Here is a 57,671-nt window from a genome sequence, read left to right on the forward strand (position 1 = left end):
CAATTATTTTTTACAACCTTGGGTAATTAAAAAAATCAATAGTGATGAAGAATTAAAGCGAATATTTTATTAGAAAAATGGCAACTGACAAACAAAGTTAGTTGCCATTTTTTGTTCTAAGAAAGGACGTGATACTGATTGAGGAAATGAGAATCTACATCCTGAACACCACACGGTTTTACCATGAGGATTTTGAGGAATACCCTGGGGCATGGTTTTCCTGTCCTGTGGATTTTGAAGAAATCAGGGAACGTCTTGGCGTTCAGAGTGAGGAAGAAATCGAAATTGAAGACTATGAGCTGCCGTTTCCATTGGAGGGCAACACAAGGCTCTGGGAAATCAACGCCCTTTGCCGGATGGTACAGGAAATGCAGGGAACGCCCCTCTATTATGAAATGGATGTGGTACAAAAGCGGTGGTTTCCCAGCTTTACAGAATTTATCGACCACAAAGACCAGATACGCTGCTATCCGGTGCAGGACGGGGAAGCTCTCGCCCGTTATCTGGTGCAGGAGGTACAGCTATTTGGAGAAGTACATCCAGACCTGTTGAACCATATCGACTACGCTGCCATTGGTCGGGAACTGGAAAATAGTGAACACTACCTGTTTACGGACAATGGTATCTTTTATTACCGCTAAAAGGAGGTGGAGGAACTTGGAGGAAATGCGGATTTACATTGCCAACTTAGGCAAATACAATGAGGGCGAACTGGTAGGGGCATGGTTCACGCCACCTGTGGACTTTGAGGAAGTCAAGGAACGTATCGGCTTGAATGATGAGTATGAGGAATACGCCATCCATGATTATGAGCTGCCCTTTGCGATTGACGAATATACCCCCATTGAGGAAGTCAACCGCCTGTGTGAGATGGTGGAGGACTTACCGGAATATATTCAGGAGGAACTATCGGAGCTGCAATCCTACTTTGGCAGTATCGAAGAACTCTGTGAGCATGAAGACGATATTATCTGCCATTCCGGCTGTGACGATATGGCGGATGTGGCTCGCTGCTATCTGGAAGAAAGCGGACAACTTGGGGAACTTCCGGCACACTTACAAAACTATATCGACTATGCCGCCTATGGGCGTGACATGGAATTGGAGGGAACCTTTGTTGTCACAAACCACGGCGTATATGAAATCTTACGGTAGACCCGTCTGTATCTCTTTCAGGAAATACAGGCGGATTTTTTGATTCAGGGGTGGCTTTTGCTGCCCCATCTTTTAGAAAGGACGGATAACATGAAAAAAATACGAAGCTATACCAGTATCTGGTCGGTGGAAAAGGTACTCTATTCCATCAATGATTTTAAACTGCCATTCCCCATCACGTTCACACAGATGGCGTGGTTCGTGATGTCGGTGTTTGCGGTTATGCTCTTGGGGAACCTCCCTCCTCTTTCGTTCATTGACGGAGCATTTTTGAAATACTTCGGCGTACCCTTTGCCCTCACTTGGTTCATGTGCCAGAAGACCTTTGACGGGAAGAAGCCTTACGGCTTCCTGAAATCCGTACTGGCATATCTGGTACGCCCGAAACTGACCTATGCAGGAAAGCCCGTGAAGCTGGAAAAGGAATATCCGGCACAACCCATCACGGCAGTAAGGAGTGATATTTATGGCATATCCGATTAAGTATATCGAAAATAACCTTGTATTCAACCATGACGGGGAGTGCTTCGCTTACTATGAGCTGCTTCCCTACAACTATTCTTTTTTAAGCCCTGAACAGAAATATCAGGTACACGATTCCTTCCGGCAGCTTATCGCCCAGAACAGGGACGGGAAGATTCACGCCCTGCAAATCAGCACCGAATCCAGCATACGGGCAGCACAGGAACGCTCCAAACAGGAAGTGACGGGCAAGTTAAAGGACGTTGCCTGTGCAAAGATTGACGCACAGACCGAAGCCCTCATTTCCATGATAGGGGAAAATCAGGTGGACTACCGCTTTTTTATCGGCTTCAAGCTGCTTGTCAATGAGCAGGAAGTCACCATGAAGCAATTTCGCAGGGAAGCAAAGACCGCCGTTTCCGATTTCCTCCATGAAGTCAACCACAAACTCATGGGGGATTTTGTTTCCATGAGCAGTGAGGAAATCTGGCGGTTTCAGAAGATGGAAAAACTGTTGGAGAATAAAATCTCACGCCGCTTCAAAGTCCGGCGGCTTAACAAGGACGATTTTGGCTATCTGATTGAGCATTTATACGGACAGACCGGAACTGCCTACGAAGATTATGAGTATTATCTTCCGAAGAAACGGTTTCAGGAAGAAACGCTGGTGAAATACTATGACCTCATCAAACCCACCCGTTGTCTGATAGAGGAAAACCAGCGGTATCTGAAAATCGAACAGGAAGACGGGACGGTCTATGCCGCCTACTTTACTATCAACAGCATTGTGGGGGAACTGGACTTCCCATCCTCGGAAATCTTTTACTATCAGCAGCAGCAATTTACTTTTCCCATTGATACCTCTATGAATGTGGAGATTGTCACAAACCGGAAAGCCCTCTCCACGGTGCGGAACAAGAAAAAAGAGCTGAAAGATTTGGACAACCACGCATGGCAGAATGACAGTGAAACCAGTACAAACGTGGTGGACGCTTTAGACAGCGTAAATGAACTGGAATCCACCTTAGACCAGAGCAAGGAATCCATGTACAAACTGTCCTATGTAGTGCGTGTGACGGCTCCCGACTTGGAAGAACTGAAACGCCGCTGCAATGAGGTGAAAGATTTTTATGATGATTTGAACGTGAAGCTGGTTCGCCCCTTTGGGGATATGCTGGGGCTGCATGGGGAATTTCTCCCTGCCAGTAAACGGTATCTGAACGATTACATCCAGTATGTCACCAGTGACTTCCTCGCTGGTCTTGGCTTTGGGGCAACCCAGATGTTGGGGGAATCGGAGGGCATTTATATCGGGTACAGCCTTGATACAGGAAGAAACGTGTACTTAAAGCCTGCCCTTGCCAGTCAGGGAGTAAAAGGCTCTGTCACCAACGCCCTTGCTGCCGCTTTTGTCGGCTCCCTCGGCGGTGGAAAATCATTCAGTAACAACATGATTGTTTATTATTCCGTTTTATTTGGGGCACAGGCACTCATTGTTGACCCGAAAGCAGAACGGGGACGGTGGAAAGAAACCCTGCCGGAAATCGCCCATGAAATCAATATCGTAAACCTGACCTCGGAGGAACAGAACAGGGGCTTGCTCGACCCGTATGTGATTATGGAGAACCCAAAGGATTCCGAATCACTGGCAATCGACATCCTGACCTTTTTAACGGGCATTTCCAGCCGTGACGGGGAAAAGTTCCCTGTTCTTCGGAAAGCCATTCGTGCAGTGACAAACAGTGAGGAACGGGGACTTTTCAAGGTGATTGAGGAACTTCGGGCGGAGGGAACCACCATCAGCACCAGCATAGCCGACCATATCGAATCCTTTACGGACTATGACTTTGCACACCTGCTCTTTTCGGATGGGGATGTCACACAGTCCATCAGCCTTGAAAAGCAGCTCAATATCATTCAGGTGGCGGATTTGGTTCTGCCGGATAAGGAAATCTCGTTTGAAGAATACACCACAATGGAGCTGCTTTCCGTGGCAATGCTCATTGTAATCAGCACCTTTGCCCTCGACTTCATCCACACCGACCGCAGCGTGTTTAAGATTGTGGATTTGGATGAAGCATGGAGCTTCCTACAGGTGGCACAGGGCAAGACCCTTTCCATGAAGCTGGTTCGTGCCGGACGTGCCATGAACGCAGGCGTTTACTTTGTGACCCAGAACACGGACGATTTGCTGGATGAAAAGCTGAAAAACAATCTGGGCTTGAAGTTTGCATTCCGCTCCACGGACATCAACGAAATCAAGAAGACCCTCGCCTTTTTCGGGGTGGATTCCGAAGATGAAAACAACCAGAAGCGGCTCCGTGACTTGGAAAACGGACAGTGCCTTATCAGTGATTTGTACGGGCGTGTGGGGGTGATACAGTTCCATCCTATCTTTGAAGACCTGTTCCATGCCTTTGACACCAGACCGCCTGTTAGAAAAGAGGTGGAGGAATGAAGATAAGAAAGCCCATCCAGCAGGGGACAGCTCTTGTCCCTTGCCGGACAAAGGGAGAAAACTCTTTTAAAAAAATCGGGAGTATAGCAGGAAAAGTGCTTCTGGCACTCCTGCTCATCCTCCTGCTGCTGGCAGTCTTCGGCACAGCCGCCCACGCTGCCGGACTGGTGGATGATACGGTAGACGCTGCCAACGAATACAGCAAATATCCTCTGGACAACTACCAGCTTGATTTTTATGTGGACAGCGGATGGGACTGGCTCCCGTGGAACTGGCTGGACGGTATCGGAAAACAGGTGATGTACGGGCTGTATGCCATCACAAATTTTATCTGGACAATCAGCCTGTACCTTTCCAACGCCACGGGGTATCTGATTCAAGAAGCCTACTCGCTGGACTTTATTTCCTCTACGGCGGATTCCATTGGAAAAAATATGCAGACCTTGGCAGGCGTTACCACAGGCGGCTTGTCCTCGGAAGGATTTTATATCGGGTTCCTGCTGATTCTCATTTTGGTGGTGGGGATTTACGTTGCCTACACAGGGCTTATCAAACGGGAAACCACAAAAGCCATCCATGCCGTTGTCAATTTCGTGGTGGTGTTCGTGCTGTCCGCTGCCTTTATCGCCTATGCTCCTGATTATATCGGGAAAATCAATGAATTTTCCGCAGACATCAGCAATGCCAGCCTGACCCTTGGTACAAAGATTGTGCTGCCAAACTCGGGAAGTCAAGGAAAAGACAGTGTGGATTTGATACGGGACAGCCTGTTTTCCATTCAGGTCAAGCAGCCGTGGCTCCTGCTGCAATACGGCAACTCGGATGTGGAAAGCCTTGGGGCTGACCGTGTGGAACGCCTGCTCTCAACCAGTCCAGACGAAAACAACGGGCAGGACAGGGAAGAAATCGTAGTGGAGGAAATCGAAGACAGGGAAAACACCAACCTTACCATCACAAAGACCATCAACCGCTTGGGAACCGTCTTCTTCCTGTTCATGTTCAATATCGGTATCTCCATTTTTGTATTCCTGCTCACGGGGATAATGATTTTCTCACAGGTACTTTTTATTATCTACGCCATGTTCCTGCCTGTGAGCTTCCTCCTTAGCATGGTTCCCTCTTTTGAGGGGATGTCAAAACGTGCCATTACAAAGCTGTTCAATACCATCCTTACCAGAGCCGGAATCACCCTGATTATCACGGTAGCGTTCAGCATTTCCACCATGCTCTACAACCTGTCTGGGGAATACCCGTTCTTCCTGACGGCGTTCTTGCAGATAGTGACCTTTGCTGGAATTTATTTCAAGCTGGGGGATTTGATGGGGATGTTCTCCTTACAGAGTGGGGATTCCCAAAGCATGGGGAGCCGTATCATGCGAAGACCCCGTATGCTCATGCACGCCCATATGCACCGTTTACAGCATAAGTTAGGACGTTCTGTGGCGGCTCTTGGGGCTGGTACGGCTGCCTACCATGCAGGAAAACAGGCTGGCTCAGACCAGAGAACTGCTTCCAGCTCCGGCTCTTCCAAACGGACGCAGGCAGACCACAGCAGACCAGACGGACAGGCAGCACCGGAAAAGGAATCCGCATGGAAACGGGCTGGCTCTGCGGTAGGTGCAGTGGCAGATACCAAAGATAAGATAGCCGATACTGCCGGACAGTTTCGGGAGCAGGCAAAGGATTTGCCTGTCAATGCAAAGTACGCCCTTTACCACGGGAAAACACAGGTATCAGAGGGAGTACGGGATTTTACTTCCAGCGTGACCCAGACCCGAACTGCCAGAGCCGAACAGCGAAACGCACAGGCAGAAAGCCGCAGACAGACCATTGCAGAACGCAGGGCGGAACTGGAACAGGCAAAACAGCCGCAAAAGACAGCTTCCGAAGCACCCAAAGGGGCGGCTCCTGTCCATGAACGCCCTGTTACTGCAAAGCAGCCAGAAGATTTCCGACATCATGCAGGAAAACCAGCCATGCAGCCAGCTTCCCCATCCATCAGGGAACGGGGACAGGTTTCTTATGGGGGAACTGTGGCGGAACGGGCTTCGGTTCCGGTGGTAAAAGCAGCTTCCATCCACCATGAGCAAACACCGCCAGTAAGGACGGAACGCCAGATACTCCCTCCGGTTTCACCAGACAAACCAGAGGAAAGACAAAAGACAAGTCCCACCATCACCCCTGCTGCTCCCCATCCGGCAAGACCTGTCCAGAATGATACGGCTCCTGTGATACCGGAAAGAAAACGGGCTGCCCCTGTGGTAAAAGAATCGAACTTTACCATCCGGCGTACCACCGCCAGAAAGGAGTGGACAAAAACGGTAAAAGCGGCTGCCAAACAAAAGAAAGGGGAGAAACCATGAAGTTAAGACACCTTTTCTTTGCTTGTTCCGGCGTGTTCGTGATGATGTTCTCCCTGCTCCTTTTGGTGGTAATTGTCTTCTCGGATGAGGAAGACGGCGGAAGCGGCGGAAACCTTATCTATGGGGGCGTGAGCGTATCACAGGAAGTCCTCGCCCATAAGCCTATGCTGGAAAAGTATGCAAGGGAATATCGCATAGAGGAATACTTAAATGTGCTGCTCGCCATCATTCAGGTGGAATCCGGCGGCACGCTGGAAGACGTTATGCAGTCCTCGGAATCTCTGGGGCTTCCCCCGAACTCCCTTAGCACAGAGGAATCCATCAAACAGGGCTGCAAATATTTCTCGGAACTGCTCGCAGCGGCAGAAACAAAGGGCTGTGACTTAAACAGTGTGATTCAGTCCTACAACTACGGCGGCGGTTTCCTAGACTATGTGGCAGGACGTGGGAAAAGGTACACCTTTAAACTGGCAGAGAGCTTCGCAAGGGACAAATCCGGCGGAAAAAAAGTCACCTACACCAACCCTGTTGCGGTAGAGAAAAACGGGGGCTGGCGGTATTCCTATGGAAATATGTTCTATGTCCTCTTGGTATCGCAATACCTGACCGTGGCACAGTTTGATGATGAAACGGTACAGGCTATCATGGAGGAAGCCTTAAAGTATGAGGGCTGGACGTATGTGTACGGGGGCGATTCTCCCTCCACTTCCTTTGACTGTTCAGGACTGGTGCAGTGGTGCTATGGCAAGGCAGGAATCGCCCTGCCACGGACAGCACAGGAACAGTATAATGTGACGCAGCACATCCCCCTGTCCGAAGCAAAAGCAGGGGATTTGGTCTTTTTCCATTCTACCTACAACGCTGGAACCTACATCACCCATGTGGGGCTATATGTGGGAAATAACCGGATGTACCATGCCGGAAATCCCATTGGTTACGCAGACCTGACAGGCTCCTACTGGCAACAGCACCTTGCCGGAGCCGGACGAATCAAAAAATAAGAAAGGATGACTTGATATGATTCAGATTAGAAAAGAGGAAAACCAGAAAAAGCAGAAAGAAAAGAAGTTGAAAGTTTACAAAGTCAATACTCATAAAAAAACCGTGATTGCCCTGTGGGTGCTGCTGGCAGTGAGTTTCCTGTTTGCCGTCTATAAGAATTTCACGGCGATAGACATTCATACTGTCCATGAAACCAAAGTGATTGAGGAAACCATCCTCGACACCCACAAGATAGAAAATTTTGTGGAGAATTTCGCAGAAGTCTACTATTCATGGGAACAGTCCGCCGCTTCCATTGATAACCGGACAAATGCTTTAAAAGGCTATCTCACCGGAGAGCTGCAAGCCCTGAATGTAGATACTGTCCGAAAGGACATCCCCGTATCGTCTGCCCTGACTGATTTCCAGATATGGGAAATTACAAAAGAAAAGGAGCAGCATTATCAAGTGACCTATACAGTGGAACAGCGTATCACAGAGGGAGAATCCAGTAAAACCGTCCGTTCCGCCTATCAGGTGACGGTCTATGTGGACGGCTCTGGAAACCTGACGATTATCCAGAACCCAACCATCACCAGCGTTCCTGTAAAATCCGGCTACACCCCAAAAGCGGTACAAAGTGACGGTACGGTGGATTCCATCACCACGGAGGAAATCAACGAATTTCTCACTACCTTTTTCAAGCTGTACCCTACGGCAACCGCAAAGGAGCTGACTTATTATGTAAATGAGGGTGTGCTGAAACCTGTGGGAAAAGAATACATTTTCTCGGAACTGGTGAATCCGGTCTACAACCGAAACGGAAATCAGGTGACCGCTTCCCTAGCAGTAAAATATCTGGATAACCAGACCATGACAACACAGGTATCGCAGTTTGACCTTGTGCTGGAAAAGAACGGGGAAAACTGGAAGATTGTGAAATAGTTATAGAAAAACGTGCATTTCTCATTTGAGATTTGCACGTTTCTCTTATAAAGTATTTCTTTTTAAAATTTATCATTAGTCTTTATATTTTTGATTAGCTCCCAATAGTAGTGTGTCAATTGCTTCGGATAATTCTTTTCTTACTTTATCAGGATTAGAAAAAGCATATCTTAATTGTAAAGTTGTATAACCATGAAGCATACCTGTTACCATGCTCAAAATTTCAGTGGTCTTATCTGGATTAAAGCCACATGAGCAAATAAGTGTTTTAAGTAAAGATAGATAATCATTAAAAATGATTGCTGTTTCCTCTGTTCCATTCCAACTAGCCCATTGAATTATTTCATAAACACCGGGATGTTCAATCATATAATTAAGATATTCAACTGCCACTAATTTTAACGCTGAATCCCCTGTCTTACCGATTGCTGCACGAATCATTTTTTCATTCATAGTACGCATACCACTATGTGCTATCTCCCTAAGAAGTTCATCCAAACTTCCTATATGATTATATAAGGAGGGGGTACGAATCCCTAAATTTTCAGCAATAGCTTTCAAAGAAACATTATGAAGTCCATTTCTATCAGCCATATCAGAAGCAGTTTTTATAACTTCGGCTTTTGTAACTCGCATATTCATTTTCCTCTTTCTACACATCATTTACTTCATTTTAATTAATCAAATTAATGAAGTCAATAATTTGGTTAGAAAAAATGAACTCTTGTATTGACAAACAGTCTTATAATATTTAAAATTACTAATGTAGTTAGTTTTTATACTATTTAAATTAGTTTGCGAAAGGAAATACAAATATGTGTACAAGATTTGTGTATAATGGAAAAGAAACCATTGTTGGGTTCAATTTTGATATTGACCTTTCTGAATGGGAACATACTGTAATTACCGAAAAAGACCATTTTTTTATAGGGATAAAAATGTCCGATAATAAGTACCACTCTTTTCACGGAATCAATAGAAATGGGAATGTTGGCACATTGTTGTATGTACATGGAAATGACAATGCACAATTTTGCGGTAATGAATCATGCTATACAATAGCTGATTTGACAGAAAACTTTATAAAAGGCAATCTCTCTTTTGACGATTCATTGGAAATAGTGAAAAAAAAGAAAATTACTTATGCACCTGACACTACTATGCAGGCTATGTTTTCGGATAGAAATGGGCGTGTTCTCATTATTGAACCGGGGATTGGGTATCGCTTGGAAAAAGAAAAATATTCCTTAATAACAAATTACTCCATTCTAAAACCAGAATTGACTAATCCATATGTTTTATCTGGGGATAACAGATATGAAAAGGCAAAGGATTTACTGCAAGGATATGGAGAAAACTTCTCTATTTCCAACGCCTTTGATGTACTTAGGTCAGTACGTCAGGAAGGACTTTGGGCAACCAGAGTTTCTTTTGTATATTCCGTTGCTAAAAATAAGGTATATTATGTGTTGAACAATGATTTCAAAAATATTGCAGAGTATCAATTCTAATATCACTGCAATTATAAACAAAAGTGGAGGATTTACATTTCCCCCACTTCCTTAGATTTGACAATACCATCTGCCTATTGCAATTTTTATTTACTTTTCCATCAATATTTCAAACAACAATTTCTACTTCGACAATCAAGTTAATTTATGTTGTTTAACCTCTATTTCCTTTGTCTACTAAGACATTTAATTATTTACCATACATCTGTGATAATTTTTAATTTGCCTATTGACTTTAACGTTACGTCATAGTATATGATAAAACCAAAAGGAGGAACTAGAATTATGAAAATATCCGCTATCCGTTCTGACAAAGTTTATTCAAAAATTATGAATGCACCGTTAGACAAAAAAAATGACATTTATAGATATGAACTTATGAAGCCTTTTGAAAAAAAGTGGGCTTGTTATAGTGTTCCTATGAAAGCTCTAACGCCTAATGGATATGATGTAATTATGGCAAGCGAAATGCTTGGACATATCGCCCCAACCGCTGTTGACCAAAAGCAACAAAATAATATTAAGCTAATTTCTGATAATACACTCTGGGAAAAATGTGAGTTATCCATTCAGCAGTCGTTGAATTGCTTTGTTGAACACGGTGTTAATCTACCCATTAAAGAATATGCGTTTACAATTTTACTTGCAAATGCTAAAAATCCTTACATTATTTTAAATGATGGTTACTGTGGTGATGGTGGTATTCCAGGATATATTTTTTCTTGGTTACTACCTAATGAATACACTTTATCACATCTTCATGTAGTATTAGCACATGAAACTAATCACAACGTACGATTTCAATTTATTAAATGGAAGAATGACATCACTCTTGGTGAAATGATAGTCAATGAGGGATTGGCAGAAAACTTTGCAACATTTCTGTATGGTGAAGATAAAGCAGGTCCTTGGGTAACAAAAACTGATATAGAAACCTTAAATGAATATATTAAGCCTATTATTCGGGACGGTTTAAATGTTCAAGGATTAGAAAATCTGAATGCATACCTTTATGGTGATGAAATGGCAGCATTACAAAACTATCCTCAGGTCGGATTACCCTATTGTTCCGGATATGCGTGTGGCTATCACTTGATTAAACACTACTTGCAAAAGACTGGAAAAAACATTGTCGAAGCAACTCTATTACCTGCAAAAGAAATTTTAAATGCTACGGAGGATTTTTGGAATGAATGAAAAAGCTAAAACAGTCCATGAAGTTGCTAAATTAACAGGTATTACTGCTCGAACACTACATTATTATGATGAAATTGGTTTATTAAAACCATCTATTATAACCGAAGCAAAATACCGTCAGTATACAGACGACGATTTAACTAGGCTTCAGGAAATTTTGTTTTTTAGAGAAGTTGGATTCGCCCTAAAAGAAATTAAGGAACTGCTGGATTCACCTCATTATGTTCGTTCAGAAGCATTAGAGCGTCATGTACTGATTTTGGAAGCTCAGAAAGAACGAATAGAAGCTTTGATTTCACTTGTAAAAGACACAATCAACGGAAATAAAGAAATTAAATTTTCTGCATTTTCAAATGCAAAAATACTTGAGTTACAATCGCAATTTCAAGAAGAAGTATTAGAACAATGGGGAAATACTGAAAGTTTCAGAGAATACAAGACTATGTTTTCTTCCCATTCAAAGCAAATACAAGAGAAAGAAATAGAATCTTTTTATTCAATGGCTCGCAATATTTTTGAAAAACTAGCTATGTATGAAAATAGTCCTGCGGAAAGTTCAGAAGTACAAGCAATAGTACATGAATGGCAACAATATATTTCTGAACACTTTTATGAATGTAATAAACAAATTTTATCTAATTTGGGAGTTCTCTATATTACAGATGAAAGATTTACCACTTTTATAAATAGATTTAGTAGTGGAAATCTTGCAGCTTTTTTTAATGAAGCAATACAAATTTTTTGCAGAGGTTCAGAATGAATATGATGGAGTGGGTTATTTGTCCTATATGCAACAATAAAACAAGGATTAAAATACGAAAAGATACACAGCTAAAAAACTTTCCGTTGTATTGTCCAAAATGTAAAAAAGAAAGTTTGATATGCGTAAATAACTTCAAAATAGAAATTATCAAAGAGCCAGACGCTTAGACGCAGAGCCGATAATTTATAAGCTATTACAGCTTATAGACTATCGGCTCATTTTAGTTTCAGTCCTATTCTTGCAGACAATAGAAGTTATTTATCTTCCATTTCCTTGTATTTGACAATACCATCCGCAACGCTTTCCATGATAACAAGGTCTGCGTCTGTAAAATTGTCAATTTTACTTTCAAGCTGTCTTCGTCTGCTGCTTTTTACCGGATTATCAGAGGACAAAAAGAACTCATCCACTGATACATTCAGCAGAGATACAAGGTCGTAAAGCACCTGTAAACTGGGGTGCTGCCCTTTATTCTCAATATTGGTTAAATAGCGTGGGTCAATTTCAATCATTGCTCCCACCTGTTCACGGGTCAAGCCCTGTTTTTTACGGGCTTCTTTTATGGCAAGCCCAAACGCCCTGAAATCATATTTATCTTCTTTTTTACGCATAATACACCACCTCTATACATTTTACTGTTCCTGTTGTAATAGTGACAGGTACAGAAAAACGTATCGTATAGTTGTACAGTTCCCATTATGCGTATCAAAGATAAAACTATGCTGTCGAAACGGAAATAAAAAAAACCGTTATTTGGCAGCATACTTTCCCTGCGTCAAAAATTACATCATCATTTCCAGACGACGGTTTAACAAAAGCCGCCGTCTTTTTTTGCCTGAAATATAGATGATTTTTAAAGTCTACTACTTTATACAGACAGCGGCTTACAGGAGGAAGCCGCTATGCAAAATATTTTCTTAAATATATCTACATTCGGTAAACCGTTAAAAAAAGCCATCCACCTACACTAGAAAAATCTGACCCTCAATGTGGTTTTTCAGAATACATAGCAAGAACTATCGAAGCACACAAGCAGAAATATCGTCTGTTTGCGTGCTTTTTTAGTTGGAAGAAAAAGTTTTTAAATTTTTCTTCTCAAAACGCAACTGCACCCCCTGTCCTGTCGGGACTAAGAGCGAAAAGGGGGAAAGAAGCAGAAATTCCTATCAACTCGCTCCCTTTCAAGGCTGGAAAGGGGGTGAGCAATGATGAAGCCATCTGAATTTCAGACAACCATAGAGAACCAGTTTGATTACATCTGTAAAGTCGCTATGGAGGATGAACGCAAAGACTATCTCAAAGCGTTGTCCAGACAGTGTAAACGGGAAACCCTGTTCTGTGATATGGACGATTACACCGTCAACTTGTTTTCTTCCGAAGACACCTATCCATCCCACTTCCATACTTTTGAAATGGATGGATTTACTGTCCGTATTGAAAACAGCCTATTAGCAGAAGCATTAGAAAATCTGGATGGAAAGAAACGTGATGTTATCCTGAGATATTATTTTCTTGGATTTGACGATACGGAAATTTCAAAAATTCTGGAAGTCAACCGTTCTACTATCCAGAGAAGAAGACACGCCGGACTGGAATTTATCAAAAAATTTATGGAGGAAGAAGCATGACAGCAAAGCACCCTATGATTCCGTTTCCTGTGATTGTAAGGGCTGCGGACGGTGATATTGAAGCAATCAACCAGATTGTACGCCATTACAGCGGTTTTATTGCCAGCCGTTCCATGCGTCCCATGAAAGACGAATATGGCAATACCCACATGGTTCTAGATGAAACCCTACGCCGCCGGATGGAAACACGTCTGATTGCAAAGATTTTATCTTTTGAAATCAGGGAACCAAAGTAAAAATAACGCTCTCCTGTGGAAGCATGGACAAGCCCATGCTTCCCAGACAGAGCTTGCCAGCCTATTAAAGTGCATTATCACCAGTGCATTTTAACAGGCTGACAAAGCCAGATTGTTCATTGAAAAAGAAAGCGTCTAATCAACGCAGCATAAAGCAGCCGAATACGTTTCGATAGAAAGAGAGCCGTTGGGCTGGCACGCCGTAACCCACCAAAGGAGGGATGAAACCGGATAGCGATTCCTGCCAGCGTTCCATAAGCAGCTTACCGCAAAAGCTGCCGCCATGACCTTTCTATCGTGATAATGATACTTCCGTACAGCCTTAGTCCGTGTGATGATGTAGCACCGCTGGCAAAGGGTACGGCTGGATGAGAACCATGCAGGGGTGAGATTCCCATGAGCTTTAGCGAAAGCTGTTCGGTTTGCTAAGGATGATTCTTTCATAATGAACAAGCATTTTTGCATAGTCTGTAAACATAGTAAAGACTGTGAGGTGGAATTATGCCAAAAGAAGCAGAAATTTCCTGCAAAAATGTATTTAAGTGTGAAGATAAGTCGGCATTAAAAAAAGAGTTCAATCAAAAATGGATAGAACTTATCAATCAATTAGAAAAATCCAAAGGGCAGGTATTACCTGTAAAATGATAGACAAACATTTCCCGACACGGTATAATAAGTGTAGGTGGAATGTTTGTTTTATCTTCTCTTTAAGGGAGATAAAATATGATGAACACAAAGTCAAAAGTTGCTATTTATTGCCGCTTATCAGAAGAAGATAGAAACAAACAACATGAAACTGATGATAGTAACAGTATTCAAAATCAAAAATCCATGCTGATTCAATATGTATTGGAACAAGGCTGGGAAGTCTACAATATATACAGTGATGATGATTATACTGGTTCAGATAGACGAAGACCAGAATTTAACAAACTGTTAAATGACGCTGAACACCGAAAATTTGATATTATCCTCTGTAAAACACAATCCAGATTTACCAGAGAGTTAGAGTTGGTAGAAAAATACATACACGGATTGTTTCCTATCTGGGGGATTCGTTTTATCAGTATTGTAGATAATGCAGATACCGCTAATAAAGGAAACAAAAAATCAAGACAAATCAATGGTCTGGTTAATGAGTGGTATTTAGAGGATATGTCAGAAAACATCCGCAGCGTATTGGCTGACCGCCGGAAGAATGGATTTCATATTGGTGCATTTGCTCTTTATGGTTATAAAAAAGACCCTGAGCAAAAGGGACACCTGATTATTGACGAAGAAGCTGCTGCTGTTGTCAGAGAAGTTTTTACTTTATTTTCACAGGGATATGGCAAAACAGCGATTGCCCGTATGCTGAATGACCGTGGGATTCCAAACCCTACGGAATATAAACGGCTTCATGGTTTACGCTATAAGCAGCCTACCAGAAAAAATAGTACCTTATGGAAATATTTTGCTATTTCCGATATGCTGACAAATGAAATTTATATCGGAAATATGGTTCAAGGAAAATATGGCAGTGTTTCGTATAAGACAAAACAAAATAAGCCTAGACCTAAAGAGGAATGGTACAGAGTAGAGGGAACACACGAACCGATTATTGACCGTGAACTTTGGGATAGAGTACAATCTATGGTAGCTGAAAAAGCAAAACCATTTACAGTAGGAACCATAGGGCTATTTGCCAGAAAAGCTCGCTGCATGAACTGTGGCTATACCATGCGTTCTAATAAACAGACAGATGGAAGACATTATTTACAATGTTCAAATCGCCATGTTGCAAAGGACGCTTGCATAGGCTCATTTATTTCTGTGAAGAAGTTGGAGCAGGCAGTTATTTCTGAACTGAACAAGTTATCACAAGAATATCTTGATAAAGATGAATTGGAACAGAACGTGGAATTTCACTCCAACGTAAAGGAGAAAAAAACTGCTTTAGAAACACAACTTGCTACTTATCAAAAAAAGATTGAAGAAGACGCAAAGGTAATCAGAGAACTTTATCTTGATAAAGTAAAAGGGATTCTTTCCGAAAATGATTTCCTGAATTTGTCAAAAGACTTCACAAATGACAGAGAACGGCTTGAAAAGCTGGTGATTGAAACGCAAAAACAGCTTGATGTAATTGAGAGAAAAATCCAGACAGGCGATAATCGCCGCCAGCTTATTGAGCAATACACAAATCTTGAACATTTAGACAGAGAAACCGTTGAAACTCTAATTGATTATATATTAGTAGGAAAACGGATTCCAGGGACAAGAAATGTCCCGATTGAAATACATTGGAATTTCTAAGTTCTGTAAAATCTGGTGTCTGGCACACCAGATTATATAGAACTTCTACTTAACACTTCTATGTTGCACTTATGTAGTTGCACCATCCGCAGCCATATCTTCATGTAAATCTGTAATTGGGTCACCCTTGGACTGAAAATAAGTTGCTGTCCACGGTGTTCCACTGGCTGCCTGCGGCCAAAGTGCAAGTGTGTGGTCCACATAATATTTATCAAAACCAGAAGCCTTAATTTCCTCCGGAGATAAATCCTTGGTAAGCTGGTAAACAATGGCACATATCATTTCCATGTGGGCAAGTTCCTCTGTGCCAATATCGGTTAAAATTCCTGTCACTTCTTTGTACGGCATGGTGTACCTCTGTGATAAATAACGCATGGACGCAGCTAATTCTCCATCCGGTCCACCGAACTGACTGATGATTACCTGGGCCATCTTCGGATTGGTCTGGGTAATTTTTACGGGATATTGTAAACGTTTTTCATAATTCCACATAAACTAACACCCTCCTTCCTGCCACGGCCATGGCTCGTTGATCCAGTTCCATCTGTCTGAGCAGGAAGGAACAGCGGTATCTACTGTGAGTGGTCCATAATATTTTGAATATTCTTTCAACAACTGGTTCCTTTTTTTATTATATTCATAAAAATAGTCCAGTGCTTCCTGATCACGAGGATGAGTGTCCAGATAAAGCTTCACATCATCTACCGCAAAGCTCGCATGACCAATCTGCATCAGGAGATCTTTTCTACAAGGTTTGGAATTTGGCATTTCATTCATGCATTACATCCTCCTTTCCCCTTAAACGGAAGATCAAGCTCTTCGAATATGGTTCCTCTGTGGAATCCTTTTCCGGCTTCGTATATGTGTCTCCAGCTCTGCCATGGCACATAAGCCATTGCGATCGGCATTCCATCTAACGCATCATCCCGGTCGCTACATCCAGATCGTTCTCGGTAAACAGGTACTGCCATCGATGGATTTCTTCCATCATTGTTCGCCATACATGAATTACTATTACAGCTATTGTTATTATTGCCACACCCACAATTTGCACGTCTCATATATGGATTATTATTTCTGCAATTTTGCATCGTTTTGGCTCCCCTTTCTTATATCTGCAATATTATTGTATGGTAATTTTAAAAAAAGGGTTCTGACTTTTGCATCCGACATAGTCTGAAGTCCATTTCCATTTCAAATAGGTCTCAATATCAATAATGCCGCCAGACCATTTCTGATCTGACGGCATCTTTCTTTAGTATTTTATGATGTAACCGGATTGCTCCATTGCTATGCAATTCCCGCAATCCTCGAACACCTCATACTCCCATAAAACGGCGTGTTCACATCATTTTATGAATTTTTACCAAGTGTAACCTTGATATCTTTCTCTGTATATTCACCATTCTTATCCGGGATCTGTACAGTAAGTGTTACCTCTTCCCCGGCTTTATAATACTGAAGCTGTTCCTGAAGAGAGCTCATACTGCTGATGGAACTTCCCTCAAAACCAGTAATGATCGATCCTTTTGTAAGACCGGCTTTCTCAGCTCCGCCACCACTCATAACTTCTTTGACATAAACACCGGTCGGCATATTGTACATCTGTGCACCTTCTTCAGATACATCGTATCCCTTGATTCCAAGATATCCTCTTTCTTCATCTGAAACCTTGCTTCTTGTCTCTTTATTCATCAGATTCTGGATAACATCACTTGCATCTGAGATCGGAATCGCAAATCCCATACCCTCTACTGCCGAGCTGTTGATCTTTGCAGAGTTGATACCGATTACCTCACCATTTGCATTCAGAAGAGCTCCACCACTGTTACCAGGGTTGATTGCTGCATCTGTCTGGATGTATTCTCCGTCAAATCCATCAATTGTTCGTCCGGTTGCACTGACGATACCAGTTGTAACAGACTGCCCATAGCCAAGCGCATTACCGATTGCAATAGCAGGTTCTCCAACCTTCAGAGAATCTGAATCTCCAAGTGTTGCAACCTTAATCGCATTCATTGTATCGTCTGAAATTTTATCAAGCGGAACAGCTACGACTGCAAGATCCCTTGCGGAATCTGTTCCTTTAATCTGCGCTTCCACGCTGTTACCATCATTAAATGTAACAGTAAGTGTATCGCTTCCTTCTACAACATGGTTATTGGTAACAACCAGGAGTTCTGAATCATTCTGGCTGATGATAATACCGGATCCGGCGCTTTCACTCTCCTGCTGGCTGATTCCTCCGAAGAAATTCTGTACTTCCTGTACGCTCATATTGGTAATAGAAACAATTGATGGAAGTGTATTTTCAACGATATCTGATACATCAGATGTCACTGTACTGGTAGATGTTGTAAGCTTTGCGTTCGATACAGTCTTTGTTGTGCCTACGGTACTCTTTGTATTCTTTCCAAGCAGCTTACCAGTCAGATAACTGGTTCCCTGCATCGTCACACCGCCGACTGCCCCAAATAATACGGCTGCTCCTACAACAAGTGCTACTTTTTTCATGTAACCTTTTTTCGGCTTTGAAGTCCTCGGATCCTTCTGTGGTCCTGCTCCGAATCCCTGCTGATTGCCTGCTCCTCTATTTTCATCTGAATCTGGTCTGTAATAATTGTACTGATTGTCCATCATTCAAGACTCCTTTCTTTTCCTTTTCTATAGTTAAGAGTTTAGCCCATAATTGTGATGAAAGTGTGATAAAATATGAAAAAAAAGATGAACGGCACATTTTTATGTCGTCCATCTCGTTTATTCAACAGGAAATTCCGCTGGAACTTCTTGCATCACTTTATTCAACCGTTACAGATTTCGCCAGATTACGCGGCTTATCTACATCCAGTCCCTTTGCAACGGATACATAATATCCCATCAGCTGCAGCGGAATCACTGCAAGCGATGCCTCAAAATGCTCATCTGTCTTCGGAATGTAAACCACAAAATCAGCAGTATCCTCAATGCTGTAATTGCCATAAGTTGTAAGTCCCATCAGATATGCACCACGGCTCTTGCACTCTACCATGTTGCTGATCGTCTTTTCATATAATTCCGGCTGTGTCAGCACACCGATCACAAGCGTTCCATCCTCTATCAGAGAAATGGTTCCGTGCTTGAGTTCTCCCGCTGCATATGCCTCTGAATGAACGTAACTGATCTCTTTCATCTTCAGGCTGCCTTCCATACAGATTGCATAATCAATTCCACGTCCGACAAAAAATGCGTCCTTTGCGTTTGCCTGCTTTGCTGCAAACCACTGGATTCTTTCTTTATCTTCAATAATCTTTTCAATCTTCTCCGGGATTGCCTGTAATTCGGCAATATAATTTTCATACTGCTCTTCAGTGATTGTATTTTTTACTTTGGCAAACTCAATTGCAAGGATGTAAGAAGCCATCAGCTGTGTACTGTACGCTTTCGTTGTTGCCACAGAGATCTCCGGTCCTGCAAGAGTATAGAATACCTTATCCGCTTCTCTTGCAATAGAAGATCCGACTACATTGACAATTCCAAGTGTACGGATTCCCTGTGCTTTTGTCTCACGGAGCGCTGCAAGACTGTCTGCGGTCTCTCCTGACTGGCTGATAATGATCACCAGACCATTTGGATCCAGAATTGGCTTACGGTAACGGAATTCAGAAGCCAGCTCCACACGAACAGGAATCTTCACCAGATCCTCGATCACATACTGTGCCACCACACCTACATGGTAAGCAGAACCACATGCTACAATGTAAATCTGGCTTGTTCTCCGGATATCCTCTTCCGCTAATCCGATATCTGTCAGATCAAACTTTCCGTCTTTTAATACAGAATTCAGAGTATCCTTAACCGCTCTTGGCTGCTCATGGATCTCTTTCATCATAAAATGCTCATAACCGGCTTTTTCAGCTGCTTCCGCATCCCATTCGATGGTCTTCATCTCCTTCTGGATTTCTTCACCATCCAGATTGTAGAAGGTAATTTCCTCTTTGCTGACCTTTGCCATCTCCAGGTTGCCAATATAGTATACATTTCTTGTATATTTCAAAATAGCCGGCACATCTGATGCAATAAAACTCTCTCCATCTCCTACGCCAAGAATCATCGGACTGTCTTTTCTTGCCACATAAATTTCTTCCGGATAATCCTTGAACATCACAGCAAGCGCATAAGATCCACGAATACGGACCAGAGAATGGTTGATCGCATCTACCGGTGTTCCTTCATACTTTTTATAATAATAATCGATCAGCTTAACAGCAACCTCTGTATCCGTCTCAGAGTAGAATGTATATCCTTTGCGGAGCAGCTTGTTCTTTAACTCCTGATAGTTTTCAATAATACCGTTGTGTACAGCAACTACATTGCCATCGTCACTCATATGCGGATGCGCATTGTTCTCTGACGGTTCCCCGTGTGTTGCCCATCTGGTGTGACCGATTCCACAAGTTCCCGGAACGGCTGCACCACCATTGGTCTTCTCAAACAGTACTTTCAAACGGCCTTTCGCCTTGATAACTTCTGTCTCTTCTGTTCCATTACGAACAGCAAGTCCTGCTGAATCATATCCACGATACTCCAGCTTTGACAGTCCATCCAGTAAGATCGGAGCCGCCTGCTGCGATCCAACATATCCTACGATTCCACACATTTATCTATATCCTCCAGTCTTTTTTGCGAAAATAAATTTTACTCTTTTCGTTACATTGTAGCAAACATGGGACTTTTTGTAAAGAATAAGCGGGAATAACAATCGTCATCCCCGCCTTTCTCCTTAATCCTAATCCAGATCAATAAAATCCATTTCGAAAGTATCACCTTTTTTACGCTTTTCTTTCTTGATATTATAATCATCGAACGAATCAAAGTCGTCATCATCAAAATAGTCATCAAACTCATCAACGCTGCGAGTATCATCACTTATTCCTTCGTCATCATAATCATCGTCGAAGTCATCATCATAATAATCATCATCGTCGAAATCATCATCGAAGTCGTCATAATCATCTTCGAAATCATCATCCTGTCTCTTTTTGAACTGTGATTTCTTTTCTGCCTTAACAGGCTGGATCGGTTTTACCGGATTACGTTGCGGCTCATCGTCCAGTTCATATTCATCATACAGATCATCCAACTCTCTGTTGCGGTTATGTAACTTCACAACGGAAACAAGAAGGAAGATTACCAGAAGAATAACGATAACTGCTGCCGCTGCTACAAACCAGATCAGATGATCGGAAATCTTTTCTAAAATTGCGTCAAACTTGCTTGCACTCTTCTTATCCGGTGTAGTCGCAGACTTCGGAGTCTCCATTCTCTGATAAGTATGCTCTACAGAGTCATATAAATAGAGGGATTCTTCACCGTCATTATTTACTGCATATAATACATAGAAACCATCGCGGTCCGGTTCATCCCAGATTTCAAAAGTCTTGCCGTTGATCTCCAGATTTCCTTTTGAATACTTTGATGGCATAGACACTTTACTGCCTGCATCAAAAATTACGATAGAATAAGTATCTGAAATCACAACCTGTTCTGCCGGTGAGAAGCTGCTGTCAGATGAATCATACATCCAGAAATCGCCTTTTCCATCACCGTCTACCAGGTAAGCCATCTGAAGTCCTGTCTTTTCCTGCACAGCACCTTTATACGTCGAATCATTATAAGTAATCTCTCCTGCTGTAAATCCAGCTGGAATCATGCTGTCTGAGAAATCACCGGATAAGGTATACTCCTGACCATCAATCGTGACACTTGTTCCACTCGCAACATCCTTGATCTTGCTCGGATCTCCTGCTCCGATCGTAACATCCGCATATCCTTCTTCACATGCCACACTTGATCCAGCGCTGTCTGTAACCGTCGCATCTCCCTGTTCAAGTCTTGTACTTCCTTCCTGGAGAGCCTGGAATTTCATTGTAAACTCAATCCGGTCACTACTTCCGTCACCTGAACCTTTAAATGTCAGATTACCATCCGTGTCTGCATTCACTCCGTCTCCCTCTTCAAATCGCATATAAGAAGGATCGTAAGTCATATGAATCGTCGCGTCTCCGATTACATCTCCGCTGACAACTGCTGTACCTGTGATCGTAAATTCATCCCCGACACTTGTCTCAAGATCAGAAAAGAATATCACACCATTTGCAGCTAGCGCCATCACAGAAAAACATGGTACGATCAGACATACAGACAAAAGAATTGTCGCTATTTTTTTCGTAAACTTCATCTTCATGTACTTTCCTCTTTCTAACCATATTAATTGTAAGTATAAATACTCTTAGATTCTATCTTACACTTTTTATGGGGAAATGTCTACTTGTTTGTAGAAATTCCCATTGTATCAATTTACGGACAACTCCGTTCTGCTTTATTTATCCGAAGAAAAACCCCGGCATAAACCGGAGTTCTTCTCTAATTTGCATTTTCAGTTGTTCCGCCTGCTTCGCTTTCTGCGCCTCCACCAGGATCCGGGGTTGGTGTTGGATCCGGTTCCGGATCTGGCGCTGGATCCGGTTCCGGCGTTGGAACTGGAGTCGGTTCCGGCGTTGGAGCTGGAGTTGGTTCCGGCGTTGGTGTTGGTTCTACATAAGTATTATCATCATATCCTCCATTCCATGAATTGTCCCAGGAATTTCCTCCGTCATACCAGTAATCATTCGATCCGTCATTATAATTATACTGATAATTATCCTGCGTATACCCCTGCCATGCATCCGGCGTTTCAATACCACTTGTATCTACACCTGCATCTGGCTGATTCATTGGCTGGTCCTGATTATCGGTATTTTCCTCCTGCTGGTTTTCAGCCTCTTCAGCTCTTTTCTTTTTCAAAATGTTAATATCTACATCGTTAATCAGCATATCGTAGAATGTAGATTTCTTTTTCAGTTCCTTATCTAATTTTTCTCTTCCGCAGTGTTCTGTAAGAGTCTCCACACCTGAAAATAAATTCACACCAAGACCAAGTTTCTCTCCTGTAATCTCTGCTCCCAATGCTGCAAGTGTCGTTGGAAACATATCCATTGTAGAAAATTCTCGATTATGTGTTTTTTCAAAAGAAGTATCAAGATTTTCTGGTAAATTTATAAATGCATTATATACACTTCTCTCATAATCGTTACTCACATCATTACAAAAATCAGAATCCATTGTTAAATGATCCCCACTTATTATAATTGTTGTGTTCTCATAAAACGGCTGTTTCTGAATCCATTTAACAAATGCATCAACCTGTCTGCTTGAACATGCCATTACATTTGCGTATCGATTATCTCCAAATTCATTTTGGCACTGCTCACATACATATCCGTCTTCAAAATGTGTATCTACCGTCAACATCGTAAAATTAAATGGCTCATCCTTTATTCCTATTTCGCTTAACTTTTCTTTTGCATTTTCAAATAACTTTTTGTCTTCATACCCCCACCATACCCAATAACCTTCTGGGATTTTTCCTTCTTCTACCGCCGTAGTATAATCAAATATTTCTGTTTTACCATGGCTCTCAAAGTATGTTCTTCTTCCTCCAAAAGTAGCATCTGATCCAATCATAAAATATTGATTATATCCTTCTTCTGATAAAATATCTTCTAAATTTTTTGCTTTTGAAGAAAAGGATGTCTGCTGCGCTAACGTATCATTAATATCTTCATTCACATTTCTAATATCTTCTGTATTTTTTATTGGAATTCCAGATGTCTGGGCGAAAATTCCTCCCATCGTCCATGTGCATCCATACGCAGGATATCCACCACCCAATTTATCTGAATTGGAAAAATTAGTATTTTCTTCTGCAAGAGTCGTCAATTCCGGAATACAGTTGAAATCCATTCCACCGCCATCTTCTTTTGACGCATAAGTGGATTCCATCGACTCCAGATAAATATAAATCAGATTTCTTTTTTGTTCTGGAAATGTAATCTTCGTTGTACGTGGATCCACATAATTCTGTTCAATAAAATGCGATTCTTTCTTCTGACTCGCAAGATATTCTTTTACATCCAGTTCATCATATACTTTACAAGCTGCTTCACCTGCACTTCCACAGGCAATCACAGCTACAAGAAATAACGCAATCATACATTTTCCATGCTTATTCCTTAATCCTATAATCAGGAAAATAGATAAAAATAATACTAATACTGCCAATGGTACACATGCATTGATCCCATCCAGTACTACATCTGAGTTTGTCCCATCAAGCGGTACTTTCAGATGAAAAATAATTTCATCGATAGACAACAGCCCCCACGTGTCTAATACCCAGTTTCCCAGATTATAAAGAATAAATCCAAGAACCGATATTATGATCATTAGAATACAATAAAATCCATATCCGATACTCTTTATCTTTGGTTTTTTCATTTTCCTTTCATTTCCTTTACTTAGTATTTGCAAACATACATAATATAGTAAAGCATAAATATAAAAAAATTGCAATATTCACAAGCAATACAAATTCTAAAAAATGTTTTATTCTGTCATTGCTTAATAACTTACACTTAGTTTTTAAAGCCAAAAATTTTTCTAACCAAAGTAATCTTTGATAAAACAAATGCACCCCCTAAATCTAAAAGCACTTTACCGGCAATAATCAAAATCAACTGAATATTTGCTGACATTCCATTCACAACATATTTTTCTGTTATCTGCCACCACGGAAGAAGATCAAGTTCTACAATATGCACACACAATATCAACAAACTATATCTTCCAAGATATGCCAAACTTCCACCAATATATTTCGTCCTACACTCAATAATTTGGAGATTAAAATAACAATCACACATGCACATATACAGCCAAAAATATCTATTATCCCTCGTCCAATATCACAATGCACTAACCAGAACAATTGGAAATTTTTTATAAATGAAATCCAAGTAAGTAGTGCAAAAAGAACTGAAAAGATTTTCACTTCCTTTGGCAACTCACTAATTTTAGTCTTTGCGCCCCTCCAGAGATATCCCATATAAATGAACATTGTAGCACATGCTCCTGCCTGTATGCTAAAAGGAAACCAAAATATTCTTCTTGAAAAATATCCTACTGCAAACAAACCCACTATAAATAACAATCTAATATATTTATCAAACTTGAACGATATTCTCAAGAAAATACTCCCCCAGAAAGTTGCCCACAAAAACCATATTGCACCAATTCCCGGTATCCAGAATGGCTCTGTATATGTATCACCTGCCCCATATAAAGCTGCATAACACCAGTTTTGAAATTCATCAAAAGCATTTTCCACCATACGCCCTTTAACGTTCCAATAATGATTATGACTATGCTGGTTATTATATATGGAACAAGCAATGTTTTTGCCTTATTTTTTATAAAACCATTCAAATCGCGCTTCTTATTCGTAAAATATCCTGTAATAAAGAAAAAAATAGGAACATGAAATGTAAACACAATTCGATTAATACTGGCATTTCCTAAATGGCCTAATATAATACAGATCATTGCTATCCCTTTAGCTATATCTATATATTGCAGTCTGGTACTTTTTGTTTTCATAACATTTATCCCCACTCAATTTCCACATTTTCTCTGTCTTTTTCCGATATCCTTCACATCAAAATTCGCAAACGGAAGCATCAAAAACACATCATAATACGCTTCAAATATATGATGCTCCATTACTGAATGAATGCAGACAATTGCCATAGCCATTAACATATATGGAAGATTTAAGTTTTTGATCATTATAATTGAAATAATCAGCATAACCAGTATAAATACCACCAGTCCTAACCTCATCAAAATATTCACATAAGAACTATCAATAAAGAAATAGTCTGCTACCACTTCTGTTGATCCTCCATTTCCACGCATTGGAATGCCCTGTCCCCATATCTGAACATCATACCTGTCAAAAACTTCTTTTCCTAAAGAAAGTCTCGTTGAAAAAAGAGTATTTAATTTTGCCATCCATTCTATATCTGGTCGATAAAATCTTGATACTAAGATCATAAATCCAGCTAAACCATATGGTGCCACCAGACATAAAATTTTTAGTAATAGTGATGGTATATATCCCTTTCCTTTCTTTGCAGCTAATTTGTTTCTAATTTTCAAATAAACAACACATATAATCAAAATCATCATTACAATTTCACTATTCCGTACATCACAATATTTTTCAAACAGAACCACACTGATTATCATCATTCCAATTTCTATCCATGTGCATCTTGCCTGTCGGAGTACAATCCATGCTGTTATCATAAAAACAATGCCCGCCGCAAAATCTGTAGGATAAATAAACCCAAATGACATCCGCACCTGATCTCTCCTATGGTAAACCAAATTCGTGATAACTCCTGTATATCCTGCAATCAATAATCCCGTTTCAAGCAATCATCAGCTCCAGAATATCTCCTTGCAATTACAAATGATCCAATAATCAGAAATACAAATAATATTTTCTTTATATCCACTGGTCTCATCACCATATACCGGAACAATACTACCAGTCCAATCCCTATCTGAACACAGAAATAAAAAAAGGTGGCCACGGAATATGTGCCATCGTTGTCCAGCTGTAAGTCAAAACCAGCCATACGGCATAAATTCCAAGAAAAAATATTTCTGATAAATTACATTTGAATTCATAAGATGAATTTATCCATTTCCCCTCTACCTTATTGTTAATTTACTTTATCCAATTCATTTTATTTCCTCTCTTTACAGACAGTTTAAATCAGGATATGCTTTGCAACATATCCTGATTTATCCAAACCTTTTATAATTCCTCAGCCACCATCTCCAGTGCCGCCTCAATTACCTTATCCATATCATAATACTTATAATTTCCAAGACGTCCACCAAAGATCACATTCTTTTCCTGCTCTGCAAGCTTTCTATATTCTTCAAACAGCCTATTGTTCTGTTCGTTATTTACCGGATAATACGGTTCCATTCCTACTTTCCATTCGGAAGAATACTCTTTGGAGATAACAGTTTTTTCCTGTTTTCCAAATTCAAAATGCTTGTGTTCGATAATACGTGTATAAGGAACTTCTCTTTCTGTATAGTTCACAACTGCATTTCCCTGATAGTTATCTGTATCAAGTACTTCTGTCTCAAATCTTACCGAACGATATTCCAGTGCTCCAAGCTTGTATCCGAAATATTCATCAATCATTCCGGTAAACAGTGTCTTCTCTGCGATATCCGGATTTTCTTTGATAAATTCAAAGTAATCGGTATCTGTCTTTACTTCGATTCCGTCCAGCATCTTTTCAATGATCTTTGTATATCCTCCGATCGGGATTCCCTGATATCTGTCATTGAAATAGTTGTTGTCAAATGTAAATCTTACCGGTAAACGTTTGATGATGAATGCCGGAAGGTCTTTGCAGGCACGTCCCCACTGTTTTTCGGTATAACCTTTTACCAATTTCTCAAATACATCTTTTCCTACAAGAGATAATCCCTGTTCTTCCAGGTTCTTCGGCTCTGTGATTCCAGTCTCTGCAACCTGTTTTGCGATCATATCTTTTGCTTCCTGCGGTGTCTTGATATTCCACATTTTGCTGAATGTATTCATGTTGAACGGCAGATTGTAAAGCTCATCCTTGTAAATTGCTACCGGTGAGTTAATGTAATTATTGAACTCTGCGAACTGATTGATGTAATCCCAAACCTTTTTGTTGGATGTGTGAAAAATATGTGCTCCGTATTTATGAACATTGATCCCTTCAATATTTTCACAGTAAATATTTCCACCAATATGCGGACGTTTGTCAATTACCAGGCAGGTTTTTCCTTTTTTCTTTGCTTCATAGGCAAAGACTGCTCCGTATAATCCTGATCCAACTACTAAATAATCGTACTTCATAACACTAATTCCTCTCTTTATTTCTTTGTGAATTTATCTTTTATCATCTTTGTCATTCCCACAACACTTCCCACTCCATAACTCAAATGGAGTAAAAAGAAGATTCCCGGAAGTAAAAGCTGACAGATATGTTTAGCTTCATTTTTGACCGCAAGCACTGCCATACCGATTGCACCACACCAGTATGTGATCCACATGGTGATTGCAAGAAATGGCTTTTTCACCGCTGCCAGAATCGTTGTTACGATAATCGCAAGTACAAATGCAAATGGCACAAAATGATAAATGCTAAGGCATCCCGGACACACGCCTAAGGTTCTCGCTACCCATTCTCCATTTCCATATTTCTGTTTCATCATTCCCGGAACGGAACTTCTCACATACTGCCAGGAATGGATCTGTGGATCATAACACAGACGGTATCCCGCCTTGCGAATGCGGTAATGCATTTCATTATCTTCTGTCCTTCCAAGATTCTCATTGAAAAGGCCTACTTTTTCAAATACTTCCCTGCGATAAGCAGCATGAAACATGGACTTGACGTATTTCTTTTCATTTTTCCTGCGAAAACCGGCAATCCCACTTCCAAACATTGAACTTTCTGCACTTAAAAGAAGTCGCTGCCACGGTGTGTCCTTTTCCGGAAGATTTGGTCTTGGTCCTCCGGTAACATCTTCTCCGCTTTCCATGCATTCCACATTTTTCGATACAAAATCTGTCGGAATACGACCATGGGCATCCAACCGGATAATGATATCTCCCGTTGAGGTCCGGATTGCCTGATTCCAGCCGGATGCCTGGTTATCTCCCGGATTCTCCGTAACAGTGCAGTTATAAAACTGAGAATTTTTTTCTGCAAAGTTTTCCATGATTCCTCTGGTTCCATCTTTTGAACCACTGTCTACCATCACAACTTCGATCTGTCCGGCCGGGAAATCCTGCTTTGTAATATCATCCAGCAGATGTGGAAGATATCCTTCTTCATTTCGCGCAATCGTACAAATTGATACTAACATATGCTTCTCCTATAAATTTGCCCTATCGCAACACCGCAAAAACTGTCATGAACATTGTCATAAAATCTCTCCAAAGACTGTATTTGCGCAGGTCTTCCAGATTATAGCTCATCTTTTCCGGAAGCACTTCATGAATATATGCGTGATCGACATCTTCTACATGTTCCAGCATCTCGCCTTCATCTTTATAGCAGACACTCGCTCTTGAAGTAATTCCTGCCGGAAGTAGAAGCGTAGCATACATTTCCTTCGTATAACCCTTCACATATTTCACAACTTCCGGTCTGGTTCCGACGAAACTCATCTCTCCGCGAAGTACATTGATAAGCTGCGGAAATTCATCAATCCTGCATCCCCTGATCACTTTTCCAACACGGGTCAGTCTTGCATCCTGACTGATCGTGATCTGAGTTCCCATCTTGTCTGCATTCTGTACCATAGTACGAAATTTTAAAATGTAAAATTTCTTTCCGTACTGTGTTACACGAACCTGTCTGTAAATTACCGGTCCCGGTGAATCCAGCTTGATTGCAATACTTATAACTAACATGATCGGTGATAAAATGACAAGCAAAATCATCGAAAGCAGAATGTCAAAATAACGTTTTAATTTTAATTCTTTTTCATGTCTGATCAGGATATCATAATATTTTTTTACTTCGTCCGTTCTCATAAACTTCGGAAGTTCTTCCCATTTTCTCATACAGCATTCCTATCCGATGCATTCCTTTAATACATCTGTCACGTATTTTACCTCTTCATCGGTAAGTTTCGTATGAAGCGGTAATGTAATTGCATTTTCAAATAAAGCATAAGCATTTGGATAATCTTTAATATCAAATCCCATATTTTTGTATGCAGATAACAACGGTAACGGTTTGTAATGCACATTCGTTGCTACGCCATGCTCTGCCATTTTCGTAATGATCTCATTACACTCTTCCCGCATTTTTCCCTGAACACGGATCAGATACAAATGTCCGCTGGACTTATGATCTGTATCAAAATGATTCAGTACACTCACAGGAAGACTTTCCAGTGCTTTATCATACATTCCTATGATTTCCCGACGACGTGCCAATAATGCATCATAGCGCTTTAACTGTACCAATCCAATAGAAGCCATGATATCGGTCATATTGCATTTGAAATAAGGTGCCACAACATCATACTCCCATGCGCCAAGCTGCGTCTTAGCAAGCGCATCCTTGGACTGGCCATGCAGTGAAAAGAGCATATATTTTTTATAAATGTCATCATCATCCACACCTTCAATCGGGCGCCATGTGACTGCTCCTCCTTCCGCTGTGGTAAGATTCTTTACTGCATGGAAGGAAAAGCTTGTGAAATCTGCAGCCTGTCCACATTTCTTTCCTTTTCGCTCTGCGCCAAATGCATGTGCAGCATCTGCCACCACAATCACTCTGCCAAACTTCTCCTGAAGTTCATTTGCCGGATGGAAAAGTGATTTCTTTGCTTCTACAATTTCAAATATCTTATCATAGTCACACATAATTCCGGCAAGATCTACCGGAATTATGACTTTCGTCTTTTCATTGATAGCGTCTGCCAGTTTTTCATAATCCATCTCATAGGAATCTTTCGCCACATCAATCAAAACCAGTTTTGCGCCCACATGTGAGACAACACTTGCTGAGGCACTATAGGTATAGGCTGTCGTGATCACTTCATCTCCAGGTCCGATTCCCAGAAGACGCAAAGTCATCTCCAGACAGGCTGTGGCTGAATTCAGGCAAACAACCCGGTTAGTTCCCATATACTCGGCCAGCTTCTTTTCAAAGAGCTTCGTCTTTGGTCCGGTGGTGATCCAGCCACTTCTTAAAGTATCCACAACTTCTGCTATCTCCTCCTCTGTGATATCCGGAGGAGAGAAAGCGATATGCATGTTTTTCATAAAAAAACTTCTTTCTTCATAAATTTTAGATCTTTATTGATACTTTTCTAATTCTAAATACTCTTTCCAGAACTTATAAGATGTCAAATATTTTCTTCTGTTATAATACGCTTTATCTACTTCTTTGTGAATTTTTTTATAACGCTTCACTGTTTCAAGATAGTATTTCATGACCTGTCTGAATTTTTTCTTATCCAGATATCTAATTTCTGCAGTATATGCATTTGGATTAATCGCAATGACACTATCTACAAGGCATTGTCTCTGTGGATTATAGAACCAGTCATGAGCAACCGCCGCCGGCCCTTTCCGTAACCATTTTTTTGGCCATAAAAACTGTCCATTAAAAGTCAGACGATAAAAAATGGTATCCTTCAGACTTCTGTGATCTGTTTGATAAATAGAATCAATATCCACCCCATATTCATCAAATTCTGCAAGATCTGCCATATTTGCATTTTTTGCGGACATTGTTTTTAATCGTTCCTGACATTTTTCCGCTTCAATAAAAGCAGGTCCTTTTAAATAATCTCTGATTGCATCAACAATGATTTCTGCAGCATCATAATTAAAGCGCAGTATTTCCGTTAAAAACATACCATTAAAACGTTTCCAGATACGTTCTCTTCTGTTTCTGGACGGATTACATGCCTCTTCAATCAAAAAGTTACGGAATACTTGATAATATTCCATGAAATAATTGAACTTTAAAGTAAAGCCCATATGCCATACGCAAATACCGTTCATGGTAATAAATTTAGCATTATTACGGAAACTGAATTCCGTATCATCAACACGGATAAACAATGGTAATGCAAATCCGTTTTTCTCGATCATTGTTACCGGTACACAACAATACCACCAGCCAGCATAGGAATCAGCCTTTTTCGTTTTTGCTTCCTCTTTTTGAAGCATTTCAGCCATCTCTACAATTTTTCCATGACCTTTTGAAGAATTCTGTCCTCCATCTACTCCTAAAAATCCCACATCTTCATGGAAAACATCCATCTCTTCATAACAAAGCATGGCACCACTGATAATATAATCTTTATATTTTTCTTTTGCCAGTAACAATAATAAATATGTTCTTTTTATACTTTCTGATAAAACAACAACATCATCATCCATCAATAATACATGAGTCGCCTTTGGTTTCTGGCGAATAGATTCGATCATTCCTCGTGTAAATCCACCTGAACCGCCTACATTTTTATTTCTGTGATAATAAATATGCGGACCTTCAAATTCTTCCGCCGACAATACTCGACCCTCATCATTATCAACGATGTGAAGATAAACATTTTTTCCAATGATATCATCCTGAGTTAAAATTTCATCCTTGATCATTTTAACATTTTTACGAATAAAGTCTTCTTTTTTAAATGTTGTCGTTGCGATTGAAAGTCTCACTTCATTGAAATCACTTTCATTTACCTCAGCGTAATAACCGCCACCATATACACAGCACTCTGAATACATACGCAGTTCAAATGCAACCAATGTGTCCTTATTTGATGGAATATCAACAATAATTTCTGCTTTTTGATCACAATGGTATTCTTTCTTTAACAAAACGTTTCTTTTTGCCGAATTTTCAATTCTATGATATCCGGACAGAACCAGTTCAAAGTCACCTTTAATTACAAGCTTTAACATCGTTCTGCCGATTTTTGTATGTTTTTTCCATTTTTTCATAGAAAAGGCATTTAAATATGCCCCAAAATCACATGCACTATATTTTGAAAATACAAAACATTTTTCTTCAGCATCACGGATTCCTAATCCACCCTTATAAAAAAGATCGGCATTATCTGTATATTCTTCTTTATCTGGAAATAGAATACTTTGTAATTTTAACTCCATTGTTTACATCTCCTTATTTTGTACTTCTTTTAACTCTAAATAACTGCTCCAAAAATCCTTGCTTTCAAGTTTCGAATGATTTTTTCTATATTCTTCACAAACCTTGTCATAATGCAAATCTATTAATCGAAATACTTTCAACATTTTTATATATGCTTTTAGTAGTTCTATCCTGCTCCGCTTCACACAAATTGCATTTCCTGCTGCATCAGCATACACAACCTCATTGCAGCGGAACAAGTCATAAATATTCGGATTTGGTCTGGCTACTTTTGTCGCTCTGTTTTTATATGCAGGCAGGAAATGACCATTCATTGACAACATGATCAATATTCGTTTTAATTTACACGGTGGTTCAGCCTCCGGTCTACCACATGGATCCATATCTTCCGACCTGATTCCATTATGTCCTATAAATTCTTCTGCCGACATAGACTGATAATTATATTTTTTTAATCCATCATGCACACCTAAGGTATCCGAATTATAAAACCACTTAAAACCTCTTAAAAAATCAACCGCACCTTTCAAATTCAGATCCACATATTTATATCTGTATTTTCCGATATTACTGCTGACCTGCACGAAAAGCATCTTTTTAAAATCCTTTGCAGCAAACTGCGGATTATGGATTGCATTCGTAATTGCCAGATTTCTGACATCATAATACTCCAGGAAACCAGGTAATTTATTTTCAAAAGCTTCATGCCAGATCGTTATTCCATTTAAGAAAATAAACTGCCCCTTTGCCCTCAATCCATATTCTATATCATCTCTATGGATAAAAAACGGCAAAGGATAATGCATTTCCTTAATAAACGTAACCGGAATACACGAATACCACCAGCCTGTATACTCTGCTTTTTGAATCTGCTCATTTATCACAACATTTTTTAATTGTGTCATGTCAAAATTATGGTTATTCGCAACAATATCACCATCATTCCAGCAGGCACCACATTCATACTGCAGAGTTGGCAAATCTTCTCTTAATAATGAGCCTCCGATTACTGCCATTCTATATTTCTCTTTAAGCAGGGTCAATAATGTATAAGTTCGTTCTATCGCTTCAGGAGAAATCACTGCATCGTCATCCATCAATAAAACATGTGTAATACTATCATCTCGCATATGTTCGAACATAGTTCTGGTAAATCCACCCACTCCACCAAGGTTTTTATTCTTAACAATGCGAATATGTTCATCCTCGATTTTTTCTCTTACTAATGTACCGCCATTATCGGATATGCATACCGACAAATGTCCATAAGATAAGGCATTCTCATTGTTAAGCAAATTTTCTTTTAATACTTTCATATTTCGCTCAACATACTTCTCACGTTTGAAAGTACAAATGCCTATTCCTATTTTAACTTCCTTCTTTTCCCTCTCTTCATCAGTCATATAACTTGCTGCATAGAGGGCTGTATCCTCCTCAGCGATTATGGATACACCTACTACTCCACTCTCCGGTAAAGCAAATATTGGAGTATTCACGGAATCTTCGCCTTTGCTTTCCATTGGAAATTGCATAATTATCTTCGAACATACTTTTTTATTCTTGCAGGATAAGGCATATATGACAACCTTTATTTTTCCTTTAAAATTAACAGACACACAAACCGATTGAATACCTGTATACTTTCTCCATTTTTCAGCAGAAAAAATATTCATATATGTCAAGAAATCTGCTTCACCACCTGCATTAAGCAATATTCCACTCTCTGACTTAATTCCGTTTTTTAATTTATAGTATAATTCTGGTTCCTCAACAGACTGTTGATTCCATACAATTTTTTGTAATATCATGCTTTTCACCACTTACTGATTCATATGCATATATTCAGTTGTTACTTCTTCTACCAGACCACTCATTCGAACATTTCCTTTGTCAATCCAAATAGCATGATCACATAACTGTCTGACAGAATTTATATCATGAGAAACATATAACAGAGTTGTTCCTCCACTCAACATCTGCCCCATTCTCTCATAACATTTCTGCTGGAACTGGTAATCACCAACGGATAAGATTTCATCAACCACGAGAATATCCGGTCTCACCATGGTAGCTATTGCAAATCCAAGTCTTGCCTGCATACCAGAGGAAAAATTCTTAATCGGAACATCCAAGAAATCCTGCAATTCTGCGAATTCAATAATTTCATCAAAATGCTCTTCCATAAATTTTCTTGAATGTCCAAGTACAGTTCCATTCAAAAACACATTTTCTCTAGCCGTCATATTCATATCAAACCCGGCACCCAATTCAATCAACGGTGCAATGGTCCCTTTTGTAGTAACTGAACCTTTGTATGGTTTTAAAATTCCACAGCAGGCTTTTAAAAGCGTTGACTTTCCGGATCCGTTTGTTCCGATCAGTCCCCACGCCTCTCCTCTTTTTACTTTTAAATTGACATCTTTTAACGCAAGAAATTCCTGGAACATCAATTCGTGTTTGATCAGTTTGATCACATATTCTTTCAGGTTATCTACCTTTTCAGATGCCATGTTGAACCGAATCGTCAGGTTATCAACATCTACAATATATTCTTCGCTCATTCGCCCTTCTCCTAGATATATAAAATGAAGTTATCCTGTGTTTTCTTAAATACACCAAGTCCAATTGACAGCATGATAAAAGCCATTACCCAGCAACCAATAAAGATTCTTGGAGTTGTAAAATGTCTGTATAAAACAAGATCTCTGAAGAACTGGATATAATAAAACATTGGATTACAGTATTCTACCAGCTTTCTGAGCCAGTCCGGAAGCAGCTCGATCGGGTAAAACATTGGGGTTACATACATCCATGCTACTGTGATGGCATTGTAGATATACTGAATATCTCGAAAGAAAACATTCGCAGCAGAAAGGAAAAAGCCCAATCCGCATACAAAGATATACAGCGGAATCACTACCAATGGAAAAAGCAGGATATATGGTGAAAACGGTGCTCTGGTGATCAGCATAACCAGAATCAATGCTCCCATTGAAAAAATAAGGTCGATCAGGGAACTTGTTACTTTTGATAAGGTAAAAATATATTTAGGTACATATATTTTCTTGATCAAAGCTCCATTATCCAACACAGAATACATAGACATATGGGTTGCATTATTCATAAAATCAAATAATGCCTGACCTGTCAGCAGGTAAACCGGAAAGTTTTCGATTCCGCGCTGGAACATTTGGGAAAATACCAGTGTCATTACAAGCATGATCAGCAGCGGATTCAAAATACTCCACACATATCCCAGAAAACTTCTTCTGTATTTTAATTTCACGTCTCTGACTACCAGTTCTCTTAATAAATCTTTATATCTAAAAAATGTATTTATCCTATCTCTTGTTACGCTCATTATTCTTCTCCAATTTAATATGAATCTCTTCGGCCTTTAAATGCAAGTACAGCTAACGGGAATGCAGCATATCTTGTTTTCCGTAAAAACAACACTGCCGGATTCTTTACTCTGTCATACACTTCTCTGTTTTTATGATAAAAATATGCATCTAATTTCATTGCTTCTTTTCGCATACCATTCTTCAGAGGAAAGCTGATATAAATTTTCATCTGACTGGTAAGGATTGTTGCTGTCAATTCCCTGATATACTCCAGATTTGCCTTTGGAGCCGTCTTCTCGACTTTTTTGCAGTACTGATTGAGCCGCATAAGAACCCGCAGATGATTCTTCAGATTCTTCTGCATCTTTTCAATGGACATACTTTGTCCCGGAAGTCCCAGACGATATTGGTAAACAGGGTCTTCCATAAAATATACTGTCTTCACGTAAGGAATCGGAAATGCAATAAACTCTACATCTACATAAAAAGTGTGTTCATCAATCTGTTCATTTGCTTTCCTGAAAAGCTCCGTCTTCACAGTCGTGGCATGCATATCTATGATGGTCTTACCAACAATCTCCTCAAACTGGTAGAGCTTGTTATACTCGATTTTTTCAAACGGATATTCCTGCCTCTTTTCCGGCAGCCGTGTCGTATGGTTGATCCAGGTATAATTCGATGCAACGATATCAGCATCAATTTCTTTTAAAAGTTTCACCAGTCGGATGAAGCTTCTGGTGTCTACCCAGTCATCTCCATCAACAACTTTAAAATATTTTCCTCTTGCCTCACGAGCTCCCGTGTTGATGGTGGAACCATGTCCGCCGTTTTCTTTATTGATCAACCGGAACGTATTTTCATACTTTGAAACATATCTTTCCGCAATTGTTGCAGTATCATCGCTGGAACCATCATTCACGATCAAAACTTCAATATCATCCATGACTTCAGAATTCACAAAGGATTCCAGACAGTCTTCCAGATATGCCTGCACATTGTAACTTGGGACAGTTACTGTTAATATTTTCTCGTCCATTGTTCTCCTAACCTGATTTAATACTATTTTTCTCAAAAAAAGTTGGTTTTACAGATATTTAGTTCTATCTGAATCACCAACTTTTATTCTGATTACTAAAATATTATACTACACTTTTCTTTAGATAGAAAGATTATATCAAATGCTCGCATCTTTGTCAAATCTGCCCACTTTATATACCACTGTGTTTTTCATCTACAATGGGTCCTTCATGACTGATCCTCCCTAAACTGACCAGTTCCTGAAAAGCCTCACTGTCTCTTTTTTTATCTTCCGGTCTGATATGATAAGTAGAAATCATATCTGCAACTTTTTCTTTAATATCCGGACTTTCTTCCATTGCTGCCTTTTCCAGCTCTTGCAGCTGGCTGAGGAAATGTACTTCATCGAACTCAAGAGGTTTGCCGATAAAAATCAGGTTGTTCGCTGTTTTCTGTAGTCCCTCTTCTTTTGTCAGCAATTCCTCATACAGCTTTTCCCCCGGTCTAAGACCGGTATACTTGATCTCCATATTCACACCAAGTGTATATCCGGAAAGTCGGATCAGATTCTTTGCCAAATCAGCAATCTTCACAGGCTCTCCCATATCCAGCACAAAGATTTCTCCGCCATGGGCATAAGCTCCCGCCTGAAGTACCAGTGAAACTGCTTCCGGTATCGTCATAAAATAACGGATAATATCCGGATGCGTAACTGTCACAGGACCTCCTGCCTCCATCTGTTTTTTAAACAGCGGAATAACGCTTCCATTACTTCCCAACACATTCCCGAATCGTACGATCACGTATTCTGTTCTGGAATATTTGCTGAAGGTCTGTACGATCATTTCACACATACGTTTCGATGCACCCATGATATTGGTAGGGTTTACTGCTTTATCCGTAGAGATCAGTACAAATTTCTTTACCCCGTACTTGTCCGCAGCTCTTGCTGTCTTATAAGTACCAAACACATTGTTTTTAATGGCTTCATTCGGGCTGTCTTCCATAAGTGGCACGTGTTTATGGGCTGCCGCATGAAAAACAACATCCGGTCGATAATGCTCCATGACGCTTTCAATTCGACTTGTATTTCGAACAGAACCTATCAGTACTTCCAGCTTCAGATTTGGATACTTACGAACCAGTTCCTGCTGAATGTCATAGGCATTGTTCTCATAGATATCAAAAATGATAAGAAGCTTTGGATTGTGGGAAGCGATCTGACGGCATAATTCACTTCCGATGGAGCCGCCGCCTCCCGTAACCAATACTCTTTTATTTCTCACATACTGCCCAACGCTTTCCATATCAATTTCAATAGTATCTCTTCCGAGAAGGTCTTCGATGGATACTTCCCGCAGGTTTGACACTCCTACATCGTCATTGATCAGCTGATACATTCCCGGTAATATCTTAAGTTTACAATCTGTAAGATTACAGATTCTTAAGATATCTCTGGTATTTTTTGTTCCTGCCGAAGGAATTGCAAGGATAATTTCTTCTGCATCATACTTCTTTGCTGCTTCCTGAATCTTATCTCTTCCTCCGACAATGCGGATTCCATGAATGTATTTTCCTTTTTTGGAAGGATTATCATCAATCACGCAGACAACCTTCTGATTCAGGTATTTACTGCTTTTTAATTCTTTGATGATCATATTTCCGGCTTCGCCGGCACCGATCACAATGGTGTTACGGCTATGCCTGGTTGATTTCTTCAATCCATTTTCCATAGTATGCAAAATGCGATAAGAAAATCGAGTGATGATCGTTGTGATACTTAACAAAATAAAATAGAAGAAATAATAACTTCTCGGAACCTGCAGATACAACAAACTGAAACCGAAAGCCTGAAAGACCGTTGACAGCATTGTTGCACCAAGAATGGCAAGCATCTCATTTATGCTGGCATAAGACCATACCCGGTTATACAGATTAAGTACCAAAAAAATGACTACCGTTGTGATAACATTGATGACCATATAGCTCTCGACACTGTACATATACTCTGCCGGTACCCAGATATTATCCAATTTAAAACGCAAAATAATTGCCAGATAAGAATCCAGGATCACACTTAAGATATCTACAATAAACAGTGCGATCATCCGACTTCTGGAATTTTGCAATCCCCATGTTTTTTTCATAAGCGACCTCCATTTGTACAACATAATACTGTCACAAAATATTACCGTTCTCTAACCAATCTCCGCTTAGTTATATAACTCATATACATATGCCTTTTCATCCTGATACAATTCCTTTGAATTTTTAAGTCCGGTTAATTTTTGTATCTTTTCTAAGCATTTTTCAGGATCCATGGTTACCTTTTCACCGAGATCATCATATTTTTTATCAAGTATTCGATCCAAATATACAACTAATTTGGAATTTTCTATTGAAACGTCCGGTACTTTTATATCCAGATCTTTGTAATACATTTGATATAAACGTTGGTAATTCTGTAATTCTAACCCTTCGTTAATCATTATATAAGACGTTGTATAAACATACAAGCATGTTGTATCTGTATATTCTTTACTGATTGCAATATTATTCTCTCCTTCCGGATATAAATAACAAGGATCATTTACATAATACGTCAAGCCTCCTATCAGCATCATTGAAATAACCATTGCAATCTGAATCTTTGCTTTATTTTTTATCCATAACTTATAGATAAAATAAAGCAGGTAGCAAAACAGCAGAGACAGAAAAGGAAACAAATTCATGATATACCTGTTCACCTGCCATGGCGAGATTTTTGCCGAAATAACAAATACAAAAGCACAAGTAAGTATTATATCACAGATCAAATATGTTTCTCTTTTTACTTTTACATAAACAGTTTTTGTGTGTTCTTTATTATTCACTGCAATTTCATAGTGATCTGCATGATATTGCAGCTTCATTTCCCACAAAACCTGTGTGATAAGATATGCAAGAATTCCAAGGCAGCAGACAATCAGGAGCAGCATGAAGACACCGCCGAACATCTCTTCACTGACTATAACCCAGAATTTTCTGATTCGTGACGTCCAATCTGAAAAATTATGCATATTCTGAAGTGTTTTCTGGCTATGGCTCACTCCTGTACCTGTCAGATTCTTAAGAATTGCAGGGTATAACGCAACAGCACAAACTCCGCCAACGCCTCCGCTCACTACATATTTTCCGGTCATTTTAAAGTCTTTTCGCATGATCATCCAGATCATCTGAAAGATCACCATAGGAAATGCAAAAATCACAAAATAGTAATGTGTAAATACACCGCCAAAAGTAGCAAGCAAAATACTAATCAAATTTTTCATTTTGATTTTTCTTGATGCCATCATTTCCAAATGTTCATATGCGAAAATGGTACACCACATGGTTAATAACATATACATTCGAATATATGTCACCATATTTACCGCTGCAATACTAAATCCAAAAAACAAAACCGGAAAGAAAGCAAAATAGTTATCTTTTTTGATTAATTTCCCTATTTTATACAAAAATATAATTGTTACTGCATAATACAACAAGTTAGGAATGAGACCAAACCATTTACTGAATTGTCCCGGAAAGCATGAACTGATCGCATGCAAAACCATATAAAAAAGAGGTGGATGGGAATCATGGGTCTGATTATAGATAACAGATCCAAATTTGAAGGCTTCTCCCTCATTGACTGTCATATATTCCTTAAACATATCCGGACTGATTTCCGGATTATCTAATGCTCCATCTTCCCAGATCTGTGCGTGGTAATAACTGTTAGAAAGTCCATAGGACCATAACTCATCCACAAAATATCCTTTTTTCATATCACAATAAAAAATCATAAAAATGATCTGTATAAGCAGAACACATATGAATATAATATGACTGCTCTTATCTCTCAAAAACTTTATCATATTCCTACCTTTCCATTGATTCCTGTATTTTTATTTTTTGACAAATGCTTCTTTGCCCATTTCCGGAGCAGTATCTCCCTTTGTAACAACTTTGATCTCAATTGCTTCTATTCTTTTTGAAAGTCCTTCTGTACCTGCAGGATTACCATTTTTTGTCCATCCGAGCCAGCCATAATCCTGTGCGTGGACACGGTAATACACATCACATGATTCAGAAAGCGTTCCGGTAAGATTAATCTTGATCGCTTCTACTCGTTTTCCTTTTCCAGTGGTTCCGGCAAGGGCTCCGTCTTTTACAGACTTCTGCCAGCCGATATCCTGTACATGGGCACTATATTCCACACTTCCCTCTGCTTTTTGACCTGACAGGGATATTTTGATTGCTTCTACTCGTTTACTTTCCCCGGTAGTTCCGGCAAGAGCCCCGTCTTTTACATTATTCTGCCAGCCAATATCCTGTACATGAGCAGAATAGACGATGGAGGTCCATTTTTTGCTGAAGCACTGTTCCGTTGTTCCCGGAGCCTGTGCACCTTTTTTTACAATTTCAATCTGAATGGCTTCTACACGGTAACCATAGCCTTCGGTTCCGGCAGACTCTCCATTCTTGGTCCATCCCATCCAGCCGAAATTCTGCGCATGGACACGGTAATAGATATCATATCTTTCTTCCATTTCTTCTGTCAGTCTGATTTTTACAGCTTCTAGCCTCTTCTGGCCATTTGCGGTGCCGCTTACTTCACCTTCTTCTTTCCAGCTGTCCCAGCCAATATCCTGTATATGTGACATATATAGAATGGTTCCTGCGTAGCCTTTATCACGCAAATTAACTTTGATTCCACCTAAAGCCAAGGACTTTCCTGTTGTACCGCTGGTTTCTCCATTTTCAACCGGACTCATCCATCCTTCACCATTGACATATGCAGTATAAGAAACGGTCGGATCCTTCTCCACAAATGCATTTTCTGTACTTCCGGGAGCATCCATTCCTTTTTTGCCTGCAACGATCTGGATGGCTTCTGCCTGGCAGTCATAACCTTTAGTTCCTGACTCCTCATCATTCTTTGCCCAGCCAAGCCAGCCATAATTGCTTGTATAAACACGATAGTAAATATCGTAATTCTCTGCCTGCGTTCCTTTTAATCTGATTTTAATAGCTTCGATTCTTTTTGGATCGTCATTTGCTGTCGATTCCTTTCCATCTGCAGAACATTCCTGCCAGCCTGCATTTGGCACATAAGTTGAATATTCCACATTAAGGTCTGCAAGATTGGCATTAATCTTTATACTTTGGATTGCTTTCGACAAACCTACTGTACCACTTTGTTCTCCATTTTTCACCTGACCGGTCCAGCCAAGATCCTGCACAGAAGTACTGTAAGAAAGGAGGTCTTTATTCTCAACATCTACATCCTTTTCTTTTTTCAGCAATACGATCTGGATTGCCTGTAAATCCTTCGATTCTCCGGTTGTTCCTGCAATCTCATCTGTTGTGACATAATTCTGCCATCCATCATTTGCCACATGGGCACGATATAAGATCTGGTATTCGTCTTTCTTTTCGCCTGTCAGACGAATCTGAACTGCCTGTATTGCTTTGCTCTGCCCGGTTGTTCCTGCCTGTTCACCGTCTGCAACATAATCCTGCCAGCCATCATCCGCCACATGGGCACGATATTCGATACCCAGACCATCAATTCCTGATATCTGCATTTTCATGGCCTGCATTGCGTATCCAAGGCCTACAGTACCTGCCTTTTCACCATTTCCGGTTTCATCTAACCATCCAAGATTTGTTACGTGTGCCGAAACAGATAAGGCATCCTTCACTTCATCCGGTACTGCTACCGGCTCTACCTCTTCCCCTGTATCCGGCTTGTTATTTTCAGGCGGCTTCACATTTGAAGAAGATCCATTTCCTTTCTGAATAAGTGAAATGTAATCTGTACTGGCATATCCATACATATCATGAAAATTATAGTTACCGGTACTGCTGTCTACTCCGTTTCTTCCCTCTGTAAGGACACCATCGCTCTGAACCCGGTAAAATCCATTCGCTGCTTCACCATTATCCAAAAGTAAAAATGCATACTGTGACTGAGCAGCTGTCTTATACAGCACATCAGAAGAAGTATTGCTTTCTTTTCTGACATTCAGCGTGGTATGTTCACTGTTTATCAAATCCTTTATTCCAATGGAATATTTTCCATAATCCTTTGATCCATTTGTCCTGTCGAGGCTCCACATCAAATTGGCGATCTTCTCACCCCAAAACGGATCGGATGCATAGTGGACGTTAATTCCACTTCCTTTATTACCCAGATAGGCTCCTTTATAGGTTCCACATCCCGGTCTTAAATATTGCTTCGACATATAAGTTTCCGCAAAATCCTTGAGACAGGTAGAGACATCCTTGTAGCTATTGGCACTCTCTCCAGGAGAGGTATCTACAGCATTTAAACCGAAAAGATTATTCTTTTCCTTTGCAATACTACTCTTTCCCCATCCGCTCTCAAGGGCTGCTGTTCCTGCCATCATCAGGGCATTTACACCGTATGTATCCTGATTTTTCGCAAACTGTGCACCGGTATCCCACATTTTAGAGTCTGAATCAGTCTTTGCATTGATGATAGAATTCAATTCATCTGCACTATAATTGCTCTGACTGCGAAGCGGCAGATACTGAAAATAATTATAATATGGAGCAGACGGATTCACAGAATGTGAACGGTCACCGTTTTGATAATCTTCCAGCATATTTTCAAAATTATCGTAGGTGTAAAAATAATGTCCGTCATAACTATAATAATCGGTGCCCTCTGCAAGATACTCCGGTGCCGGTCCATTGTCCAGACGGGCATTATAATCATTATTCGTTACGTTTCCAACGATATTATGATAGAGTCTTCCGGATGAGACCTGATAACAACTAAGGGATTCAGCCTGGGAAATATCTACGACCTGTACTTCATCCGGATCGATTTCTCCGATCACGCCTGAAAGCATAAACCGCACTTTTCCATCGCTGGTTCCAAGATAAGCAGCGTCCGCACCGTACGCACCGCAGGTATATCCCTGGGCGCCGGTTTCTGCTTCTGTGTATTCTGTAACCACAGCACCTTTTGTGTTAAAGTTAACGATTTGGGCAGAAGAATCTCTTGCCATTCGAATACTTTTGTCTTCTTCAACTAATCCTATTTCCGGTTCTATTTCATACACGTTTCCATATTCGTCTGTTTCTATCAGCTTTTCTTCGACCTTCTGAGGTTCTTCTTCGGCATATACACGAAGCGGCATTTCTGTCATTCCTGTTATCACAGCACCTGCCATAAAAAGTGCAGCCATTTGCTTTGATTTCTTTCCCATAGTATTCTCCTTACTTATTCATCAGATCCCCCACTGTTTCAGTCTTAGTATAGCACCCACATTCTTAGAGTAGCAACATTTTTATAACTTTCAAGGCAGAAAAACGCTGAAGTTCATGGCAAATCACTTCAGCGTCTCTTCTATTCCTTATGCTTCTTTTTATCCTTCTGTCTTCGGCACAAGTTTAATCTCCAAGGATTCCAGTCTGTATCCCTTGCCTGTAGTCCCGGCTTCTTTTCCATCTTTTACCCACTCCAGCCAGCCAAGTTCTTCAACCTGTGCACGATAATAAATATCGTAATGATCCGCCATCTCACCGGTCAGTTTTATCTTAACCGCTTCCATTTGGAGTTTTTCTCCGACTGTACCGGATATCTCGCCATCTTTTTTCCAGTCCTGCCAGCCAATATTCTGAACATGGGCGCTATAGGTAACATCTCCCAAATACAATGGCTTATATAAATCCAGTTTCAAAGCCTCCATGCGGAGTCCCTGACCAACGGTTCCAATCGTCTCTCCATTATAGACCTCATCCTGCCAGCCAATATTTTGAACATGGGCACTGTAAACAGCCTGGGTATCAAAGGTTTTTGAGGAAGTTCCTACCGGTGTCAGCCCTTCTCCGTCTTTACGAACCAGAGCAATCTTTATTGCTTCCATCCGATAACCATAGTTAACCGTTCCTGCAATTTCTCCATTCTTCGCCCAGTCAAGCCAGCCAAAGTTCTGGACATGGACGCGGTAATACACATCATATTCCTTTTCTATCTCACCGGTCAGCCAGATTTTTATTGCTTCAATCCTCTTATTCTGTCCGGTTGTCCCTGCCGTTTCTCCATTTGAAACTTCTGATTGCCATCCAATATCTTCCACATGGGTACTATAATGAATGTCTCCTGAAAATCCACGACCAGACAAACTTATTTGCAAAGCTTCCAGACGCTGGTTTTTCCCGATCGTTCCTGCTGTTTCCTGATTGCAGCAAGTCGGCTGCCAACCGACATTTTGCACATGGGCAGTATATTTAACTGACGGGTTATTCCACTCTTCGTTAAAACGATACGCATCTGCCGTTTCTCCAGGAGCAGCGCTTCCCTTTGGCAAAACAGCAATCTGTACTGCCTCTATCGCATAGCCATACTCTTCTGTTCCAGCTTTCTCTCCATTTTTCGCCCAGCCAAGCCAGCCAAAATTACTGCTATGTACCCGGTAATAAATATCGTAATTCTCTGCATCATCTCCGGTCAGATTAAGTTTAATAGCCTCCAGAGCTCTGCTCTGACCTTCTGTGCCAAGCATTGCGCCGGTTTGAACTTCATCAGTCCATCCATACCCAGCCACAAGTCCGGTATAACTTACTCCCAGATTTTCGCTGTTTGTCTGGATTTTCAGTGCCTCCAGACGCAGGCTCTTTCCAATTGTTCCAAGGGCATGCCCGTTCTTCTTCCAGTCTGTCCAGCCATCATTTTGAATATTTGCACAATAGCTGATAAGGTCGGTATCACCTACTTCTACAACCGGTGTATTCACATCTGCATCACTTAACAGATCACCATAGTAAAAGCTGACATCCACATCTGTACTGATTCCATCCACCTGTGCCTTGCTGGTGCACTGCCACATATCATAATTCCCGTTATAATCACATTGATAATTATACTGTGCCACCCAGCGATGCCAGTTGTTATAGACACTGCCTGTCAGGTAATTGTTCCACCAATTCAGATTCGCATACACACCTACCTGATATCCTGCATTGCTGATCTTATTGCAAAAGGTTTCAGCAAACTTCTGGATCGTGTCATTTCCAAGGCTGACCTGGCTGTTATCCTCCAGATCATAATACACCGGATATGCCAGATTGTATCCCTTGATCAGTCGCAGTACGTGATCCGCTTCACTTTCAGCTTCCGTTGTATTCTCAGCGTAAGAATAGATATAAACTCCGAAAGGAATTCCTAATCTTGTACACTCAGATACATTATACTGCCATTTTTTATCATCTTGATAAGAAACATCATTTCCATATCCAACACGGAGAATTGCAAAATCGACATCTGAGTTCTTTACTTTTTCCCAGTCAATATCCTGGTTGTGTTCACTTACGTCGATGACCTTTCCGATTGCCCTCTCAACCGGTTCTCCCTGTGAATTATAGCAAACGCCATTGATTTTTTTATAGGCATTCGATGTATCACTGATGGCATACGCACCGGCTGACCTCTTTTGGATCGGCTGTCCGTTGGAATAACGGAAACTGTTCTCCACAAATCCGCTCTGATCCCTCAGTTCTTCACTCTCTGCTGTTTCGTTTGATACATTTTCTGTTTCATTTGGCACATCTTCTGCCAGAACTGCCATTGGCTGACTTCCTATAAAAATTACTGCCATCAGCACTGCAAATATTCTATTTATTTTCATTTACTTACTCCGCCATTCTAAACTGTCTGTTCCTAATTGTAAGTATCATAAGCCTTTTTGTAAAAAACCATAATGATCTTTGTTAAAAAAGAAGGCCAGAATTTATTAAACATATCGGTATCTTCTTTGATTCTTCTGTGATCGACGATAAATTCCTTGCTTGTTGCCCCGTCATGAATTCGATAATAAATGATAGGTGTATCACAATAAGCAAAATGTGAATTTTTAATCTCTGCACATTTCAAAAAAGTATCCCAGTCAATACAGAACTTCATCTTGGAAGTAAAGATTGGAAGTCCTACCACACTTTTATTATAGGTAACTCCCGGACAGCAGATGCTGTTCCCCAGAGATAGAATCCTTCTTCTCCACCACTTTGAGGCAGCAAGTTTTTTACATCTCATAGGCTGTCTCAAAAACTTCCGGAGCTTACTGTTTATATCTCGCTTTCCGACTTTTCCGCCTTTCAGTGGCAGATAATCTGCGATAAAGATCGACATCTTTTCATCCGGAATATGTTTCAAAAGTTCTTCCACATAATGTTCATTATACACATCATCCTGATGCGCAACTGTCACATAATTCGTTTTTGTACATGCAACAGAAAAATTCCAGTCATCACAAATATCGCTCTTTCCTTCCCTTACATAATAGGGAAGGTCATATTTTTTTGCCATATTCTCGATAAACTCACAAGGTGTCGACGTACAAACGATAATATTACTTTTTACCTTCTGGTTTACAAGCGATTTGATGCAGCTTTCCAGGTACGGCGATTCCTTGTATGCGCACACTGCAAATGTGTGATCTGTATTTTGATATTCCATTCCATTTATCCCTTCTTAGCAAATGTCCAAAATTTATTCATCAAAAAATTAATCGGCGTTGTGATCATAATATTGATAATCGGTGCCACAGCCTGTGATATTCCCAGGATGTTAACCTGTAAATAAAGTAAAAGAGTACTGAGGATGAAGCTGAATCCATAAGAAATATAGGTTTTTACCAGGGATTCTTTTTTATTGCCACTCTCTTTTGCTTCTTCTTTAAATACGAATTTGCTGTTCCAATAATATGCATTCAGCGTTCCTGTCACAAATCCAAGTGCATTCGCGATGAGATAATGCACACCAAAAAATGTAAACAAATAATAAGTTGCCAGTGAAACAACCGTATTACTTACTCCTACCATGCCAAATTTAATAAACTGAACTCCGATTTTATCCCATAATTCTTTTAATTTCTGCATTCTACTTCTACCCTAAGAATTTTTCTACTCTGAAGCGTGGTCTTCCTTTTGCTTCCATATAAATCTTTCCAATATACTCTCCGACAACGCCCAGACCTAATAAGATGAGTCCTCCAAAAAGCCAGATGGAAATAACGATGGTTGCCCAGCCCGAAACTGTGTTTCCTCTGACTGCTCCGATAATAAACCAGATGATCATCAGCGCACTGGCGCATAAGGCCCCTACACCGAGAGTTGTGATCAGACGGATTGGTTTAATACTGAATGAAGTAATTCCATCAATAGCAAAGGCAAGCATTTTTTTCAGCGGATATTTGGATTCTCCAGCAAAACGTTCTTTTCTTGCATATTCTACGGTATCGCTTTTGTATCCGATCAGCGGAACGATTCCACGCAGAAACAGATTTACTTCTTTATATTCAGATAAGGCATCTAATACGGTTTTACTCATCAGTCGATAGTCTGCATGGTTAAATACGATGTCTACTCCCATCGCCTGCATGATCTTGTAAAATCCTTCTGCAGTCGTTTTTTTGAAGAACGTATCCGTTGCACGGGAATTTCTGACTCCATATACAACTTCACAGCCTTCTTTGTATTTTTCAACAAATTTGTCTACTACATCGATGTCATCCTGTAGATCCGCATCCATGGTAATCGCCATATCACACAGATCTTTTACTGTCATAAGACCGGCCAGAACTGCGAACTGATGACCTCTGTTGTGTGCCAGCTTGACACCGCCAATTCTCGGATTCTCACTGTGATATTTTTCGATGAGTTCCCATGTTTTGTCTTTTGATCCGTCGTCTACAAAAATAATTCTGCTCTTTTCGGAAACAGCACCAGCTGTAATCATTGTTTCCAGCTTATTGCCCAGTTCTTTTTGCGTTTCCGGAAGAACCGCTTCTTCGTTGTAGCAAGGAACTACTATATATAATACATCACCCATTTATTCTTTTCCTCTTCCTTAATTCTCTGGATATAGCCCTTTTTCTATCAGAGCTTTTACTTCTCTTACGACAAGGTCTTTGTCTTCTTTATAGGTAACCCCAAACCACTTGTCATGGGATTTTAACACTTTTACCGAAACCTGATCTTTTTCCAGAAGATCTCCGATAATGGTCGGAAGCAAATATTCTCCTTTCAGATTGCCTGCTTCTTGTTTGTCAAGGAATTTAGCAAAACCACTCTCTAAAATACCAAAAAATTCTGGTGTAAGTCCCCACATATTCATAGAAACCGGAGTATCCGCATTAATGATTTCTTCCTTTCCATCAGCTAAAACTGCGGCACCTGTTTCTGTTTTCACGATATTGGAGGTTTCCACGATCTTGGTCAGCATCTGGTTCTCATCCACCTTGCAGACTCCTCGTGTCACACCGCCATTCTCACTCAATGTATTCTTAAGAACAAAGCCTACCATGCTGATCTGCATCTTGTCTGACTTTTCTTCTTCCTTCGTCAGTTCACGAAAAGCTTCTGCATAAGCTTCTTTTCCATAATAATCATCCGCATTTATTACAAGGAATGGTTCTTTTACTACATCCTTACAGCATAAAATGGCCTGACCGGTTCCCCAAGGTTTCGTTCTTCCGGCAAACTTTTCTTTATATTCTGCCGGTATATCATCCACCTCCTGGAAAGCATACTCGACTTTGATTTTTTTCTCGATACGGTCTCCGATAATTCTACGGAAATCTTCCTCCAAGTCTTTTCTGATAACGAAAACAACTTTATCAAAACCTGCCTGTATTGCATCATAAATGGAATAGTCCATAATGATCTCGCCCTTTGGTCCTACCGGCTCTAACTGCTTAATGCCACCGCCAAATCTGCTTCCAATCCCAGCTGCCATAACAACTAATGTAGCTTTATTCATAATAATTCCTCCATTTGTATATAGCAAAATTTTAACATTTACCTCTGATTATAACACATACAAGGTTCAATTAAAACATTTTTCCTTTTTTTTAAGATTTTTCTTATAAAATGAAAATCCCCGGCACAACTCGTGCCGAGGATAAGTATTCCTGTTATTCAAATCGGAAGGTATCTTTCAAACCTTTCCATAATACATCTTTTTCACTTAAATTCAGTTTGGTTCCATCTGTCAATGCATAACCTTCGCCGCTTGCTGTACCATGATATTCTCCCGTCAGCTCCGGCCATTCGATGCCGATTTCCGGATCATTCCATGCAAGTCCGCCTTCATCTCCCGGATGATAAAAATCTGTACACTTGTAGCAGAATTCTGCCAGGTCAGATAACACCAGGAATCCGTGAGCGAATCCTTCCGGAATATAGAACTGTTTTTTATTTTCTTCTGTCAGTTCTACTCCAAACCATTTCCCATAGGTTTCGGATCCGCTTCTCAAGTCCACAGCGACATCAAAAACGCTTCCTTTTACAACACGGACCAGTTTTCCCTGAGGAAACTGTTTCTGAAAATGCAGACCTCTGAGTACTCCTTTGGTAGAAGAAGACTGATTATCCTGTACAAAGGTCATTGTAAGTCCTGCTTCTTCCATATCTTTCTGATTGTAGGTCTCCATAAAATATCCGCGCGCATCACCGTGTACGGTTGGTTCGATCACGCAAAGTCCTTCGATTCCACCTGCATTTTTTTCTACTTTAATCTGTCCCATTTTTCCGCTCCTTACCTAGAACTCAATTTCTTTCAAATATCTCTTCAAAGCATCCTGCCATGTCGGGAGAGGTACAAAACCATTTTCCACCAGCTTCTTCTTATCTAATCTGCTGTTGAACGGTCGTTTTGCCTTGGAAACTCCGTATTCTTCCGTTGTAACCGGAAGCACTTTCACAACATCCTCGGCATATTCTGTCCTTCCCATCTCTACGGCCTGTCGGAATATTTCCTTAGTAAAATCATACCAGCTGATATAGCTGCCTTCGTTTGTCGCATGATAATAACCATATTTGTCGGTTTCGATCATATCCACCAGCAAACGTGCCAGATCATAGGTATATGTCGGGGTACCGATCTGGTCATTTACAACTTTCAACGTATCATGTGTTTTTGCTACATTCAGCATCGTCTTAATGAAATTCTTTCCATTTACTCCAAATACCCATGCAATACGAACGATAAAGTAGCGTTCAAGATTGCTGCTGACCGCCTGCTCACCTTCCAGCTTTGTCTGTCCGTAAACATTCAGGGGCTTATAAGCAGTGCAATCCGGCTGCCATGGTTCTGTTCCCTGTCCGTCAAATACATAGTCTGTGGAAATGTAAACCATCTTGCAGTCAAGCTTTTTGCAAACCTTTGCAATATTTTCTGTCCCTCCGGCATTGATAGCACGAACCTTTGCCATCTTATCCTCATCTTCTGCAAGATCTACCGCAGTCCATGCAGCACAGTGGATCACAACATCCGGTCTGCATTCTGTGAGAACTTTTTCTACTGCTTCTTTATCTGTAATATCTAAAGGAACATATGGCATTGTGGTAACAGCACTTCCGTCCTGCACTCCTGCATATTTCGGTGCAAGATCGGAACCGATGCCCTCATAGCCTCTTTTTTTCAATTCATTCATGACATCATGGCCAAGCTGACCTGCCACACCTGTTACAAATACTTTCATTCGACTATCGCTCCTACTATTCTTATCTGTTGCCATACATTTTTTCATAGTAATTCTGATATTCGCCGGAAATGATTGTCTCCCACCATTCCTTGTTATCTAAGTACCACTGAATGGTCTTTTTAATTCCATCTTCAAATTTGGTTTCCGGAAGCCATCCAAGTTCATTGTGGATCTTAGTTGGATCGATGGCGTAACGCATATCATGTCCTTTACGGTCGGTTACATGTGTGATCAGACTTTCCGGTTTTCCAAGTTCTTTGCAGATGATCTTTACGATGTCGATATTCTTCATTTCATTATGTCCGCCGACATTGTACACTTCTCCGACACGTCCTTTATGAATGATAAGGTCTATGGCACGGCAATGATCCTCAACATATAACCAGTCACGTACATTTAAGCCTTCTCCATAAACCGGAAGCGGCTTATCAGCTAATGCATTGGCGATCATCAGCGGAATCAGTTTTTCCGGGAAATGATATGGGCCATAGTTGTTGGAGCAACGGCTAATGGTTACAGGAAGTCCATAGGTTCTGTGATAAGCAAGAACCAGAAGGTCTGCTCCTGCCTTGGAACTGCTGTACGGAGAGCTTGTGTGGATCGGTGTTTCTTCTGTAAAGAAAAGGTCCGGTCTGTCCAGCGGAAGATCACCATATACTTCATCTGTACTTACCTGATGATATCTCTGGATTCCATATTTACGGCAGGCGTCCATCATAACAGCAGTTCCCTTGATATTGGTATCCAGGAATACTTCCGGATTCTCGATGGAACGGTCTACATGGGATTCTGCTGCGAAGTTTACAACCATGTCCGGATGTTCTTCTTCAAACAATTGATAAATTGCCTCTCTGTCGCAGATATCAATCTTACAGAAACGGAAGTTCGGATTATCCATGACCGGTGCCAAAGTAGATAAGTTTCCTGCATATGTCAGCTTATCTACACACACAATTCTATAGTCAGAATATTTTTCCAGCATATGAAATACAAAGTTACTTCCTATAAATCCGGCTCCTCCGGTTACAATTATCGTCATTCTTATTTCCTCACCTTTCTTAATACAAATGTTCCTGATATTTTCCATCTAATACATCTTTCAGGTACTGTCCATACTGATTTTTCTTTAAAACTTCATAAACCTCAAGAACTTCTTCCTTTGAAATCCATCCGTTCAGATATGCGATTTCCTCGAGACACGCGATTTTTCTATGCTGATGCTGCTCTACTGTCTTTACAAAATTCGTTGCATCTACCAGTGATTCATGGGTTCCTGTGTCAAGCCAGGTAAATCCCTGTCCAAGAAGTTCCACATTCAAGCTGTTATCTTCCAGATAAATGCGGTTCAGATCCGTGATTTCCAGTTCTCCTCTTGCACTTGGTTTTAAGTTCTTTGCGTATTCAACAACACGGTTATCGTAAAAATAAAGACCTGTTACACAATAATTACTCTTTGGATGTTCCGGCTTCTCTTCAATAGAGACAGCTTTTCCATTCTTATCAAACTCTACAATTCCAAAACGTTCCGGATCATCTACATAATATCCGAAAACGGTTGCCCCTTTCCCTGTTTCTGCATTTTCTACTGCGGCTTTTAATCTCTTCTTCAAGCCATGTCCGGCAAAAATATTATCTCCTAAAACCATTGCCACCGGCTCATCACCAATAAAGTCTGCTCCTATGATAAATGCCTGTGCCAGTCCATCCGGACTTGGCTGTACAGCATACTGAAGATTTACGCCAAACTGGTGTCCATCTCCTAACAGATCCTGAAATCTCGGTGTATCTGCAGGTGTCGAAATAATCAGAATATCTCTAATCCCCGCATTCATAAGCACTGACATTGGATAATAAATCATTGGTTTGTCATAAATCGGAAGTAGCTGTTTCGATGTTACCATGGTTAATGGATAAAGTCTTGTTCCTGATCCACCAGCAAGAATGATTCCTTTCATCTAAAATTCTCCTCTCTGTACACGATCTTGTCTGTATGCAGCAATTTAGTTCTATTATTTACAATTACTATTATAAAAGATGACGTTACGTTACCTTCAAGTCTTTTTTTATGATATATTTAAGGATCTAGATTAATACATATAATATAATTGTGTAGAGTAGGTTAGAGGGCATCCGCCCTCTTTCCCCTCATCAAACCGTGCATGAGGTTCTCCCTCACACGGCTTTCCGACATTCTTCTTTCTACAGCATTACGTCATGCTCTAGCCATTTTCTTTAATCCTTTTTCGTAAATGCTATTCCTAACAAATCCCACTTTCGACATATGATTTCGGCTTTGGTGTTTCTTGTTGTACCATCTTGTGAAAGTACAAATAATGTACCAGTCCAATGCCTGCATCCATTTCTCATTTGTTTTGGTAGAATAATAATTCTTCCATCCTATGATTTTCGGATTCAGATTCTTTATTAAATCTTCTTCCTTTGCAACTAGCAGGCTTCGACTGTTTACATTCCTCTTGATTTCGGCTTTCATTTTCTTCATAGCTTTTCTGCTGGGGTACTGGTACGTTTCCTTGTACAGTTGTCCTTTGCGTGTTTCCGTTGTCATTCTTCTGTGGTGCATTCCGAGAAAGTCAAACCCCTCTTTTCCGTCCCACATGCTGACGATTTTTGTTTTCACTGGATGTAACTTTAAATCCAGTTTTGCCATGATATACTGCAATAAGCTCAGTGCGTGATTTGCGCTTTTCTTATTCTTGCAAATGATTACCGTATCATCTGCGTACCTTACAAGAATTCCGTGAGTAAGTCCATGCTTTTCCCACAATCTGTCCAGTGTGTTTAGATAAATGTTTGCCAGTAACGGAGATATGACTGAACCTTGGCTTGTTCCCAATTCAGAGATTGCCAGTACATTTCCGTATAATACTCCTGATACTAACCATTGTTTTATCAGCTTCAATATCCTACGGTCTGATATTCTCTGCTCTACCAGTTTCATCAGCTTTTCTTGGTTTACATTGTCAAAGAACTTTTCAATATCTGCGTCTACTACATAATAGCCCTTGTTGTTACACGCTTTCCTTACTACTTCCAGTGCTTGTTTTGCACTTCTTTTCGGTCGGAATCCATAGGAACATTCTCTAAAGTCAGCTTCGAATACTGGCTCTATTGCTATCTTTGTAGCCATTTGCACGATTCTGTCCTTGACCGTTGGTATTCCAAGAGGTCTTTCACTTCCGTCTGGTTTTGGTATCATAACCCGCTTTACTGGAGATGGTTTATACTTTCCATTCATCAGTTCTGATTTGATTTCTGACAGGTATTTTTCAATTCCCATCGCTTCAACATCCTCGATTTTGATACCATCCACACCACTGGAACCTTTGTTAGCTTTTACCCTTTTCCATGCCTCAAAAAGTACATCATCCCGATATACCTTATCGTAAAGTGCATGAAATCTTCGGCTGTCACACTTCTTGGCTGTCAGATATAGTTTGTTTTGAAGTTGTCGAACTTTTTCTTTGGAGTTATTAGTCTGCATGACATTCTCTCACTCTTACCCTCTCTACAAACATGAATGAAGCAAGGAACCTTCCCATAGACTGCGTTTTCTTGCACTGTCATTATCGGTACTATGTTCCTCTCCGACTCCCTCCCGTCAGAAATACGATTTCGCCAAGCTTATACGCTTTCTTTTTACCTTTCGGTGATGGGTAGGGTCTCTCCAGTTCCGAACCACACTTTTCATACATACCGTTTCCTATATACCGAGGGGTTCTTTTGTGCTGCTTTCCAGTTTCTTCGCACATTCCATGGTTTTCGCCCATATTCCCAAGGCTCAACTCCCCTTTCTTCTCTTTTCAGAGACCTTTTTAACGATACGGCAGAATTCACTTAATGTTACGGTCTGTATGATTGCTTGCACCTTTTATCAAGATTACTTTATCCACTCGCTTAGCACCCTGTATTACTACAGCGCACCGAGTTTAGCTACACGGCTCACTGGCGATTACCGTGACCGGACTTACACCGGCAAGTGTGATCCAGCTTCGCTGGACACACAGAATAGAAAATGCAACATGTTGCAAAAATCTTTCGCAAGGAGGTTTTAAGATGGAGATTCACAAAGATTTTTATTTTGAAGCTGTTCTGAATGACTACCTTCGTAAAGATAATATGGATGTATTTGTGACTGGAAGATCTTCTTAACATTCTTTCCTAATTGAATCAGCGCAAAGATATGACATTAAAGGAAAAGCATATATTGAAACACCAAAGAAATATTACTTTTCCGATCTTGGGCTTCGCAATGCCAGAATCAATTTCCGTCAGTTTGAACAGACTCACTCTATGGAGAATATAATTTATAACGAACTTCGTATGCATGGCTACAGCGTGGACGTAGGTGTAATACCGATTGCGGAACGAGATCAGGAAGGTAACAGCTCCGACAGTTCGGATTGATTAAAGTAAGCTGTATTTTCATAATAGCGTCTGCCGAACTCTTTCACAATCCTAGTCTTACCCACTCGACGTACACCCTTTAAGATTTAAAGCTTGCGGTAGGAAGAATTCTTCCAAGCCAGCACCTTTTTTAAGACAAATCGTTCCATAGAATCGCTCCTCACATTTTCTGAAAATGAAAAATCCGGATGATTCAAAAATTGCATTTGAATATTATGGAAATAAAATCACATGGAAGACACTTTGGGAAGAAGTAGACAAAGCTGCCAAATCATTAAAGGTTTTAGGCTTTGGAGATGGGAATCGTCTTCCAATGTTCTTACCAAGCACACCGGCACACTATATCATCTTACTTGCTGCCGAGAGAATCGGAACAGCTATTATCTGTAGAGATGATATTCCGGAAGAATTATGTTTCGCGATCAGAAAGTCTAAATCCAACACTGCTTTTGTAATGGATTATACTTCAAAAGAAGATGAACAGCTTTTCCGTGAGACAACTCCGATGACACGTATGATCAAAGTGTCTCCTTATTGCTACGCTGACAAAGCTTCTGTTCCGGATTATGTAGAAAAAGAAATCGCTTCCAGATATGTAAATCCTACGGATTCTACAGAAGGCGTTCTTACATGGGACGAATTCATGGCATTAGGCGAAAACTATACAGAAGACTACAGAGCTGAAAGAAATCCTAACAGAGCTGTATTCGGGGCTTACACAAGTGGATCTACAGGAATTTCCAAACTGGTTATCCATTCTTCTTCAAATATGGTAGCCGTTGCATTCCAGATGTCCATCTTTATCCCGCCGTCACCGGTACAGGAAAAATGGTGGTTACCGATTTTACCACCTGCACTCATCGCAGTTACTGTATCTATGACACTGTTCCCGCTGTCAGCAGGGCTGATCGTTGTATTAGATCCATTCTGCCCGATCTCTGATGTGGACATTGCATTTATGGAACAGAAACCGAATTTCTGGGCATTGGTTCCATTCCTCTGCGAAATCCTGATGAAGAGTGACAGAATTCCGGAAGATTATGACATGTCTCATCTGAGAACACTCGGAACCGGCGCAGAAGCCATGAATGAAAGAAAAACCCAGGAAGTAGAAGCATTCTTCCACAAACATGGCGTAAAAGCTACTTTAAGTGCAGGATACGGACAGAGCGAAGGATGTTCTAACTTCACACTTCCAAACCCGATGTTCCCTCTGGTAGATGGTTGTGTTGGTATGCCGATGCCGGCAACTGTTCTTGGTATCTTTGATAAAGATAACAACGAACTTAACTACGGTGAAATCGGTGAATTATGTATGACAGGTCCATCTATCATGCTCCACTACGCAGGATGGATGGGTGAAGAAATGACAGAACGTACTCTAATCACTCATGACGACGGAAAGTGCTGGCTCCACACAGGCGATATTGCTTACATCAAGGAAACTGGTATGGTTTACATTCTTGGACGTGGACATTCTGAACGTTTCGGCGGCGGAGAATTATATATGATGAGAATGGAAACAAAAGCCGTTCGCGTTCCTGGCGTACAGGATGGTTTCTTCTGTATCGTACCGGATAAGGAACACGAAGGATTCTTCGTTCCTTATCTCTTCATCATTCTTGACGGAAGCAAGACTCTTGACGAAGTAAAAGCCGGTCTTAAAGAAGCATTAGAAGATTACGAATATCCGGTAGACATCCGTGTCATCGAA

At 40.5% G+C, this 57,671-nt stretch carries 50 protein-coding genes and 2 pseudogenes (2 of these 52 cut by a window edge); 18 read left to right on the plus strand and 34 right to left on the minus strand.

Going from position 1 to position 57,671, the window contains the following annotated elements:
- The 8 genes from PGZ10_RS04105 to PGZ10_RS04140 all read left to right on the plus strand — a co-directional run.
- Window positions 1-73 carry the 3' end of a superinfection exclusion B family protein gene (locus PGZ10_RS04105; protein ID WP_074133969.1) on the plus strand. 434 nt of this gene lie to the left of the window's left edge, so the window shows 73 of its 507 coding nt (coding positions 435-507); the start codon falls outside the window, past its left edge; it ends in the stop codon at window positions 71-73.
- A gap of 73 nt (window positions 74-146) precedes the next feature.
- Window positions 147-641 carry an antirestriction protein ArdA gene (locus tag PGZ10_RS04110; RefSeq protein ID WP_074133967.1) on the plus strand — a complete coding sequence of 165 codons (495 nt, stop codon included), beginning with the start codon at window positions 147-149 and terminating at the stop codon, window positions 639-641.
- Between the two features lie 25 nt (window positions 642-666).
- A complete protein-coding gene (locus PGZ10_RS04115) occupies window positions 667-1,155 on the plus strand; it encodes an antirestriction protein ArdA (RefSeq protein WP_166460173.1) in 489 nt (162 codons plus the stop codon).
- 90 nt (window positions 1,156-1,245) lie between these two features.
- Window positions 1,246-1,638: a conjugal transfer protein gene (locus tag PGZ10_RS04120; RefSeq protein WP_074134021.1), complete on the plus strand. Its 393-nt coding sequence runs from the start codon at window positions 1,246-1,248 to the stop codon at window positions 1,636-1,638.
- Window positions 1,622-4,075, plus strand: a complete 2,454-nt coding sequence (locus tag PGZ10_RS04125; RefSeq protein ID WP_119225499.1) for an ATP-binding protein — start codon at window positions 1,622-1,624, stop codon at window positions 4,073-4,075. The genes PGZ10_RS04120 and PGZ10_RS04125 overlap by 17 nt, the downstream gene beginning before the upstream one ends.
- Window positions 4,072-6,438 carry a CD3337/EF1877 family mobilome membrane protein gene (locus PGZ10_RS04130; RefSeq protein ID WP_270540748.1) on the plus strand — a complete coding sequence of 789 codons (2,367 nt, stop codon included), beginning with the start codon at window positions 4,072-4,074 and terminating at the stop codon, window positions 6,436-6,438. The genes PGZ10_RS04125 and PGZ10_RS04130 overlap by 4 nt, the downstream gene beginning before the upstream one ends.
- Window positions 6,435-7,439 carry a bifunctional lytic transglycosylase/C40 family peptidase gene (locus PGZ10_RS04135; RefSeq protein ID WP_270540749.1) on the plus strand — a complete coding sequence of 335 codons (1,005 nt, stop codon included), beginning with the start codon at window positions 6,435-6,437 and terminating at the stop codon, window positions 7,437-7,439. The genes PGZ10_RS04130 and PGZ10_RS04135 overlap by 4 nt, the downstream gene beginning before the upstream one ends.
- Window positions 7,440-7,455: 16 nt before the next feature.
- The gene (locus tag PGZ10_RS04140) at window positions 7,456-8,364 is read left to right on the plus strand and encodes a conjugal transfer protein (protein ID WP_119225502.1); all 909 of its coding nucleotides are present in this window, start codon (window positions 7,456-7,458) and stop codon (window positions 8,362-8,364) included.
- A 75-nt stretch (window positions 8,365-8,439) separates the two neighbouring features.
- Here the strand turns inward: PGZ10_RS04140 and PGZ10_RS04145 are convergent, their stop codons facing one another.
- Window positions 8,440-9,000: a TetR/AcrR family transcriptional regulator gene (locus tag PGZ10_RS04145; RefSeq protein WP_074133959.1), complete on the minus strand. Its 561-nt coding sequence runs from the start codon at window positions 8,998-9,000 to the stop codon at window positions 8,440-8,442.
- A 179-nt stretch (window positions 9,001-9,179) separates the two neighbouring features.
- On the opposite strand from PGZ10_RS04145, the gene PGZ10_RS04150 reads away from it, so the two are divergent.
- The 4 genes from PGZ10_RS04150 (at window position 9,180) to PGZ10_RS04165 (ending at window position 12,002) form a co-directional block, all read left to right on the plus strand.
- Window positions 9,180-9,875 (plus strand): conjugal transfer protein, encoded by a 696-nt coding sequence (locus tag PGZ10_RS04150; RefSeq protein WP_270540750.1) that lies wholly within the window; start codon window positions 9,180-9,182, stop codon window positions 9,873-9,875.
- Between the two features lie 285 nt (window positions 9,876-10,160).
- On the plus strand, window positions 10,161-11,072 hold the full coding sequence (locus PGZ10_RS04155; RefSeq protein WP_270540751.1) for a DUF2268 domain-containing protein: 912 nt from the start codon (window positions 10,161-10,163) through the stop codon (window positions 11,070-11,072).
- Complete coding sequence (locus PGZ10_RS04160) at window positions 11,065-11,832, plus strand: MerR family transcriptional regulator (protein ID WP_055058896.1); 768 nt, start codon at window positions 11,065-11,067, stop codon at window positions 11,830-11,832. Before PGZ10_RS04155 ends, PGZ10_RS04160 begins: the two co-directional genes overlap by 8 nt.
- Window positions 11,833-11,837: 5 nt before the next feature.
- Window positions 11,838-12,002, plus strand: a complete 165-nt coding sequence (locus tag PGZ10_RS04165) for a cysteine-rich KTR domain-containing protein (RefSeq protein WP_308464100.1) — start codon at window positions 11,838-11,840, stop codon at window positions 12,000-12,002.
- Between the two features lie 87 nt (window positions 12,003-12,089).
- Here the strand turns inward: PGZ10_RS04165 and PGZ10_RS04170 are convergent, their stop codons facing one another.
- Window positions 12,090-12,446: a helix-turn-helix domain-containing protein gene (locus PGZ10_RS04170; RefSeq protein WP_032547022.1), complete on the minus strand. Its 357-nt coding sequence runs from the start codon at window positions 12,444-12,446 to the stop codon at window positions 12,090-12,092.
- A gap of 594 nt (window positions 12,447-13,040) precedes the next feature.
- Between PGZ10_RS04170 and PGZ10_RS04175 the strand changes: the two genes are divergently transcribed.
- The 4 genes from PGZ10_RS04175 (at window position 13,041) to PGZ10_RS04190 (ending at window position 15,994) form a co-directional block, all read left to right on the plus strand.
- Window positions 13,041-13,463 carry an RNA polymerase sigma factor gene (locus tag PGZ10_RS04175; protein ID WP_022615780.1) on the plus strand — a complete coding sequence of 141 codons (423 nt, stop codon included), beginning with the start codon at window positions 13,041-13,043 and terminating at the stop codon, window positions 13,461-13,463.
- Window positions 13,460-13,699, plus strand: coding sequence for a helix-turn-helix domain-containing protein (locus PGZ10_RS04180; RefSeq protein ID WP_270540753.1), 240 nt, complete (start codon window positions 13,460-13,462; stop codon window positions 13,697-13,699). Before PGZ10_RS04175 ends, PGZ10_RS04180 begins: the two co-directional genes overlap by 4 nt.
- Window positions 13,700-14,200: 501 nt before the next feature.
- On the plus strand, window positions 14,201-14,344 hold the full coding sequence (locus PGZ10_RS04185) for a hypothetical protein (protein ID WP_005427045.1): 144 nt from the start codon (window positions 14,201-14,203) through the stop codon (window positions 14,342-14,344).
- A 78-nt stretch (window positions 14,345-14,422) separates the two neighbouring features.
- Entirely contained in the window at window positions 14,423-15,994 is a 1,572-nt protein-coding gene (locus PGZ10_RS04190; RefSeq protein WP_074133947.1) for a recombinase family protein, read from the plus strand.
- A gap of 84 nt (window positions 15,995-16,078) precedes the next feature.
- Here the strand turns inward: PGZ10_RS04190 and PGZ10_RS04195 are convergent.
- The 32 genes and pseudogenes from PGZ10_RS04195 to ltrA all read right to left on the minus strand — a co-directional run.
- Window positions 16,079-16,486 (minus strand): annotated as a pseudogene (locus tag PGZ10_RS04195) (manganese catalase family protein); the annotation flags it as partial.
- A gap of 3 nt (window positions 16,487-16,489) precedes the next feature.
- Complete coding sequence (locus PGZ10_RS04200) at window positions 16,490-16,762, minus strand: spore coat protein CotJB (protein WP_270540765.1); 273 nt, start codon at window positions 16,760-16,762, stop codon at window positions 16,490-16,492.
- 5 nt (window positions 16,763-16,767) lie between these two features.
- Window positions 16,768-17,085 carry a spore coat associated protein CotJA gene (locus PGZ10_RS04205; RefSeq protein ID WP_243002763.1) on the minus strand — a complete coding sequence of 106 codons (318 nt, stop codon included), beginning with the start codon at window positions 17,083-17,085 and terminating at the stop codon, window positions 16,768-16,770.
- 262 nt (window positions 17,086-17,347) lie between these two features.
- Window positions 17,348-18,631, minus strand: coding sequence for a S1C family serine protease (locus PGZ10_RS04210; protein WP_117835292.1), 1,284 nt, complete (start codon window positions 18,629-18,631; stop codon window positions 17,348-17,350).
- 160 nt (window positions 18,632-18,791) lie between these two features.
- Window positions 18,792-20,630, minus strand: coding sequence for a glutamine--fructose-6-phosphate transaminase (isomerizing) (glmS, locus tag PGZ10_RS04215; protein ID WP_117835294.1), 1,839 nt, complete (start codon window positions 20,628-20,630; stop codon window positions 18,792-18,794).
- A gap of 129 nt (window positions 20,631-20,759) precedes the next feature.
- Complete coding sequence (locus tag PGZ10_RS04220; protein WP_117835296.1) at window positions 20,760-22,217, minus strand: hypothetical protein; 1,458 nt, start codon at window positions 22,215-22,217, stop codon at window positions 20,760-20,762.
- Window positions 22,218-22,396: 179 nt separating this feature from the next.
- Window positions 22,397-24,349 carry an LTA synthase family protein gene (locus PGZ10_RS04225; protein WP_182420302.1) on the minus strand — a complete coding sequence of 651 codons (1,953 nt, stop codon included), beginning with the start codon at window positions 24,347-24,349 and terminating at the stop codon, window positions 22,397-22,399.
- 137 nt (window positions 24,350-24,486) lie between these two features.
- On the minus strand, window positions 24,487-24,711 hold the full coding sequence (locus tag PGZ10_RS04230) for a hypothetical protein (RefSeq protein ID WP_207659767.1): 225 nt from the start codon (window positions 24,709-24,711) through the stop codon (window positions 24,487-24,489).
- Between the two features lie 382 nt (window positions 24,712-25,093).
- Window positions 25,094-25,507, minus strand: coding sequence for an acyltransferase family protein (locus PGZ10_RS04235; RefSeq protein ID WP_201866714.1), 414 nt, complete (start codon window positions 25,505-25,507; stop codon window positions 25,094-25,096).
- Window positions 25,508-25,522: 15 nt separating this feature from the next.
- Window positions 25,523-26,269, minus strand: coding sequence for a hypothetical protein (locus PGZ10_RS04240; RefSeq protein ID WP_117835297.1), 747 nt, complete (start codon window positions 26,267-26,269; stop codon window positions 25,523-25,525).
- Window positions 26,270-26,735: 466 nt separating this feature from the next.
- Window positions 26,736-27,833: a UDP-galactopyranose mutase gene (gene glf, locus PGZ10_RS04245; protein ID WP_117556348.1), complete on the minus strand. Its 1,098-nt coding sequence runs from the start codon at window positions 27,831-27,833 to the stop codon at window positions 26,736-26,738.
- Between the two features lie 17 nt (window positions 27,834-27,850).
- Window positions 27,851-28,849, minus strand: coding sequence for a glycosyltransferase family 2 protein (locus PGZ10_RS04250; RefSeq protein ID WP_117823974.1), 999 nt, complete (start codon window positions 28,847-28,849; stop codon window positions 27,851-27,853).
- A gap of 22 nt (window positions 28,850-28,871) precedes the next feature.
- Window positions 28,872-29,552 (minus strand): sugar transferase, encoded by a 681-nt coding sequence (locus tag PGZ10_RS04255; protein WP_117556352.1) that lies wholly within the window; start codon window positions 29,550-29,552, stop codon window positions 28,872-28,874.
- A 9-nt stretch (window positions 29,553-29,561) separates the two neighbouring features.
- Entirely contained in the window at window positions 29,562-30,755 is a 1,194-nt protein-coding gene (locus PGZ10_RS04260) for a DegT/DnrJ/EryC1/StrS family aminotransferase (RefSeq protein WP_055156569.1), read from the minus strand.
- Window positions 30,756-30,797: 42 nt separating this feature from the next.
- Window positions 30,798-32,627, minus strand: a complete 1,830-nt coding sequence (locus tag PGZ10_RS04265; RefSeq protein WP_117835299.1) for a glycosyltransferase family 2 protein — start codon at window positions 32,625-32,627, stop codon at window positions 30,798-30,800.
- A gap of 3 nt (window positions 32,628-32,630) precedes the next feature.
- Window positions 32,631-34,436, minus strand: coding sequence for a glycosyltransferase (locus PGZ10_RS04270; protein WP_117835300.1), 1,806 nt, complete (start codon window positions 34,434-34,436; stop codon window positions 32,631-32,633).
- Between the two features lie 12 nt (window positions 34,437-34,448).
- Complete coding sequence (locus tag PGZ10_RS04275; protein WP_055156532.1) at window positions 34,449-35,189, minus strand: ABC transporter ATP-binding protein; 741 nt, start codon at window positions 35,187-35,189, stop codon at window positions 34,449-34,451.
- Between the two features lie 11 nt (window positions 35,190-35,200).
- The gene (locus PGZ10_RS04280) at window positions 35,201-35,989 is read right to left on the minus strand and encodes an ABC transporter permease (protein ID WP_022220079.1); all 789 of its coding nucleotides are present in this window, start codon (window positions 35,987-35,989) and stop codon (window positions 35,201-35,203) included.
- 14 nt (window positions 35,990-36,003) lie between these two features.
- Window positions 36,004-37,008, minus strand: coding sequence for a glycosyltransferase family 2 protein (locus PGZ10_RS04285; RefSeq protein ID WP_022220080.1), 1,005 nt, complete (start codon window positions 37,006-37,008; stop codon window positions 36,004-36,006).
- A 172-nt stretch (window positions 37,009-37,180) separates the two neighbouring features.
- On the minus strand, window positions 37,181-39,136 hold the full coding sequence (locus tag PGZ10_RS04290; RefSeq protein WP_117835302.1) for a polysaccharide biosynthesis protein: 1,956 nt from the start codon (window positions 39,134-39,136) through the stop codon (window positions 37,181-37,183).
- Between the two features lie 66 nt (window positions 39,137-39,202).
- Window positions 39,203-40,780, minus strand: a complete 1,578-nt coding sequence (locus PGZ10_RS04295; RefSeq protein ID WP_147339263.1) for a glycosyltransferase family 39 protein — start codon at window positions 40,778-40,780, stop codon at window positions 39,203-39,205.
- A gap of 138 nt (window positions 40,781-40,918) precedes the next feature.
- Complete coding sequence (locus PGZ10_RS04300) at window positions 40,919-44,254, minus strand: glucosaminidase domain-containing protein (RefSeq protein ID WP_117835305.1); 3,336 nt, start codon at window positions 44,252-44,254, stop codon at window positions 40,919-40,921.
- 159 nt (window positions 44,255-44,413) lie between these two features.
- A complete protein-coding gene (locus PGZ10_RS04305; protein ID WP_117835307.1) occupies window positions 44,414-46,675 on the minus strand; it encodes a GH25 family lysozyme in 2,262 nt (753 codons plus the stop codon).
- A 32-nt stretch (window positions 46,676-46,707) separates the two neighbouring features.
- Window positions 46,708-47,502, minus strand: coding sequence for a glycosyltransferase (locus PGZ10_RS04310; RefSeq protein ID WP_055156542.1), 795 nt, complete (start codon window positions 47,500-47,502; stop codon window positions 46,708-46,710).
- A 5-nt stretch (window positions 47,503-47,507) separates the two neighbouring features.
- Window positions 47,508-47,924, minus strand: a complete 417-nt coding sequence (locus tag PGZ10_RS04315) for a GtrA family protein (RefSeq protein WP_117556366.1) — start codon at window positions 47,922-47,924, stop codon at window positions 47,508-47,510.
- 7 nt (window positions 47,925-47,931) lie between these two features.
- Complete coding sequence (locus PGZ10_RS04320) at window positions 47,932-48,876, minus strand: glycosyltransferase family 2 protein (protein WP_055246627.1); 945 nt, start codon at window positions 48,874-48,876, stop codon at window positions 47,932-47,934.
- An 18-nt stretch (window positions 48,877-48,894) separates the two neighbouring features.
- Entirely contained in the window at window positions 48,895-49,806 is a 912-nt protein-coding gene (locus PGZ10_RS04325) for a nucleotidyltransferase family protein (RefSeq protein WP_117835308.1), read from the minus strand.
- Window positions 49,807-49,960: 154 nt separating this feature from the next.
- The gene (gene rfbC / locus PGZ10_RS04330; protein ID WP_055156550.1) at window positions 49,961-50,572 is read right to left on the minus strand and encodes a dTDP-4-dehydrorhamnose 3,5-epimerase; all 612 of its coding nucleotides are present in this window, start codon (window positions 50,570-50,572) and stop codon (window positions 49,961-49,963) included.
- Between the two features lie 15 nt (window positions 50,573-50,587).
- Complete coding sequence (gene rfbD / locus PGZ10_RS04335; protein ID WP_117835310.1) at window positions 50,588-51,529, minus strand: dTDP-4-dehydrorhamnose reductase; 942 nt, start codon at window positions 51,527-51,529, stop codon at window positions 50,588-50,590.
- 22 nt (window positions 51,530-51,551) lie between these two features.
- Window positions 51,552-52,571 carry a dTDP-glucose 4,6-dehydratase gene (gene rfbB / locus PGZ10_RS04340; RefSeq protein ID WP_117835319.1) on the minus strand — a complete coding sequence of 340 codons (1,020 nt, stop codon included), beginning with the start codon at window positions 52,569-52,571 and terminating at the stop codon, window positions 51,552-51,554.
- A 19-nt stretch (window positions 52,572-52,590) separates the two neighbouring features.
- On the minus strand, window positions 52,591-53,487 hold the full coding sequence (rfbA, locus tag PGZ10_RS04345) for a glucose-1-phosphate thymidylyltransferase RfbA (RefSeq protein WP_055156554.1): 897 nt from the start codon (window positions 53,485-53,487) through the stop codon (window positions 52,591-52,593).
- Window positions 53,488-53,744: 257 nt separating this feature from the next.
- Complete coding sequence (gene ltrA, locus PGZ10_RS04350; RefSeq protein ID WP_117824797.1) at window positions 53,745-55,034, minus strand: group II intron reverse transcriptase/maturase; 1,290 nt, start codon at window positions 55,032-55,034, stop codon at window positions 53,745-53,747.
- Between the two features lie 671 nt (window positions 55,035-55,705).
- On the opposite strand from ltrA, the pseudogene PGZ10_RS16760 reads away from it, so the two are divergent.
- Window positions 55,706-55,933 (plus strand): annotated as a pseudogene (locus tag PGZ10_RS16760) (ATP-binding protein); the annotation flags it as partial.
- Window positions 55,934-56,132: 199 nt separating this feature from the next.
- A protein-coding gene (locus PGZ10_RS04365; RefSeq protein WP_117836246.1) for a class I adenylate-forming enzyme family protein crosses the window boundary here: on the plus strand, window positions 56,133-57,671 show its 5' portion. Its footprint extends 72 nt past the window's final position; only the first 1,539 of its 1,611 coding nucleotides appear in the window; it begins with the start codon at window positions 56,133-56,135; the stop codon falls past the right edge of the window.

Source organism: Coprococcus sp. AF102-57 (genome assembly GCF_027686195.1).
GTDB lineage: Bacteria > Bacillota > Clostridia > Lachnospirales > Lachnospiraceae > Allocoprococcus > Allocoprococcus comes.

What these genes read in the sequence shown, in the direction of transcription:
- PGZ10_RS04110 (WP_074133967.1), top strand. Translation starts at nt 147, where the DNA reads ATGAGAATCTACATCCTGAACACCACACGGTTTTACCATGAGGATTTT.
- PGZ10_RS04115 (WP_166460173.1), top strand. Translation starts at nt 667, where the DNA reads ATGCGGATTTACATTGCCAACTTAGGCAAATACAATGAGGGCGAACTG.
- PGZ10_RS04120 (WP_074134021.1), top strand. Translation starts at nt 1,246, where the DNA reads ATGAAAAAAATACGAAGCTATACCAGTATCTGGTCGGTGGAAAAGGTA.
- PGZ10_RS04125 (WP_119225499.1), top strand. Translation starts at nt 1,622, where the DNA reads ATGGCATATCCGATTAAGTATATCGAAAATAACCTTGTATTCAACCAT.
- PGZ10_RS04130 (WP_270540748.1), top strand. Translation starts at nt 4,072, where the DNA reads ATGAAGATAAGAAAGCCCATCCAGCAGGGGACAGCTCTTGTCCCTTGC.
- PGZ10_RS04135 (WP_270540749.1), top strand. Translation starts at nt 6,435, where the DNA reads ATGAAGTTAAGACACCTTTTCTTTGCTTGTTCCGGCGTGTTCGTGATG.
- PGZ10_RS04140 (WP_119225502.1), top strand. Translation starts at nt 7,456, where the DNA reads ATGATTCAGATTAGAAAAGAGGAAAACCAGAAAAAGCAGAAAGAAAAG.
- PGZ10_RS04145 (WP_074133959.1), bottom strand. Translation starts at nt 9,000, where the DNA reads ATGCGAGTTACAAAAGCCGAAGTTATAAAAACTGCTTCTGATATGGCT.
- PGZ10_RS04150 (WP_270540750.1), top strand. Translation starts at nt 9,180, where the DNA reads ATGTGTACAAGATTTGTGTATAATGGAAAAGAAACCATTGTTGGGTTC.
- PGZ10_RS04155 (WP_270540751.1), top strand. Translation starts at nt 10,161, where the DNA reads ATGAAAATATCCGCTATCCGTTCTGACAAAGTTTATTCAAAAATTATG.
- PGZ10_RS04160 (WP_055058896.1), top strand. Translation starts at nt 11,065, where the DNA reads ATGAATGAAAAAGCTAAAACAGTCCATGAAGTTGCTAAATTAACAGGT.
- PGZ10_RS04165 (WP_308464100.1), top strand. Translation starts at nt 11,838, where the DNA reads ATGGAGTGGGTTATTTGTCCTATATGCAACAATAAAACAAGGATTAAA.
- PGZ10_RS04170 (WP_032547022.1), bottom strand. Translation starts at nt 12,446, where the DNA reads ATGCGTAAAAAAGAAGATAAATATGATTTCAGGGCGTTTGGGCTTGCC.
- PGZ10_RS04175 (WP_022615780.1), top strand. Translation starts at nt 13,041, where the DNA reads ATGATGAAGCCATCTGAATTTCAGACAACCATAGAGAACCAGTTTGAT.
- PGZ10_RS04180 (WP_270540753.1), top strand. Translation starts at nt 13,460, where the DNA reads ATGACAGCAAAGCACCCTATGATTCCGTTTCCTGTGATTGTAAGGGCT.
- PGZ10_RS04185 (WP_005427045.1), top strand. Translation starts at nt 14,201, where the DNA reads ATGCCAAAAGAAGCAGAAATTTCCTGCAAAAATGTATTTAAGTGTGAA.
- PGZ10_RS04190 (WP_074133947.1), top strand. Translation starts at nt 14,423, where the DNA reads ATGATGAACACAAAGTCAAAAGTTGCTATTTATTGCCGCTTATCAGAA.
- PGZ10_RS04200 (WP_270540765.1), bottom strand. Translation starts at nt 16,762, where the DNA reads ATGCCAAATTCCAAACCTTGTAGAAAAGATCTCCTGATGCAGATTGGT.
- PGZ10_RS04205 (WP_243002763.1), bottom strand. Translation starts at nt 17,085, where the DNA reads ATGCAAAATTGCAGAAATAATAATCCATATATGAGACGTGCAAATTGT.
- PGZ10_RS04210 (WP_117835292.1), bottom strand. Translation starts at nt 18,631, where the DNA reads ATGGACAATCAGTACAATTATTACAGACCAGATTCAGATGAAAATAGA.
- glmS (WP_117835294.1), bottom strand. Translation starts at nt 20,630, where the DNA reads ATGTGTGGAATCGTAGGATATGTTGGATCGCAGCAGGCGGCTCCGATC.
- PGZ10_RS04220 (WP_117835296.1), bottom strand. Translation starts at nt 22,217, where the DNA reads ATGAAGATGAAGTTTACGAAAAAAATAGCGACAATTCTTTTGTCTGTA.
- PGZ10_RS04225 (WP_182420302.1), bottom strand. Translation starts at nt 24,349, where the DNA reads ATGAAAAAACCAAAGATAAAGAGTATCGGATATGGATTTTATTGTATT.
- PGZ10_RS04235 (WP_201866714.1), bottom strand. Translation starts at nt 25,507, where the DNA reads ATGAAAACAAAAAGTACCAGACTGCAATATATAGATATAGCTAAAGGG.
- PGZ10_RS04240 (WP_117835297.1), bottom strand. Translation starts at nt 26,269, where the DNA reads ATGTCATTTGGGTTTATTTATCCTACAGATTTTGCGGCGGGCATTGTT.
- glf (WP_117556348.1), bottom strand. Translation starts at nt 27,833, where the DNA reads ATGAAGTACGATTATTTAGTAGTTGGATCAGGATTATACGGAGCAGTC.
- PGZ10_RS04250 (WP_117823974.1), bottom strand. Translation starts at nt 28,849, where the DNA reads ATGTTAGTATCAATTTGTACGATTGCGCGAAATGAAGAAGGATATCTT.
- PGZ10_RS04255 (WP_117556352.1), bottom strand. Translation starts at nt 29,552, where the DNA reads ATGAGAAAATGGGAAGAACTTCCGAAGTTTATGAGAACGGACGAAGTA.
- PGZ10_RS04260 (WP_055156569.1), bottom strand. Translation starts at nt 30,755, where the DNA reads ATGCATATCGCTTTCTCTCCTCCGGATATCACAGAGGAGGAGATAGCA.
- PGZ10_RS04265 (WP_117835299.1), bottom strand. Translation starts at nt 32,627, where the DNA reads ATGGAGTTAAAATTACAAAGTATTCTATTTCCAGATAAAGAAGAATAT.
- PGZ10_RS04270 (WP_117835300.1), bottom strand. Translation starts at nt 34,436, where the DNA reads ATGATATTACAAAAAATTGTATGGAATCAACAGTCTGTTGAGGAACCA.
- PGZ10_RS04275 (WP_055156532.1), bottom strand. Translation starts at nt 35,189, where the DNA reads ATGAGCGAAGAATATATTGTAGATGTTGATAACCTGACGATTCGGTTC.
- PGZ10_RS04280 (WP_022220079.1), bottom strand. Translation starts at nt 35,989, where the DNA reads ATGAGCGTAACAAGAGATAGGATAAATACATTTTTTAGATATAAAGAT.
- PGZ10_RS04285 (WP_022220080.1), bottom strand. Translation starts at nt 37,008, where the DNA reads ATGGACGAGAAAATATTAACAGTAACTGTCCCAAGTTACAATGTGCAG.
- PGZ10_RS04290 (WP_117835302.1), bottom strand. Translation starts at nt 39,136, where the DNA reads ATGAAAAAAACATGGGGATTGCAAAATTCCAGAAGTCGGATGATCGCA.
- PGZ10_RS04300 (WP_117835305.1), bottom strand. Translation starts at nt 44,254, where the DNA reads ATGGGAAAGAAATCAAAGCAAATGGCTGCACTTTTTATGGCAGGTGCT.
- PGZ10_RS04305 (WP_117835307.1), bottom strand. Translation starts at nt 46,675, where the DNA reads ATGAAAATAAATAGAATATTTGCAGTGCTGATGGCAGTAATTTTTATA.
- PGZ10_RS04310 (WP_055156542.1), bottom strand. Translation starts at nt 47,502, where the DNA reads ATGGAATATCAAAATACAGATCACACATTTGCAGTGTGCGCATACAAG.
- PGZ10_RS04315 (WP_117556366.1), bottom strand. Translation starts at nt 47,924, where the DNA reads ATGCAGAAATTAAAAGAATTATGGGATAAAATCGGAGTTCAGTTTATT.
- PGZ10_RS04320 (WP_055246627.1), bottom strand. Translation starts at nt 48,876, where the DNA reads ATGGGTGATGTATTATATATAGTAGTTCCTTGCTACAACGAAGAAGCG.
- PGZ10_RS04325 (WP_117835308.1), bottom strand. Translation starts at nt 49,806, where the DNA reads ATGAATAAAGCTACATTAGTTGTTATGGCAGCTGGGATTGGAAGCAGA.
- rfbC (WP_055156550.1), bottom strand. Translation starts at nt 50,572, where the DNA reads ATGGGACAGATTAAAGTAGAAAAAAATGCAGGTGGAATCGAAGGACTT.
- rfbD (WP_117835310.1), bottom strand. Translation starts at nt 51,529, where the DNA reads ATGAAAGTATTTGTAACAGGTGTGGCAGGTCAGCTTGGCCATGATGTC.
- rfbB (WP_117835319.1), bottom strand. Translation starts at nt 52,571, where the DNA reads ATGACGATAATTGTAACCGGAGGAGCCGGATTTATAGGAAGTAACTTT.
- rfbA (WP_055156554.1), bottom strand. Translation starts at nt 53,487, where the DNA reads ATGAAAGGAATCATTCTTGCTGGTGGATCAGGAACAAGACTTTATCCA.
- ltrA (WP_117824797.1), bottom strand. Translation starts at nt 55,034, where the DNA reads ATGCAGACTAATAACTCCAAAGAAAAAGTTCGACAACTTCAAAACAAA.